This window comes from Mammaliicoccus sp. B-M6, assembly GCF_022386965.1.
Lineage (GTDB): Bacteria > Bacillota > Bacilli > Staphylococcales > Staphylococcaceae > Mammaliicoccus > Mammaliicoccus sciuri_A.
This window is the reverse complement of record NZ_JAJNHJ010000016.1, coordinates 1-57579: the sequence shown is the minus strand read 5'-3', so window position 1 is coordinate 57579 and position 57579 is coordinate 1. Positions and strand designations below refer to the sequence as shown.

At 33.3% G+C, this 57579-nt stretch carries 54 protein-coding genes, 2 pseudogenes and 1 riboswitch; of the genes and pseudogenes, 34 read left to right on the top strand and 22 right to left on the bottom strand.

The genetic code is table 11. From position 1 onward, the window contains the following. From LQ693_RS07815 to tenA, 4 genes are all read left to right on the top strand, one after another. A partial coding sequence (locus tag LQ693_RS07815; RefSeq protein WP_239743648.1) for an LPXTG cell wall anchor domain-containing protein occupies positions 1–1202 on the top strand: 1202 nt, incomplete at its 5' end. A 183-nt stretch (positions 1203–1385) separates the two neighbouring features. Next, the gene (locus LQ693_RS07810) at positions 1386–2999 is read left to right on the top strand and encodes a poly(glycerol-phosphate) alpha-glucosyltransferase (protein WP_239703142.1); all 1614 of its coding nucleotides are present in this window, start codon (positions 1386–1388) and stop codon (positions 2997–2999) included. A 104-nt stretch (positions 3000–3103) separates the two neighbouring features. After that, on the top strand, positions 3104–3835 hold the full coding sequence (locus LQ693_RS07805) for an epoxyqueuosine reductase QueH (RefSeq protein ID WP_107565842.1): 732 nt from the start codon (positions 3104–3106) through the stop codon (positions 3833–3835). Between the two features lie 60 nt (positions 3836–3895). Further along, a riboswitch (TPP riboswitch) is annotated at positions 3896–4004 on the top strand. 66 nt (positions 4005–4070) lie between these two features. Next, positions 4071–4748, top strand: coding sequence for a thiaminase II (gene tenA / locus LQ693_RS07800; RefSeq protein ID WP_107565833.1), 678 nt, complete (start codon positions 4071–4073; stop codon positions 4746–4748). A 160-nt stretch (positions 4749–4908) separates the two neighbouring features. Here tenA and LQ693_RS07795 read toward each other — a convergent pair whose 3' ends face one another. Genes LQ693_RS07795 through LQ693_RS07785 form a run of 3 tightly spaced genes read right to left on the bottom strand, consistent with a single transcriptional unit; the run spans position 4909 to position 7178 of the window. Next, positions 4909–5802, bottom strand: a complete 894-nt coding sequence (locus LQ693_RS07795) for a VOC family protein (protein WP_204172451.1) — start codon at positions 5800–5802, stop codon at positions 4909–4911. A 57-nt stretch (positions 5803–5859) separates the two neighbouring features. Next, positions 5860–6552 (bottom strand): GNAT family N-acetyltransferase, encoded by a 693-nt coding sequence (locus LQ693_RS07790; RefSeq protein WP_239703141.1) that lies wholly within the window; start codon positions 6550–6552, stop codon positions 5860–5862. Between the two features lie 50 nt (positions 6553–6602). Beyond that, on the bottom strand, positions 6603–7178 hold the full coding sequence (locus LQ693_RS07785) for a phosphatase PAP2 family protein (RefSeq protein WP_239703140.1): 576 nt from the start codon (positions 7176–7178) through the stop codon (positions 6603–6605). Between the two features lie 161 nt (positions 7179–7339). On the opposite strand from LQ693_RS07785, the gene LQ693_RS07780 reads away from it, so the two are divergent. The 3 genes from LQ693_RS07780 (at position 7340) to LQ693_RS07770 (ending at position 9535) form a co-directional block, all read left to right on the top strand. Beyond that, complete coding sequence (locus LQ693_RS07780) at positions 7340–8254, top strand: LCP family protein (protein WP_119475278.1); 915 nt, start codon at positions 7340–7342, stop codon at positions 8252–8254. A gap of 45 nt (positions 8255–8299) precedes the next feature. Beyond that, the gene (locus LQ693_RS07775) at positions 8300–8599 is read left to right on the top strand and encodes a hypothetical protein (protein WP_107590986.1); all 300 of its coding nucleotides are present in this window, start codon (positions 8300–8302) and stop codon (positions 8597–8599) included. 75 nt (positions 8600–8674) lie between these two features. Beyond that, complete coding sequence (locus LQ693_RS07770) at positions 8675–9535, top strand: fructosamine kinase family protein (protein ID WP_107590987.1); 861 nt, start codon at positions 8675–8677, stop codon at positions 9533–9535. 32 nt (positions 9536–9567) lie between these two features. Here the strand turns inward: LQ693_RS07770 and LQ693_RS07765 are convergent, their stop codons facing one another. Next, the gene (locus LQ693_RS07765; RefSeq protein ID WP_025906934.1) at positions 9568–10128 is read right to left on the bottom strand and encodes a helix-turn-helix domain-containing protein; all 561 of its coding nucleotides are present in this window, start codon (positions 10126–10128) and stop codon (positions 9568–9570) included. A 116-nt stretch (positions 10129–10244) separates the two neighbouring features. Here LQ693_RS07765 and LQ693_RS07760 point away from each other — a divergent pair, with 116 nt between their 5' ends. Both LQ693_RS07760 and LQ693_RS07755 read left to right on the top strand, forming a co-directional pair. Next, positions 10245–11435 carry a CynX/NimT family MFS transporter gene (locus tag LQ693_RS07760; RefSeq protein WP_107590988.1) on the top strand — a complete coding sequence of 397 codons (1191 nt, stop codon included), beginning with the start codon at positions 10245–10247 and terminating at the stop codon, positions 11433–11435. Positions 11436–11649: 214 nt separating this feature from the next. Beyond that, entirely contained in the window at positions 11650–13032 is a 1383-nt protein-coding gene (locus LQ693_RS07755) for an amino acid permease (RefSeq protein WP_103360958.1), read from the top strand. A gap of 414 nt (positions 13033–13446) precedes the next feature. Here the strand turns inward: LQ693_RS07755 and LQ693_RS07750 are convergent, their stop codons facing one another. Continuing rightward, positions 13447–14364 (bottom strand): nucleoside hydrolase, encoded by a 918-nt coding sequence (locus tag LQ693_RS07750; RefSeq protein WP_239703139.1) that lies wholly within the window; start codon positions 14362–14364, stop codon positions 13447–13449. 265 nt (positions 14365–14629) lie between these two features. On the opposite strand from LQ693_RS07750, the gene LQ693_RS07745 reads away from it, so the two are divergent. Both LQ693_RS07745 and LQ693_RS07740 read left to right on the top strand, forming a co-directional pair. Beyond that, the gene (locus LQ693_RS07745; protein WP_107633902.1) at positions 14630–14992 is read left to right on the top strand and encodes a helix-turn-helix domain-containing protein; all 363 of its coding nucleotides are present in this window, start codon (positions 14630–14632) and stop codon (positions 14990–14992) included. 18 nt (positions 14993–15010) lie between these two features. Further along, the gene (locus tag LQ693_RS07740; protein WP_158258801.1) at positions 15011–15571 is read left to right on the top strand and encodes an RBBP9/YdeN family alpha/beta hydrolase; all 561 of its coding nucleotides are present in this window, start codon (positions 15011–15013) and stop codon (positions 15569–15571) included. A gap of 83 nt (positions 15572–15654) precedes the next feature. Here LQ693_RS07740 and LQ693_RS07735 read toward each other — a convergent pair whose 3' ends face one another. After that, complete coding sequence (locus LQ693_RS07735; protein WP_107633904.1) at positions 15655–16380, bottom strand: transglycosylase family protein; 726 nt, start codon at positions 16378–16380, stop codon at positions 15655–15657. A gap of 615 nt (positions 16381–16995) precedes the next feature. Between LQ693_RS07735 and isaB the strand changes: the two genes are divergently transcribed. Then, the gene (gene isaB / locus LQ693_RS07730) at positions 16996–17508 is read left to right on the top strand and encodes an immunodominant staphylococcal antigen IsaB family protein (protein WP_107590934.1); all 513 of its coding nucleotides are present in this window, start codon (positions 16996–16998) and stop codon (positions 17506–17508) included. Positions 17509–17741: 233 nt separating this feature from the next. Further along, on the top strand, positions 17742–19355 hold the full coding sequence (gene abc-f / locus LQ693_RS07725) for a ribosomal protection-like ABC-F family protein (protein WP_239703138.1): 1614 nt from the start codon (positions 17742–17744) through the stop codon (positions 19353–19355). Between the two features lie 287 nt (positions 19356–19642). Here the strand turns inward: abc-f and LQ693_RS07720 are convergent, their stop codons facing one another. After that, on the bottom strand, positions 19643–20848 hold the full coding sequence (locus tag LQ693_RS07720) for a S41 family peptidase (protein WP_158011174.1): 1206 nt from the start codon (positions 20846–20848) through the stop codon (positions 19643–19645). Between the two features lie 68 nt (positions 20849–20916). Further along, the gene (locus LQ693_RS07715; RefSeq protein ID WP_025906924.1) at positions 20917–21519 is read right to left on the bottom strand and encodes a GntR family transcriptional regulator; all 603 of its coding nucleotides are present in this window, start codon (positions 21517–21519) and stop codon (positions 20917–20919) included. 114 nt (positions 21520–21633) lie between these two features. Here LQ693_RS07715 and LQ693_RS07710 point away from each other — a divergent pair, with 114 nt between their 5' ends. The 5 genes from LQ693_RS07710 (at position 21634) to kynA (ending at position 26864) form a co-directional block, all read left to right on the top strand. Next, positions 21634–22509, top strand: coding sequence for an NAD(P)-binding domain-containing protein (locus LQ693_RS07710; RefSeq protein ID WP_107590936.1), 876 nt, complete (start codon positions 21634–21636; stop codon positions 22507–22509). Between the two features lie 9 nt (positions 22510–22518). Continuing rightward, positions 22519–23886, top strand: coding sequence for a four-carbon acid sugar kinase family protein (locus LQ693_RS07705; protein WP_239709464.1), 1368 nt, complete (start codon positions 22519–22521; stop codon positions 23884–23886). A 24-nt stretch (positions 23887–23910) separates the two neighbouring features. Continuing rightward, the gene (locus tag LQ693_RS07700; protein ID WP_107590938.1) at positions 23911–25272 is read left to right on the top strand and encodes a gluconate:H+ symporter; all 1362 of its coding nucleotides are present in this window, start codon (positions 23911–23913) and stop codon (positions 25270–25272) included. A gap of 126 nt (positions 25273–25398) precedes the next feature. Beyond that, positions 25399–26019, top strand: coding sequence for a cyclase family protein (locus LQ693_RS07695; RefSeq protein WP_107633906.1), 621 nt, complete (start codon positions 25399–25401; stop codon positions 26017–26019). Positions 26020–26021: 2 nt separating this feature from the next. Beyond that, positions 26022–26864: a tryptophan 2,3-dioxygenase gene (gene kynA / locus LQ693_RS07690; RefSeq protein WP_025906919.1), complete on the top strand. Its 843-nt coding sequence runs from the start codon at positions 26022–26024 to the stop codon at positions 26862–26864. A gap of 244 nt (positions 26865–27108) precedes the next feature. Here the strand turns inward: kynA and LQ693_RS07685 are convergent, their stop codons facing one another. Further along, entirely contained in the window at positions 27109–27891 is a 783-nt protein-coding gene (locus LQ693_RS07685; RefSeq protein ID WP_025906918.1) for a putative hydro-lyase, read from the bottom strand. A gap of 132 nt (positions 27892–28023) precedes the next feature. Here LQ693_RS07685 and LQ693_RS07680 point away from each other — a divergent pair, with 132 nt between their 5' ends. The 4 genes from LQ693_RS07680 to lrgB all read left to right on the top strand — a co-directional run bounded on the left by LQ693_RS07680 (position 28024) and on the right by lrgB (position 31735). Next, a complete protein-coding gene (locus tag LQ693_RS07680; RefSeq protein ID WP_107633907.1) occupies positions 28024–29778 on the top strand; it encodes a sensor histidine kinase in 1755 nt (584 codons plus the stop codon). Next, the gene (locus LQ693_RS07675) at positions 29778–30500 is read left to right on the top strand and encodes a response regulator transcription factor LytR (RefSeq protein WP_025906916.1); all 723 of its coding nucleotides are present in this window, start codon (positions 29778–29780) and stop codon (positions 30498–30500) included. Before LQ693_RS07680 ends, LQ693_RS07675 begins: the two co-directional genes overlap by 1 nt. A 120-nt stretch (positions 30501–30620) precedes the next feature. Then, positions 30621–31037 (top strand): antiholin-like murein hydrolase modulator LrgA, encoded by a 417-nt coding sequence (lrgA, locus tag LQ693_RS07670; protein WP_119499034.1) that lies wholly within the window; start codon positions 30621–30623, stop codon positions 31035–31037. Beyond that, positions 31034–31735 (top strand): antiholin-like protein LrgB, encoded by a 702-nt coding sequence (gene lrgB / locus LQ693_RS07665; protein ID WP_107576660.1) that lies wholly within the window; start codon positions 31034–31036, stop codon positions 31733–31735. Before lrgA ends, lrgB begins: the two co-directional genes overlap by 4 nt. Positions 31736–31785: 50 nt before the next feature. Here lrgB and LQ693_RS07660 read toward each other — a convergent pair whose 3' ends face one another. The 10 genes from LQ693_RS07660 to LQ693_RS07615 form a co-directional block, all read right to left on the bottom strand. Further along, a complete protein-coding gene (locus LQ693_RS07660) occupies positions 31786–32163 on the bottom strand; it encodes a GtrA family protein (RefSeq protein WP_198052305.1) in 378 nt (125 codons plus the stop codon). Between the two features lie 27 nt (positions 32164–32190). Further along, entirely contained in the window at positions 32191–33474 is a 1284-nt protein-coding gene (kynU, locus tag LQ693_RS07655) for a kynureninase (RefSeq protein ID WP_119499046.1), read from the bottom strand. A gap of 273 nt (positions 33475–33747) precedes the next feature. Further along, on the bottom strand, positions 33748–34878 hold the full coding sequence (locus tag LQ693_RS07650) for a zinc-dependent alcohol dehydrogenase family protein (RefSeq protein WP_239703136.1): 1131 nt from the start codon (positions 34876–34878) through the stop codon (positions 33748–33750). Positions 34879–34904: 26 nt separating this feature from the next. Next, positions 34905–35753 carry an AhlS family quorum-quenching N-acyl homoserine lactonase gene (gene ahlS, locus LQ693_RS07645; protein WP_065381592.1) on the bottom strand — a complete coding sequence of 283 codons (849 nt, stop codon included), beginning with the start codon at positions 35751–35753 and terminating at the stop codon, positions 34905–34907. A 295-nt stretch (positions 35754–36048) separates the two neighbouring features. Further along, a complete protein-coding gene (gene phnE, locus LQ693_RS07640) occupies positions 36049–36858 on the bottom strand; it encodes a phosphonate ABC transporter, permease protein PhnE (RefSeq protein WP_037590241.1) in 810 nt (269 codons plus the stop codon). Then, positions 36855–37652 (bottom strand): phosphonate ABC transporter, permease protein PhnE, encoded by a 798-nt coding sequence (gene phnE / locus LQ693_RS07635; RefSeq protein ID WP_119499048.1) that lies wholly within the window; start codon positions 37650–37652, stop codon positions 36855–36857. Before phnE (LQ693_RS07635) ends, phnE (LQ693_RS07640) begins: the two co-directional genes overlap by 4 nt. Further along, positions 37653–38426, bottom strand: coding sequence for a phosphonate ABC transporter ATP-binding protein (phnC, locus tag LQ693_RS07630; RefSeq protein ID WP_025906907.1), 774 nt, complete (start codon positions 38424–38426; stop codon positions 37653–37655). A 70-nt stretch (positions 38427–38496) separates the two neighbouring features. After that, entirely contained in the window at positions 38497–39453 is a 957-nt protein-coding gene (locus tag LQ693_RS07625) for a phosphate/phosphite/phosphonate ABC transporter substrate-binding protein (protein ID WP_025906906.1), read from the bottom strand. A gap of 266 nt (positions 39454–39719) precedes the next feature. Continuing rightward, on the bottom strand, positions 39720–41258 hold the full coding sequence (locus LQ693_RS07620; protein WP_103360805.1) for a bifunctional metallophosphatase/5'-nucleotidase: 1539 nt from the start codon (positions 41256–41258) through the stop codon (positions 39720–39722). A 308-nt stretch (positions 41259–41566) separates the two neighbouring features. After that, on the bottom strand, positions 41567–42202 hold the full coding sequence (locus LQ693_RS07615; protein WP_025906904.1) for an FMN-dependent NADH-azoreductase: 636 nt from the start codon (positions 42200–42202) through the stop codon (positions 41567–41569). A 171-nt stretch (positions 42203–42373) separates the two neighbouring features. Here LQ693_RS07615 and LQ693_RS07610 point away from each other — a divergent pair, with 171 nt between their 5' ends. Beyond that, positions 42374–42964 (top strand): histidine phosphatase family protein, encoded by a 591-nt coding sequence (locus LQ693_RS07610; protein WP_198052304.1) that lies wholly within the window; start codon positions 42374–42376, stop codon positions 42962–42964. A gap of 41 nt (positions 42965–43005) precedes the next feature. Here LQ693_RS07610 and LQ693_RS07605 read toward each other — a convergent pair whose 3' ends face one another. Further along, the gene (locus LQ693_RS07605) at positions 43006–43707 is read right to left on the bottom strand and encodes a GntR family transcriptional regulator (protein ID WP_025906902.1); all 702 of its coding nucleotides are present in this window, start codon (positions 43705–43707) and stop codon (positions 43006–43008) included. A gap of 143 nt (positions 43708–43850) precedes the next feature. On the opposite strand from LQ693_RS07605, the gene LQ693_RS07600 reads away from it, so the two are divergent. After that, positions 43851–45293: a 6-phospho-beta-glucosidase gene (locus tag LQ693_RS07600; RefSeq protein WP_103360806.1), complete on the top strand. Its 1443-nt coding sequence runs from the start codon at positions 43851–43853 to the stop codon at positions 45291–45293. Positions 45294–45490: 197 nt separating this feature from the next. Continuing rightward, positions 45491–45571: pseudogene (locus LQ693_RS13825) on the top strand (YSIRK-type signal peptide-containing protein); the annotation flags it as partial. A 113-nt stretch (positions 45572–45684) separates the two neighbouring features. On the opposite strand, the gene LQ693_RS07595 reads toward LQ693_RS13825, so the two are convergent. Then, complete coding sequence (locus LQ693_RS07595; protein ID WP_239703135.1) at positions 45685–45954, bottom strand: hypothetical protein; 270 nt, start codon at positions 45952–45954, stop codon at positions 45685–45687. A 43-nt stretch (positions 45955–45997) separates the two neighbouring features. On the opposite strand from LQ693_RS07595, the gene LQ693_RS13755 reads away from it, so the two are divergent. From LQ693_RS13755 to LQ693_RS07560, 7 genes are all read left to right on the top strand, one after another. Then, positions 45998–46564: an E domain-containing protein gene (locus LQ693_RS13755; protein ID WP_332311068.1), complete on the top strand. Its 567-nt coding sequence runs from the start codon at positions 45998–46000 to the stop codon at positions 46562–46564. A gap of 216 nt (positions 46565–46780) precedes the next feature. After that, on the top strand, positions 46781–47176 hold the full coding sequence (locus tag LQ693_RS07585) for an acyl-CoA thioesterase (protein WP_025906898.1): 396 nt from the start codon (positions 46781–46783) through the stop codon (positions 47174–47176). Between the two features lie 15 nt (positions 47177–47191). Further along, positions 47192–47998: a glutamate racemase gene (locus tag LQ693_RS07580; RefSeq protein ID WP_107572917.1), complete on the top strand. Its 807-nt coding sequence runs from the start codon at positions 47192–47194 to the stop codon at positions 47996–47998. A 68-nt stretch (positions 47999–48066) separates the two neighbouring features. Further along, positions 48067–48693, top strand: a complete 627-nt coding sequence (locus LQ693_RS07575) for a LysE family translocator (RefSeq protein WP_103361676.1) — start codon at positions 48067–48069, stop codon at positions 48691–48693. 510 nt (positions 48694–49203) lie between these two features. Further along, positions 49204–50994 (top strand): ABC transporter transmembrane domain-containing protein, encoded by a 1791-nt coding sequence (locus LQ693_RS07570; protein WP_103361677.1) that lies wholly within the window; start codon positions 49204–49206, stop codon positions 50992–50994. Continuing rightward, complete coding sequence (locus LQ693_RS07565; RefSeq protein WP_025906894.1) at positions 50978–52741, top strand: ABC transporter ATP-binding protein; 1764 nt, start codon at positions 50978–50980, stop codon at positions 52739–52741. Before LQ693_RS07570 ends, LQ693_RS07565 begins: the two co-directional genes overlap by 17 nt. A 94-nt stretch (positions 52742–52835) precedes the next feature. Beyond that, complete coding sequence (locus tag LQ693_RS07560) at positions 52836–54836, top strand: CocE/NonD family hydrolase (RefSeq protein ID WP_198052303.1); 2001 nt, start codon at positions 52836–52838, stop codon at positions 54834–54836. A gap of 58 nt (positions 54837–54894) precedes the next feature. On the opposite strand, the gene LQ693_RS07555 is transcribed toward LQ693_RS07560, so the two are convergent. Further along, entirely contained in the window at positions 54895–56850 is a 1956-nt protein-coding gene (locus LQ693_RS07555) for a fructose-1,6-bisphosphatase (protein ID WP_103361034.1), read from the bottom strand. 149 nt (positions 56851–56999) lie between these two features. Here LQ693_RS07555 and LQ693_RS07550 point away from each other — a divergent pair, with 149 nt between their 5' ends. Together LQ693_RS07550 and LQ693_RS07545 are read left to right on the top strand one after the other, a co-directional pair. Then, entirely contained in the window at positions 57000–57353 is a 354-nt protein-coding gene (locus tag LQ693_RS07550) for a DUF488 domain-containing protein (protein WP_025906891.1), read from the top strand. 86 nt (positions 57354–57439) lie between these two features. Next, a pseudogene (locus tag LQ693_RS07545) lies at positions 57440–57579 on the top strand (transposase); the annotation flags it as partial.

Here is a 57579-nt window from a genome sequence, read left to right as displayed (position 1 = left end):
GTGATTCAGATTCAGACAGTGATTCAGATTCAGACTCGGATGCAGACAGTGACTCGGATTCAGACAGCGACGCAGATTCCGACTCAGATTCAGATAGTGATTCGGACGCAGATAGTGACTCGGATGCAGACAGTGATTCGGATGCGGACAGTGATTCCGACGCAGACAGCGACTCCGACTCAGACAGTGACTCAGATGCTGATAGTGACTCAGATGCCGACAGTGATTCCGATGCAGACAGCGACTCAGATGCAGACAGTGCTTCGGACTCCGACAGTGACTCGGATGCAGAATCTGACTCGGATGCCGACAGTGACTCAGATGCAGACAGAGACTCAGATGCAGACAGTGATTCGGACTCAGATAGTGATTCAGACTCAGATAGTGACTCGGACTCAGACAGTGACTCAGACTCAGATAGTGATTCGGACGCGGACAGTGACTCGGATGCAGATAGTGACTCAGACGCGGATTCTGACTCCGATGCAGACAGCGATTCAGATGCAGACAGTGACTCAGACGCGGACAGTGACTCAGATGCGGATTCTGACTCGGATGCAGATAGTGATTCGGATGCGGATAGTGACTCAGACGCAGATTCTGATTCCGATGCAGATAGCGATTCGGACGCAGACAGTGATTCCGATGCAGATAGTGATTCCGATGCCGACAGTGACTCAGACGCAGATTCTGATTCAGATGCAGACAGTGACTCAGATGCCGATAGCGATTCAGATGCAGACAGTGATTCAGACGCAGACAGTGATTCCGATGCCGATAGTGATTCAGATGCAGACAGCGACTCAGATGCGGACTCTGATTCCGATGCTGATAGTGACTCAGACGCAGACAGTGATCCAGGCGCAGCTGTAAATGTGGAAAGTAATATTGGTTCTGATTCAGGTGCTGATGATAATTTAATTGATGTTAGTACTTTACAAGAAGCACCAGGTTTAGATGTAAACAATAATGAATATAGACAAGATCTAAGAAATATTAATTCAATTACTAATAATAAAGTTACTACTTCTGTTACAAATAATGTCTCAGAAAATCAAGTATCTGATAAAGAGAATAAAGATAATAATTTACCTGATACTGGTGAAGTTAAAACGAATAGTGGAACTTTACTTGCAACGTTATTAGCGGGATTAGGATCAATTTTCTTATTCAGTAGAAGAAGAAATAATAAAAAAGAGTAATGACTGAAGATTCTTGATTGTGGCTAGGACAACTTAGTTTGTTCTGGCCTCAATTTTTATTAAATTTGAATTAATAGATACATAAAGATTGAAACTTATAATTTCTGTTATTTAATAATATTTAAAAGTTATTGAATAGAATTGTTATAATAGTATAAAAGCACAAATAATGGGGGATTAACTATGAATTTAAGTAAAGATATAGATAGAATTCTTGAGATGCATAAAAAATATCCTAAACATGATGTTAGCTTTGTAAGTATAGGCAATCAGTACCAAAAGGCAATCGTAAGAGTTTTTAAGAATCCAAATAATATTAAAAGAAATATTTTGAAGTTAGCGCAAGAATTTCGAAAGAAAACTGGAAAGAGTGCTAATTGGGTAAAGCTTGATTTTGTCATAGAAGAAGTAGAGATAGATTTTGATATATTAAAAGACGATTTAATTAATACAAGAAGAAACTATGTTGATTATGGAATGGCATTAGATGACAAATGGGAATATGCTTTTTTATCTAATGAAATTAATGCTAATGCTTTTGTTAGACCATCAAAAGATAAAAAATCATTCATTTTATCTGAAGACAATATTAATAACTATTTGAAAAAGTATAAAGGTATTAAAGTACGTTATAGTCATCAACAATACGAAGGTGAACGTGTACGAAAATTTTATACAAAAGGCTATATTATAGAGGATAATGATGTGTTTGCTCTTGATGAGCGAGGTTATACAAAAGGTCTAAGAGAAATAGACAACTTAAGTAATGAAATCGATATGATGATTGAACATAGTACACATTATTTAAGTAATGAAATTGGAGAAGATGGCAAGTACCATTACGGGTATTTTCCTCATTTCGATAAAAATATAGCATTTTACAATAACTTAAGACATTCATCATCAACATACGCTTTAATAGAAGGCTTAACATATTTAAATGAAGATATCACAATTGCAGAAAAAGCTATAGATTATTTAATCAATCATTATTTATATGAAACTGATGGCTTAGGTCATATATTTGACGATACTAAAAATGTAAATGAAATTAAATTAGGTCAGAATGCAGCGTTTATATTCGCAATTTGTGAATATTTAAAACATAATCCAAATAAAAAAGAATATCTTGAAGCTGCACAAAAAGTGGCACGTGGTATTGAAACGATGATAGGCGAAGATGCTAAAACGGTGCATGTCATTAACTACCCAGAATTAACTGTAAAGGAACAATATAGAATTATATATTACGATGGAGAAGCGGCATTAGCTTTATTGAGGTTATACCAAATAGATCATAATGAAAAATGGTTAAATATTGTTAAAAATCTATTTGAACGTTTTATTCAAAAAGATTATTGGAAGTATCACGATCATTGGTTAGGTTATTGTACAAATGAACTTGTACAAATCGATCCACAAGAAAAATATTTTAAATTCGGTATACAGAATGTGTCTAGCTATTTAGATTATATGTACCAAAGAGAAACAACTTTCCCAACATTTTTAGAAATGTTAATGGCTACATATCACTTAGTTGAATACGCTAAAGAATCAGGTTATGAATCTTTAGTAGAACAACATTTAGATGAAAAGAAATTTATAGATACCATTCATAAACGTGCAAATTATCAAAGAACAGGATTTTTCTATCCAGAAGTTGCGATGTATTTTAAGAATCCTTCAAGGATACTTCATTCATTCTTTATTAAACACCATGGCTATAGAGTAAGAATTGATGACATTGAACATTACTTATCTGGATATGTACAATATCAGAAAGTTTTTAAAGGATAAATATCACCATACTATCTCTAATCATCATATTGCTATCACCTTTTGAATGTTATAAAATATTGTAAAAATGACAATTTTTGTATAAAAGAATGGTTAGGGATATGGTGATTTCAGCTGATGGTATTATTGCTAAGATGAAAAATCAAAAGATTAACTATGATAAGGTTATGCGTAAAATGATTTCTGAATGGGAACGTTCTGAAACAAGACCTTCTATTTTAATTCATAGTTGTTGTGCGCCTTGTAGTACTTATACGTTAGAGTTATTAACACAATATGCAGATGTTGCGATTTATTTTGCGAATCCAAATATTCATCCGAAAAGTGAATATGAGCGTAGGGCGAAAGTTCAAGAAACGTTTGTTGAACAATTTAATGAGCGTACAAATTCTAATGTTAAATATATTGAAGCAGCCTATGAACCACATAAATTTATGAAAATGGTTAAAAGTAAAGATTTAGCTGATGAAAATGAAGGTGGGCTAAGATGTACGGCTTGTTTCGAAATGCGTTTAGAACTCGTTGCAGAAGCGGCAGCTGATCTTGGAAATGATTATTTTGCGAGTGCGTTAACATTGTCACCTAAGAAAAATGCACAATTGATTAACGAACTTGGTATGGATGTTCAAGATTTATATCATGTTTATTATTTACCGAGTGACTTTAAGAAGAACAAGGGGTATGAAAGATCGATTAAAATGTGCAATGAATATGAGATTTTTAGACAATGCTATTGTGGTTGTGTGTTTGCAGCTATGAAGCAAGGTATAGATTTTAAAGAAGTGAATAAACAGGCTAAAGCTTATTTAGAATCATGTAATAAAAGTTGCATGTAATTTTATTTGCAATCCTAGGATAAAACAGATATGTTGAAAGAGTATAGAAATTAAATAATTTTAAACCACTGGAAGTGCCTTTATAAAGGCTGAGATTAAAGTGATACCTTTAAAATTCCTTGAACCTGATCCAGCTTATACTGGCGTAGGAAAGTGGCGTATTGATTATAAGGTACTCATGACGCTATTTTCTTAATGAAAATAGCGTTTTTTTAATTATAAGGAGGATTTATAAATGAAATTTACAGATAGAGTATTCAATAGAGTTGAACCGATTTGGCAATCTTATATGAAACATCCTTTTATTATAGGATTAGGTGATGGCACGTTAGATCAAGAAAAATTTAAACATTGGTTGAAACAAGATTATATATATTTAATAGAATATGCGAGACTATTCTCAATTGGTGCAGCTAAATCAACTGACTTAAAAATGATGGCGACTTATGCTGATTTAGCGAATGGCACATTAAATACTGAAATGTCATTACATAGAGGCTATGCTAAGCAATTTGGTATATCAGAAGCGGAATTAGAAGAGACAGAACCGGCTCAAACGACTATTGGCTATACGAGTTATATGTTGAATATGGCACAACAAGGTGGCATTGAGAATGTTATTGCGGCTATTTTGACATGTACTTGGAGTTATAATTATATAGGGTCAAAATTAGCTGAAATTAAAGGAGCATCGGACCATCCTTTATACGGAGAATGGATTAATATGTATGCTTCAGATGAATTTAGTCAGTACAAAGAAGATTGTATTCAGTTGATGGATCAAGTTACAGAAGGTAAGACAGAAGCGGAATTACAATGCTTAGAAGATATTATTGTTAAAACGAGTTACTATGAATATATGTTCTGGGATATGGCTGAACATTTAGAAACATGGCCAGTACCGGTAAAATAAATAGGGAGCGGGACAGAAATCTAATTTGTATAAAAAGATTTCGTAGTCCCGCCCCGGCAAGGCTGACTAGAGTTGAAAAAAGCTTGATAAAAGCGCATTTTCAATTCAGTCAGCTACTGCCAAGAAGCATGCACAATGCTTCTGTCTTTTTTTTATACTATTATTTGCCTTCGTAGGCTTTTATTAAAGTTTCTACATCGAATTTCTTCATTTTAAGAAATGCTTTTGTAACGTTACTGATTTGTTCTGGTGTGCCTTCTTCTGCCATTTGATCCATGATTTTAGGGACAATTTGCCAGGAGACACCGAATTGATCTTTGACCCATCCGCATTGTTCTGCTTCTGGTACAGCAGATAATTTATCCCAATAATAATCAATTTCTTGTTGGTCTTCTAAAAATAGTATTAATGAAATACCTTCGTTTAAGTTGAATTCATGTTTATGTGCACTATCAAGTGCGACAAAATATTGATCTTCTAATTTAAATTCTGCGTGTGCGAGTGTATCTGGCTTGTCTGGCTCCATGCCTTCTGGGTAATAAAATTTACTAATATCACCACTGTTTTTAAATACGCTTGTGTAGTAGTTAATCGCTTCTTCAGCTCTACCAACATTATCATTAATGAACATAAATGATGGTCTAATACGATCATCGAATGGTTGGTCTGTGATGAGGAGTTGCCATGAAACACCAAACTGATCTTCCAACCAGCCATATTTTTCACTAAAGTCGTAAGCACCAAGTTCCATCATAATTTTCCCGTTATGTGCGAGTGCAGTCCAAACTTTGTCGAGTAATGCTGCTTCAGATTGTTTGAAAAGTACTGTAAATGATATGGAAGGATTTTTTGTGAAATAAGGACCAGCATTGATTGCCATAAATTTATAACCAAAAATATTAAAAGTGAGCTGTTTTGCATCTCCGGATGGTGTATCTGTAAACGTTACATCTGAAATGATTTCTGATTCTGGAAAAGTTTGCATATAATAATCGACGGCTTCTTGCGCTTCGTTATCGAACCATAAATGCGGAACAATTCTTTGATTATTCATTTCTTCATCTCCTCAGTCCTTTTTACTTATTATACCCATCGTTATAAATATAAACATTTAGTTCATTGAAAGTTTATTGATTTGTGTGCCATCATGGTTAAAATTATTTTCATCAAGCCATTCTTCGTAATGTTTTTTGATGGATGGCCATTCTTTATCAATGATAGAGAACCAGTCTGTATCGCGATTCCTTCCTTTATATACGAGTGCTTGTCGAAAAGTTCCTTCATATTTGAAACCAAGTCTTTCGGCAGCATGTTTCGAAGGTGCGTTCAAACTATCACATTTCCATTCATAGCGTCTATATTTTAAAGTTTCAAAAACGTATCGAGCAAGTAAATATTGTACTTCAGTAGCAATGCGCGTTCTTTTAAGTAGTGTTGAATAATGAATGTGGCCAACTTCTATCGTTGAAGCTTTAGGATTAATTCTTAAAAGTGACATTATACCTAATGCTTGATGTGTTTCTTTGTCGACAATCGCAAAGAAATAAGGATCTTTAGAAATGATTCTTTCTTCGATTAACTGCGTAAATGAAGCTTTATCATGAATCGGTTCATGAGGTAAATACGTCCAGTTTGCATCATTTTCTGATGAATATAATAAAGGGAATAACTGATCGATATGACTTTCGTTTAAATGTTCAAGTTTACTGTACTTACCTTCAAGCATATCAACACAAGGCATATTCGGTTCTTTAAATGATTTGACTTCATCACCAATTGGTTGATTAAAAGTATTATATCTCATAAAAAATCCTCCTTTATTTTTATCATAGCATAAAATAAAGGAGGTGAAATTTACGAGCGCGAGTACTGATGCATAAATTTAGCAACGCTTAAGTAAACTAAATGAACAATGATTAAACTTGCGACAGTATCAGAAAAGAAGTGTGCACTTAAATAAATTCTTGAACACATCATAGACAAAATTAATATAGCAGTAATCCATTTAACTGTTACATGTTTGTATAACGCAAGTATGAGAAAAATCGCTACAAATAATGTTAGTGTATGCATGCTTGGAAAGCTGTAACCATCAATTAAATCGGATGGTCTTGGTCGTTGAATAATATATTTTAACGCTGTTCCGATAAATAGTGATGAGAAAGAGAATATTAAATACTGTAGCAAATTTCTTCTATTATAAAAGTATAATCCAATTAATAATATGCATATTAAAATACCGCTATGTAAAGGTGAAAATATAAATGAAAAAATCGATAAATAATTATGTAATCTAAATGCTAATGTTTCAGTTTGTATAAATTGATAGACATATTGATCAATAGGATTGATATAATTTGTAAGAATCAATGACACGATTAAAATTAATAAAATAGTATAACAAATAATGAGCTTGGAATCTTTCTTCATTGTGCGTAAAGCTCCTTTGAACGTGAATATTTAGACTTTTTTCTATTGTAAATATAAAAATAATTTTAAACAATAGGACTTTAGGACTACCTAAATATCATTTAGTAATTTACTTAAAAATGCTATCATAGTAATTATAAATAAAAAATAGGAGTGTGACTATGAAGCTAACAAGAAAAGGTAAAGTAACAATTATTATTGCAGCTATCGTCTTAATTGCTGGGATATTCGTAACAGTAAAGGCGATTAATATAAATAACAAAGTTTATCAACCCATCAATAAACAAGATACAAAACATGTGAAAGAAAAAATTAAAAACAATAAGCCGATTTCTATCGCGATTTTTGGTGTAGATTCTAACAAAGAAAGAGAATCAGAAAATATAGGTGAACGAACGGATTCAATCATGTTAGCTTCAATTAATCCTAAAACTAAAACAACTAAACTCGTTAGTGTTCCACGTGATATGGCAGTAAATATTCCTGGATATAGTAGTCATGATAAAGTTGCACATGCATATGCATACGGTGGATCAAAAACAGCCGTACAAACATTAAAAAATGAATTCAATATACCGATAGATGGGTATATAACAGTAGATATGGATGGCTTTAAAAAGACAATTGATGCCTTAGACGGTGTAAATGTTAAAAGTAATAAATCATTTACTTTTAACGGTACAAAATTTAAAGCTGGAGAGAAAATGAAATTGAATGGACAAGAAGCATTAGACTTTGTACGTAGCCGTAAAGAAGAAGGCGCTGGAGATGATGAAGGAAGACAAGAAAGACAACGTATTGTAATAGAAGCAACAAGTAAAAAGCTTAAAAATAATTTGAATGTTAATAATTTCAATGAGTTGATGAATGTCGCTCAAGATAACATTACAACAAGCTTTAACTTAAATGACACAAGAAAACTAATCACTGACTATAAAAGTGCAACAGAGCATTTTGAGAAGATATCTATCGATGGTGTGAATCAAGTAGAGAGTGATGGTATTTGGTATTTCGAAGCAGATAAAGGTGCGAAACAGGAAATTGTGAAATCGTATAAAAATAATTTAAAAAGCTAACATATGGATGTTTCAATATACTTAATATGAAATGGGGTTATTTTAGTGACTTCAATTAATGAAGTGAAGATTGAACAAAATATGAATCACCTTATTCAAAATTACGGTATTCAATTATTAAATTATATGAGTGTTTGTGAAAGAGAAGAAAAAGCATTACTTTCAACGTTTAAGAAAGTGGATGATCAAACTATTAAAGCAACTCTAGAATTGTTGAAGCAAAATAATCTGATCAATGTTAGAACTGAAGAGATTATGCCCCCAAACATCTATTATCATCTTACGAAAGATGGCGCGTTGATTTTGCAGATGATTTATAAGTTTGAATCATTAATCTTTGAGTAGGTTACACAATAATAAATAGCTGTTGTTTTGAACTTTGAATAATTTTTAATACAATAACACATAGGAGGGATCGTCATGAATAAAGATTGGCAATCACAATTACCTATAGATGATATTAAAGAGCTCATACCAGTAAGTGGTGGAGATGTGAATGAAGCATATAGAATTGAAAGACAGAGTGGAACGGATTTTCTACTTGTTCAACATAATAGAAGCGAAGATTTTTACGCTGCCGAAATTGCTGGTTTAGAAGCATTTGAAGAAGCGGGTGTTACAGCGCCTGTTGTTAAAGGTTACGGTCAAATTAATGGAGATGCGTATTTAATACTGAGTTATCTTGAAGAAGGTCGTCGAGGTATTCAAAGTGAACTCGGCAAACTGGTAGCGAAATTGCATAGTCATTATCAACAAGATGGTAAATTTGGATTTCATTTACCTTATCATGGTAGCGATATTACGTTCGAAAATGGTTGGAAAGATACATGGATTAATATATTTGTCGAGCAACGTTTAGATCAACTGAGAGACGAAATTGTAAGAAGAGGACTTTGGTCTAAGGACGAACTTCAACAATTTGAACAAGTACGTACAGTCATTATTGAAGCCTTAACAGAACATAAAAGTAAACCGTCATTACTACATGGAGACTTGTGGGCAGGTAATTATATGTTCTTATCAAACGGGGAACCAGCATTATTCGACCCTTCACCATTATATGGAGATCGTGAATTTGATTTAGGAGCAACAAGAGTCTTTGGTGGTTTCACGGAAGCCTTTTATAAAGCTTATGATGAAGCATTACCATTAAGTAAAGGTGCAAATGAAAGAATTAAATTTTATGAACTTTACTTATTGATGGTGCACTTAGTGAAGTTTGGTTCAATGTATGCAGGTAGTGTTCAGAGAACAATGGATGACATATTAAATGATAAGTAAAAAGGATTGGGATGAAAATTTATCCCAATCCTTTATTTATTGTGTTGATATTGTATAGTTGCTGTTAAATGAACATCATCTTCACCTATATTACGATAAGTATGTGTGACGTCAGATTCGAAACGTATCGCATCATCTTGACGTACTGTGTGTTTAACGCCATTGATATCGACTTCAAGTGTGCCTCTATGAACGATGATGTATTCCTCAGATCCATTGTGATGTCCTTCTGATTTCATTTCAGCTCCACTTTGTAAAATCATATTAAACATTTCAAAATTTTTATCAATATTAAATGGGAAATATGGGTATATCGTGACGGATTGATTATCGTTATATATAGGTGTAATGTCTGCTTTAGACACGCAATTAATGTTATCTTCTTTATTAGAAATTAAGTCGGATATAGGTAAATGTAAGCCATTTGCTATTTTCCATAAAGTTGTAATGGTAGGATTAGATTGTCCATTCTCAATTTGATTGAGCATTGTTTTGCTAACGCCTGTCAATTTAGATACTGTGCTTAGGCTTAATTGTTGCGATGTTCGGTACTGTGACAAATTATGCGCAACAATTGTATGGATATCTTTCATAAATATAAACACTCCTATTTACTTTATAACGAACGCATTGTACAATATAATGTGTTCTTTATAACGAACGTTAAGAACAGTATAACAGAAATTCACTTTAGGGAGATAATAAAAAGATGGATCATATAAATAGAAGTAAAAAACAAACTTTAATATTATTTATTGGTATCTTACTAATTGGAGCAAGTTTAAGAGCACCTATTACTTCAGTAGGGATTGCATTGCCTTCAATTAAAGAAACTTTAAATTTATCCAATACATCTGTCAGTTTAATCACAATTATTCCATTGCTTTCATTTGCAGTGATTTCACTATTCGCTGCTAAAATTAGTCATAAATTTGGATTAGAACGTACAGTTTTTGGTGCACTCATTTTAATTTGTATAGGTATTGCTTTAAGGGCAATTACTGGAGTCTCTTGGTTATATGTCGGTACGGTATTAATAGGTGTAGGGATTGCGTTTGGAAATGTGTTAACACCAGGTATCATTAAAATGAACTTCCCGTTACGTATAGGTATCATGACAGGTTATTACACAGTTGTGATGAATATATTCGGAAGTGCTTCATCATATGTTACAGCACCACTTGTTAAACATTTTAATTACAACATTGCAATCAGTTTAATAGGTATTGTAACGTTTATAGGTATTATTATATGGTCATTCCAGTTAAACAAACATGAAACAGTTAATAGTTCTCAAACTACGACAAATATAAATGTTTGGAAATCACCATTGTCATGGCAAATTACGCTATTAATGGGCGGCCAGTCAATGATATTTTATTCATTGATAAATTGGTTACCTGAATTTTTATTAAGTCATGGTACACCGATTAATGAAGCGGGGATTTATTTATCTATTCTTCAATTAGCGATTATTCCACTAACTTTTGTCACACCTATATTTGCTGAAAAAATGAAGAACCAAGTTCTGATTACTTTTGTGACAGGATTACTTTTCGTATTAGGTATACTAACGTTAATGTTACAACCTAACTGGGCATTTTTAGGTATTATATTGATTGGTATTGCCAGTGGTTTAGCATTTGGACTTGTTAATACATTCTTTGGATTAAGAACAGAAAATGGTTTAACGGCAGCCAAATTATCAGGTATGTCACAGTCAGTAGGGTATTTATTTGCTGCGATTGGTCCATTACTATTCGGTATACTGCACGATGCTACAAATAGTTGGAATACGTCATTTGGCATACTGCTTGTTACGTCAATTATCATTATGATTATAGGATCACGTGCGGGTAGAAACATTACAATAGAACAAACTTTAGGAGCGAGACATTAAATTAATGTCTCGTTTTCTTTATTTCTATTTATTAATTATAAATAAATTACAATATTATGAACAAAATACATATAATTTTATAAAAAAAGGAAAACGCTTTCTAGTAGTGCTTTATTTTCTGATTATTTATAGTATAATTGTCCCATGAAGTTTGAATAAAATTAAATAGATAAATCTTAACTGAAAAGTTTGTAATGAGGAGTGACATGAAAGAATGGAAGACAATCATTTAAAAAGGGGTCTGAGTTCACGTCAAGTACAGATGATTGCACTTGGTGGAACAATAGGTGTTGGTTTGTTTATGGGTGCTTCAAGCACTATCAAATGGTCGGGACCATCTGCAATATTCGCTTATTTAGTAGCAGGCCTTTTCTTGTATTTAGTAATGAGAGCAATGGGAGAATTAGTTTATTTGTATCCGACTACAGGATCATTCGCCAACTATGCGAGTGATTATTTACATCCAGTAGCTGGTTATGTAACAGCTTGGAGTAACATATTCCAGTGGATAGTAGTAGGTATGAGTGAAGTAATCGCTGTTGGTCAATATATGCAATACTGGTGGCCAGATTTACCAACATGGATACCAGGGGTAATAGTAGTTGTAACTTTAGCTGCAGCAAATTTAGCGTCAGTTAAAGCTTTCGGTGAATTTGAATTCTGGTTTGCAATGATTAAAGTAGTAACAATTATTTTAATGATTATAGCTGGTTTCGGTCTAATCTTCTTTGGACTTGGAAATGGCGGGAATGCTATAGGATTAGGAAACTTAACAGAACATGGTGGATTCTTCCCTAAAGGCATCGTAGGTTTCTTCTTTGCATTATCAATGGTTGTAGGTTCTTATCAAGGGGTAGAATTAATAGGGATTACAGCTGGTGAAACGAAAGATCCACAGAAAAATATTAAAAAAGCCGTTAATGGTGTAATATGGCGTATTTTAATCTTTTACATAGGTGCAATTTTCGTTATTGTAACAGTTTATCCATGGGATCAATTAGGTAACGTAGGTAGTCCATTTGTTGCAACATTCGCAAAAGTAGGTATCACAATTGCGGCAGGATTAATCAACTTTGTTGTTATAACAGCAGCAATGTCAGGTTGTAACTCAGGTATATTTAGTTCAAGCCGTATGGTTTATACATTAGCTCAAAAAGGACAAATGCCTCGTATTTTCACAAAAGTTATGAAAACAGGGGTACCATTCTTTGCAGTATTAGCAATTTCAATTGGTATTTTTGTAGGTGTTATTTTAAATATTGTATTACCATTAGTGATTGATGGTTCTGAAAATATCTTTGTGTATGTATACAGTGCATCAATACTACCAGGTATGGTTCCTTGGTTTATGATTTTATTTAGTCATATTCAATTTAGAAGAAATCATTCAGATGAAATTAAAGATCATCCATTCAAGATGCCATTTGCACCATACTCTAACTATTTAACATTAGGATTCTTTATCTTAGTATTAATCGGTATGTTGTTCAATTCAGAAACACGCGTTTCTGTTATTATCGGTATTGTATTCTTATCCGTAATGACAATTGTATACTTCTTAAGAGGTTATCATAAAGAAGATAAAGGTGAGTATTAAGCCTTTAACATAAAGCGTCTGGGACAGAAATGTTCTAGACGCTTTTTCATACTTTTAGAAATATGGGGGATGAGGTATATTTTAGATGCGGGGAACATGTGAGTGAGGTGTGACTAGCAATGTTGGAGGTCTGAATATTGCAAGTGGGGTGCGACAAGCAATGTTGGAGGTCTGAACATTGCAAGTGGAGTGTGACAAGCAATGTTGGAAGGCTGAATATTGCAAGTGAGGTGAGACAAGCAATGTTCAGGACCTTGTATTTATCAAGACTGGCCAAACAAGATAAATAGGAGCTCTGTATATTGCAAGACTGCCTAAACAAGCAACATAGAGCTCATCTCCCTCAAATTTCCCATATGAAAGAGACTGGAATGCAATATTCCAGTCTCATTATTTTATATGAATAATGTTTGTTTATTGATTTTGATGTATTGCTTTAATAAAGTCTACAAATTTTTCTCGGAATTGTTCGTTTTGTGCATGCATACATACTTCTACTTTACCTTCATCACTAAATTCTGTGTATGTACATCCTGCTGCTTGTCCTTCTGTTATGACAGATACATCGGCACGCTGTGTTGTAAACATTTCTGGATATAATAAGTAGAAGATTGTACATAAGTCATGAATGATATGTTCATGTTCTTCGCCGGCATTTACATCGTTGTATGAAGATAACATATTTATAATGATGTTTCCAAAATCTCCTTGTGTTTGAATGATATTTAAATCATCTTTATTGATCATAGTTTCTCTTGTTACATCAAGTCCACACATTACGATTGGGACATCTTGATCGAAAACAATTTTTGCTGCATGTGGGTCTACAAAAATATTAAATTCTGCAACGGGCGTAGCGTTTCCTCCAACTGCTGCGCCGCCCATTAACACGATTTGTTTAATGTTCTTTTTAGTTTCAGGGAATAGTGAGAATAACAGCCCTATATTTGTTAGTGGCCCAATTGGTACGAGTGTAATAGGTTCTTCAGAATTCAAGATAGTATCTCTCATTGCGATAACAGCATGTTCTTCTAGAATATCATTATGTAAAGTGGTATTGATTTGAGCATTTCCTATACCATTTTGACCATGTACATGTTCTGCTGTTTCAAGTGTATTAATCAGTGGTTTATCTACACCTTTAGCAACTGGCGTATTTGAATGAAAGTAACTTACAATATCTAATGCATTTTGAGTTGTGTGTTCAATGCCTACATTACCACCAATAGTTGTGATTAATTTTACATCTAATTCTTTACTATGTAGTGCTGCAGAAATCGCTATAATATCGTCTATTCCAGGGTCCGTGTCAATAATAATCGGGATTGTCATGTTGTTCGCTCCTTTATCGGTATGATATATATAGTATAACAAAGTACAATTATAATTACGGAATGAACGATTAATTGCACTTTTTGAAAATAAGACAGAAGGCAGAGTAACCTTTTAAAATAAATGACGTATTGTAAAAAAAGTATATAATGGTGTTAAAGGTTATGTTCATGCGTTTGCAACTTCAATTTGCTCAGGGTGCAAAGTAAAGTATCGGGATATTTTGAAGTAGTCGTTATATAGTAAACATAAGGAGTTGGTTGATATGAATATTGGAGCTAGAATTAAAGAAGAGAGAGAAATTAATGGATGGTCTCAAGAAGAACTCGCTAACAAATTACATGTCACAAGACAAAGTGTTTCTAAATGGGAACTCGGTAAAGTATATCCAGGTATAGATATATTGGTACAAATGAGCGATATCTTTGATGTATCTTTAGATGAGTTAATCAAAGGGGATAAAAATTTAAAAAACACGATAATTGAGACTTATCGAAATGAACCTAATCATAATCAAAACTATTATGATCGTCCGATGAATGGTTGGGAGTTCTTATCAAGATTTTGGTGGCTCGTATTTCCGTTTGGAGGTATTATAATAGGTATCATTAATGCACTCGTACAATAAACAGAAGAGGTGATGAATATGGATAAACATTTATATATAGCACATGGCTATACTGCAAACAGTAAAAAGCATTGGTTTAAATGGTTAACAGAACAAATTGACGATATAGATAGTAAAGTATTGGACTTTCCTAATTCATCAAATCCTGTGTTAGAAGACTGGAATAAGACTCTATTAGATGAAGTAGATATAACGAGTGGTAATAATGTAATCGTTGCACATAGTTTAGGTGTAGTGACGGTATTAGATTATCTATCTAGATATGAAGGAGAATGGAATGTTAAAGGACTTGTTCTTGTAGCAGGCTTTTATGAAAAGATTCCTAACTTAAATAAAATTGATGCTTACATGGATCAAACGCATGTAGATTTTGAAAAGATTATTAAACGTGTACCAAACATTGTGAGTGTCATAGCATCTAATGACCGTTTAGTTCCGCGAAATTTAAGTGAACGATTGGCAGAAAAGCTTCAATCTGAAGAGGTTATTGTTGAACATGAAGGGCATTTCTGTGATTCAGACGGTTATACTGAGTTTCCAGAAGTTGCTGAAATCGTAAATGATATGATTAATAAATAAAATATATACAAAAAAAACGCCCCTGGCTATTGCCGGGGGCGTTGGATTAATGTGTTGAATAAAATTTTAATACTGCTTATATATTATGCAGTTACCCATTGTGAAGCGCCTGCAGTGTTGTATAATTTAACAGCTGCTGCATCTTGTACTGATTCTGGAGCTTCTGTTGGAGATACACCTTTATATTCTGCTGGTGCTACTGAATCCCAAGTGCTTTGTAAGAATTGGTATTTACCTGCTGCACCTGAAGTTGGGTTAACAGCTTTTAAGTCTCCGCCAGATTCACGTTGAGCAATAAGTTTTAAGTGATCATTAACATTTACACTTGAACCTTCAGAAGCTGAAGATGAACTTGTAGATGTTTGAGTTGTTTGTGTAGTAGTTTGTTGAGTTTGTTGTGTTTCTTGTTTTGGTGCTTCTACTTGTTGAGTTGCTTGTTCATTAGCTGTGTTGTTTGCTGCTGGAGCTGGAGTTTGTTCAGCTACGTTTTCTTCAGCTACTGGTTGTTGTTGCTCAGCTACAGGAGCTTGAGTGCTTTCAGAGTCAGCTGCATTAGTTGCATGGTATTCCCAAGTAAAGTTGTGACCATCTGATTGGAAGTTATACTCGAAACCATCTAATGTGAAGTTAATGTTATATGCGCCTTCTTGAACCGCATGTTCATTAAGTTCTGGTGCATTAGATTGAGCTAACTGAGCTAATTGCTCTTTATTTACGTCCTGTTCAGCTGCGTCTGCTACTTGTGTAGATGCAACACCTGTTGCTCCGATTGCTACTGCTAATGATGAAGTTAAAAATGCTTTTTTCATAATTTTAAAACCCTCCGAATAATTTTTTTATTTATAGTATCTTTTTTAAGATGATAATTTCTTTGTTAGTTAAAAATTCTTCCCTAAAAATGGGACAAGACAACAATAACATATATAGAGGCTTTGTAAATTACAGTCAAATAACAAAAGATTACAATGTAGAAGAAATAATGTAATAATGAATTACGCTCGTTATATTTTGTAATATTACACCTAAGTTTACCAATTGTATACAATTGGATGATAAAATAGTCGGATTTTATATAATGAAATAGAATCCTTTCATGACGGTTTTGAAAGTAGATATATAAAATTTAAAATTCGATTTCATTACTAAGAAATAAGTTCGTAGAATAAAAATGTAAAATTTTAGATGTGTAAATTGAATCGATCATATTTTGTTTATGAAAAGTTCATAATATAAATTTGATGTTTCTTATAATGCTTCTATAGTTAGTGCGGGTATGTTTCAGCATGATTATGACGATAATAGACTGAATTATCAGTAATATTACTAATGCTATACCTACAATTCTCTTGTGTAATATTTTTGATATCATTGTAATATTGTTGTAACATTAAGGTGTACAATTATACTAAAAGGGAGTGATGATAATGAATAAAATAACTAAATTAACAATTGCAACAGGAATTTCTTTCGGAACAATTTTTGGTATTGTAGATTTTCCTGGTCAAGACGGTCATGAAGTTGAAGCAGCCACAACACCTTACTACACTTATAAAGGTTACACCGGTCATGACGGTAGTTTTATTTTAGATTCAGCTTTCATCAATGCTTTAGTGTATAAGAACGTTACAATGAATAATTATAGAATTGTTCAACCACAATCTTATGAAGGAAATATTTATACGCATAGAACTTCATACGATCAAACATTCTATTTCGGAGGAAAATATGAAGAAGAATATGCTGCAAGTGCTAAATTCCCAGTGAAAAAGCATCACATTTCAAAAGCACAAATTCTTAAAGCTTACGGAAATGATTATACTATAGAAGAAACTAGTAACGGAGATGAATATAGATTCCTAGTAGGCGGCAATCTTATCATATTTACAATAGATGATAATTACGTCACAACAGTTAATATTGGTGAGAATTTAAAATAGCATAAAGACATTGAATTATTATTTTTACAACTATATAATGAAACTAACTTAAACGAACGGAGGTGTTTTAGATGTTTCTTTTAGCTCATAGTTGCAGATTTTTCGTAATCGTACGCAACAAATTTGCGGATGTTCTTCCAAAATTGGCGGAGTATGTCTTTTTTGAAGAAAAATATAGCTATAAGGAATGTCTAACACCAGCTTCCTTATAGACCGATTTTGGAGGAAGCAAAATGAATATTATTAATATGTCTAAACTATCGAAGTCTTATACAGGTGATCTCATCTTTGAGGATATTAAATATGACTTAAATGAAGGAGATTGCGTAGGACTAGTTGGAAGAAATGGTGAAGGTAAGAGTACATTATTGAAATTGATGGGTGGTATCGAAGTGCCGACAGAGGGGCAAATAAGCTGGCAAAAGAACATTTCAATTGGATATTTAAACCAGTTACCACAGTATGAAGCAGATAAAGAAATTTATGAGTGTTTATCAGAAGTATTTAAAGAAATCAATCACGTCTCTCAAAAAATGAAATTTTTAGAAGATGAAATGGCAAATAATGCAGATGATTTAGAACGTTTATTAAAGCAATATGGCGCATTGCAAGAAACATTTGAAGAAATAGGCGGATATGAAAGAGATGCACTTATAAGAAGAGTTAGTCATGGTTTGAAAATTGATCAATTATTAAATCAAACGTGGGGGAACCTCTCTGGAGGAGAACGTACTAAAGTAGGACTCGCTCAAATATTATTGCAACAGCCTAAACTACTATTATTAGATGAACCAACCAATCATTTAGATATTTCTTCTATTGATTGGTTAGCAGATTTTATTAAACAATATAATGGTGCAGTTATGATTGTATCGCACGATCGATACTTTTTAGATGAAACAGTCAATCAAATATTAGAAATCGATCAAGGACATCTGCACATTTATCACGGTAATTATAGTTATTTTGTGAAAGAAAAAGAAGCACGCATTATACGTGAATTTGAAGCATATCAGACACAACAGAAGAAAATTAAAAAAATGGAAGACTCCATTAAACAATTAAGATTGTGGGCGAGTCAAGCAAAGCCACCAAATGCTGCAATGTATAAACGTGCGAAAAGTATGGAAAAAGCATTAAATAGAATTAAAAGATTAGATAAACCAGTACTAGAAAATAAAAAAATGAATGTAAACTTAACAGAAGGACAGCGTGTCTCAAATGATGTGATTGAATTCAAAAAAGTTTCTAAAATGTATGAAGATATACTATTCGAAGATATCGATTTACTTATTAGAAGAAAAGAACACGTATCCATTATCGGTAACAACGGTACAGGGAAAAGCACATTATTAAAAATGATGATGCATCAAGTAGAACCAGACGATGGAGAAGTCCATTGTGCTTCAAACTTAAGAATAGGTTACTTATCTCAACATACGTTTGAAAATATAGAAAATCAAACAGTCATAGAAACATTTAGAGATGTCGTGCATGTAACAGAAGGGCAAGCAAGACACATACTTGCACAATTTATGTTCTATGGAGAAGATGTATTTAACAAAGTGGAAAGTTTAAGTGGTGGAGAAAAAATGAGATTAAGATGGGCACAAATCGTTAACCAAGACTTTAACGTGCTCATACTTGATGAACCAACAAACCATTTAGATATAGATTCAAAAGAAACAATAGAAGAAGCCCTGTTAGAATACGAAGGTACCGTAATAGCCGTATCACATGACAGATATTTCTTAAATAAACTGTTTGATATAACGTATTTACTACAAGATAAACAACTCACAAAATATGAAGGAAATTATGATTACGTAAAAGAGAAGTTATCATGATAAAAATAAAGCGACGCCCGAAAAAGGCGTCGCTTTTCATATTATATATAGGTTTTGTAACGGTTTTGTATAGGATTTTGGACTGGCTAACGCTCAAGAGTGGAAAACAAGATCGTTAGAAATTCTAACGCTCAAGAAACCGAAACAAGATCGTTAGCGCATGAGAACTAGCGCAAAAAATGAAAAAAAGTCGCTCTAACGCTCAAGAGTGGGAAACAAGATCGTTAGAAATTCTAACGCTCAAGAAATCAAAACAAGATCGTTAGCGCAACATTTTTCATTTAACTTTAAAGTGAAGTAAATCTATTTATAGCTGTTTCTAAGATGATATCTTTTTCTAGTTCTTTTGGTGTCCATGGAATATAGTGGTCTACTGGTATACCTGTTTTTCCCATACTTTTACCTAAATCTACATTTCCGTCTTTAGAGTGTGGGACGCTTAATTTATATTTACCGTTAATATCGACAAACATAACATTACTATAATCGTTCATACCTTTAGTAGGTCTACCTATAATTTCAATATTTTTAAATTCATGTGCAAATTTTACAAAGTTATCTCCTGAACTTCCGCATTCAAAGTCCGCTAGTACCTTTACATCTGGACATTTTTCTTGAATGCCTTCAATCGTATCAGGTTCTGGATTGTCATTGATATTAACAAGTCCTTTATCATAGTTATCTTTATATAGATTTAAAATTGATTTATATTCATCGAGATCATCTGAATCTGGCATCTGTTTTATGAGTTCAGAAATTATATGTATTCTTTCATCGCAATATGCTTTTGTAAATCTATGATAATATGGCGTATCATCAGTTATTGTAATACTTTCACTTGTTAAATAAGGTAATAACTTTAAATAAGCTAAATCTGAACCACCGCGATTACCTCGCACATCAATAATAATTTGTTTCGCATTTAAAAGTAAGTTTTTATGCTTATCTATTAAGTTAGAGATTTTTAAATGATCAATAAAGTCGGTAAATTTTAAATAAATATAGGTATGTTTATTTTCGATAATGTATGATTGTTCAAAGAAATCCGGTTTATCCTTTTGTAAAATAGATATTTCTTTAGAATCGGATACGATATATTTATATTTTTTAAGTACGTCTGACCATTCCATTCTTTCTGGGTTACTGGATTTTAATAAATCATGATCATTTTCAAGTATATATTTGATTGAGTAAGAACCTAAATTATGAATAACAGAACCCGTTGGAATTTGTGGATTCCTGGAGTCTATCACATATAATTGATCATTATGTAATTGAACTCTAATATTTGGATAAAGTCCGTTAAGTTCAATTAATTTAAGATGTGAATCGTGAAATTTATTCAAATATTTAGTCATGTAAAAATAAAATTCTTCTTCACTAATATTAGAAATTTTAGATGGAAATTGTGTTATAAGTTCTTTCTTATCAAAGTAACCTGCATATTCATTAATGAGTTGATTTTCAATGATGTTAAATTCTTTTAATGTCATATGATGCACTCCATTCATTTTAATATAGTTGAATATTATTTTTTCCCTTCTCCCCACACTACATCTTCCTATGATTTCAAATAGTATAGACTGAATTCTAAGTCGTTTAATAAGTGTTCTTTCATGAGTTCTATTGCTGCTTCGGTTTGTCTTTTTTCTAGCATTTCTGCTATTTTTTGATGTTCTTCTATAAGACCTGGGCGCTTTTTATTGATAACTGTTTTGCTGAATAGGTATATATAACTTTTTAATTTACTATACGTATCTATTATAAAACTATTTTTTGTGGCGCTCATGATTTTTTGATGGAATTGATCGTTGATTTGTATAATTTCTTCTTCTGTTTTGTCGTCTCCGATTGTTGCATAACTTTTTAATTCTTCGATATCGTCTTGTGTGAATACGATACTCGCTTTTTTGATTGCGTGTGTTTCTATTAAAATACGCATCTCAAAGATATTTCGATATTCTTCTACTGTTGGTACATAAATATAACCGTCTCTTATGAAGTATTCTAATTCTAGCTGTTTTATAGCTTCTCTTATCGGTGTTCTACTAACATTATATCTTTGTGCAAGTTTGCTTTCTGTTATTTTTTCATTTTGTGTTAAGTCACCATTTATAATGTCATTTCTTATTTTTTGATATATAGATAATTCCTTATTTGCCATCGTTTTCACCTCGTTAACTTCATCTTACTATAAAAAAAATTGAAATAAAATGTATACATTTATTAAATTTTAGTATACAATACCTGTAAACGTTTACAGAAAAGGAGCATAAAAATGAAAATTGGATTTGTTGGATTAGGTATTATGGGTAAGCCAATGGTGAAAAACTTAATCAAAGCTAATAAAGATGTATTAGTGAATGATTTAAATAAAGAAGCTGAAAAAGAGGTTGAAGCATTAGGTGCGAAAGTTGTATCTATTGAAGAAATGGCTAGAGATGCTGAAGTGATGATTACGATGTTGCCTAATGGTGCTATTGTTAAATCAGTTTTATACAGTGGTGAAACGGCCGTATTAAACCAAAGTGAAATTAATGTCAAAATGGTTATTGATATGAGTTCTTTAACACCTAATGAATCTTTAGAAATTAGTAAAGTACTTGAAGAAAAAGATATTCAGTATGTAGATGCACCAGTTAGTGGAGGAGAACCACTTGCGATTACAGGAGAATTAGCCGTAATGGTAGGTTGTGATGAAGATTTATTAGAAGATATTAAAGAAGTACTTCGTCCAGTTTCTGGATCTGTTGTGAGAGTTGGTCATGTTGGTTCTGGCAGTGTTGTTAAATTGGCGAATCAAATTATCGTTAATACAAATATTGCAGCATTGTCCGAAGCGGTTGTACTCGCTAAGAAATTTGATATAGATTTGACAGAAATGCATGAAGCAATCAAAAATGGTTTAGCAGGTTCAGCAGTTATGGAAGCCAAATTCCCTAAAATGATTGAACAAGATTATAAACCAGGTGGCACTTTAAACATTAATTTAAAAGACTTGAAAAATGTATCATCAACAGCAGATACAGCAGGTTTAACGTTACCAGTAGTTAATCAAATTAAAGAAATTTATAAATCAGAAGTTGCACAAGGTAATGGTTTAAATGACCATTCAGGTATCATTCAATACTTCGAAAAAATAAATAATATGTAGGTGGAAATGATGTTAACAAAAGATTTAATAAATGAATTTAAGCATGATGATATAAACAAACATTTAGCAGATTTAAAATATAAAATTATTGTACTAGATGATGATCCTACAGGCACTCAAACAGTTAAAGATTTACCTGTATATACGAAGTGGACTGAGGAATGGATTGAAGATGGTTTTCTTCAATCCCATAATATGTTTTACATTTTGACGAATTCTAGAGCGTTAAATGAAGAAGAGACGATTTCTTTACACCAAGAGGTAAGCGCTAACATACAAAAAGTAGCTAATAAGTTGGATATACCTTATTTAATTATTAGTAGAGGAGATTCAACATTAAGAGGTCATTTTTATTTAGAACCTAAAGTGTTAAGTGAATCTAGTGACCAAGCTTTTGATGCTGTATTCTATATTCCAGCTTTCTTTGAAGGCAATAGATATACATATGAAGGCATTCATTACCTTAAAGAAGGCGAGCAATATATCCCAGTATCTGAAAGTGAATTTGCACAAGATACAACATTTGGATTTAAGTCTAAACATATGAATGACTTTATTAGCGAAAAAAGTAATGGCGAAGTTCAATCTGACGAAGTTTATCATATTACATTAGAAAACTTACGACAAAGAGATAAAGAAACGATTTTTAATGTATTTTCAAATTTAAATAACTTTGATCAAGTCGTAGTAGATGCTGTAAATGATGAGGATATGAATTTCTTTGTAGCTTGTTTGACTGAATTTTTAGCACAACATGATAAACGCTTTATCTTTAGAACAGCAGCATCTTTTGTTAAAGCAATTTGTGAAACACCTGGAGAAATTATCAATTTAAATTCTTATAAAGAAAATGATAATGGTGGCATCATTGTTGTTGGTTCACATGTTAAAAAGTCATCAGATCAACTGAAATACTTATTAGACCATTCATTTATTAGTGAAATAGAATTTGACGTTACGCAAATAGCGTCAACCAATTTACAAGCTTATGTTGATGACATTACACAACTCGTTGAAAGATACATTGATAACGGTGAAGATGTTGTCATTTATACGTCAAGAGATGTTATTAGAACTGAGAACTTGCAACATAATTTAAGTATTTCTACTGCAATTTCAAATAGTTTAGTATCAATCGTTTCAAATTTAGATGTACAACCGAAGTTTATTATCGCTAAAGGTGGTATAACTTCAAGCGATGTTGCGACAAAAGGATTAAAAATTGAAAAAGCAAAAGTCATCGGTCAAATTACACAAGGGGTTCCAGTATGGCTAACAGGTCCTGAAGCGAAATATCAAAATATACCTTATGTTATATTCCCAGGAAATGTCGGAGATGAAGAAACTTTAAGCAGTGTATATGAATTAAATCGTTAAATATATAAAGAGAGAGGGATTTAAATGTTGGGAGAATACTGGCCACTGATTAGTGTTGTAATTGGTGTATTAATTTTATTAGCGCTGATTATGTACTTTAAATTAAATACGTTTGTTGCTTTAATTATCACTTCAATGTTAACAGGTATTATTCTAGGTATGCCACTTGATAAAATTGTGGAAACCATTGAAAAAGGTATGGGCGATACACTAGGTCATATTGCGATTATTTTTGGATTAGGTTCGATTTTAGGTAAGTTATTATCTGACGGTGGTGGTGCAACAAGAATTGCAGATACACTGATCAATACGTTTGGTAAAAAATATGTAACTTTGGCAATGATTATTGCATCATTTATTATCGGGATATCTTTATTTTTAGAAGTTGCATTTGTGTTATTAATTCCTTTAGTGTTTACGTTGGCTAAAAGAATGAAAATATCTAATTTACAAGTTGGTATTCCAATGGCGACTTCAATTGCCGTTACGCACGGATTCTTACCACCACACCCAGGTCCAGTAGCGATATCAGAAGCGGTTAATGCCAATATTGGCGAAGTACTGATGTATGGTCTTATCATTGGTGTACCTTTAGCAATCGTAGTCGGCGGGATCTTCCCTAAATTTGCATATGCTATTGCACCTGTAGCATTTGAAAAGAAAGGGAACACAACAAGTATAGGTAAAATTAATGATTTTAGTAATGAAAAATTACCGAACTTTGGTATTAGTTTATTAACAGCATTATTCCCAGTTATTTTAATGTTATTTGCTACGGTAGTTCAACTTATAACTGGTCATGATCAAGAACCAACAAACTGGTTTGAATCCATCGTGTACTTACTTGGTTCATCTGTTACAGCAATGCTATTAGCTGTATTATTGGCGATATATTCAATGGGTATTAAACAATCTAAGAATATGACAACGATTATGAAATCATTTGAAGAAGCTATAGGACCAATAGCAATGTTACTTTTAATTATCGGTGGGGGCGGTACATTTAAACAAATCCTCATTGATGGTGGTGTTGGTGACACAATTTCAGAAATATTCCACGGTACAGAAATGTCACCAATTTTTCTTGCATGGTTAGCTGCTGCTTTATTAAGAGTAGCACTTGGTTCAACAACAGTAGCAGCAATTTCTTCAGTAGGTATTGTATTACCATTATTACAAGCTTCAGATGTGAATATTTCACTTGTCGTACTTGCGATTGGTGCAGGTAGTATATTCTGCTCACATGTGAACGATGCTGGATTCTGGATGTTCAAAGAATACTTTGGTTTAACAATTAAAGAAACATTCTTAACATGGACACTTCTAGAATCTGTACTTTCTGTATTAGGATTGATATTAATATTAATCGTCAATTTAATTGTATAATTTTGAAACAGTCTGGGACATATGTATATGTCTCGGCTTTTACTTTTTTCATTATTACAAATTAATGTACAAAACTTGTATTAAAAGGTAATATGGTAGCGATTACATTAATAAAGGAGCATGATTATGTGGATTGATATTACACAACAATTGACGAACAATATTGCACACTGGCCAGGTGATGAGCCATTTCATTTTAAACTTTCAGCGACTAAAGAAGAAACGGGTTCTGTAAATATTGGTAGTATTTCAACAAGCACACATATAGGCACACATATGGATGCGCCATATCACTTTGATGAAGAAGGTATCAAGATTCATGAAATTGACGTCAATCGTTTAATTGGCGATGCAACATTGATAGAAATTATGGATGAAACTTTAATCACCCAGGAAATACTCAAGAAATATGATATTAAAGGGACGATTATAATGATTAAGACTAAATCAGAAGCACATTCTGAAGTGTTTCCAGAGTCAGTACCTGTCTTAACAGAAGATGCCATTCAATATTTATCTTCAATAGAGATTAAAGTATTTGGTATTGATGTGCCATCAGTAGATGATATTGACTCTAAAACGTTAGACAATCATCATGCATTTAATCAATACGACATCATTAATATTGAAAATCTATTATTAGAAAATGTATCAGAAGGTTATTATAACTTCATTGGATTACCTTTAAATATAGTAGGTGCAGACGGATCGCCAATAAGAGCGGTCATTGCTAAAAAGGGGGAGTAGTTGTGAGCGAATTTCAAGATGAATCACTTAAAGGGGAAAGTGTGAAGACAGATTTTTCGAAGGACATGACGTATAGTGAATATTTAGGTTTAGATAAAGTATTATCAGCACAACATACATTAACAGATGCGCACGATGAGAAATTATTCATTATTGTCCATCAAGTATCAGAACTGTGGATGAACTTAATTATTCATGAATTAAATTCTGCAAGTGATGATATTAAATCTGATCAATATAAACAAGCATTTAAAAAATTAGCTCGTGTAGGTAATATACAAAAACAACTCATTCAAGTATGGGAAGTATTATCAACCATGACACCAAGTGATTACTTGAAATTTAGAGATGACTTAGGGAATTCTTCAGGATTTCAATCTTTTCAAAATAGAATGATTGAATATAGTTTAGGATATAAAACAACACACGCTTTAAAAATCTATGAAAAAGACCCAAATATATATCAGCAGTTGAAAACACAACTAGAACGACCAAGTATTTATGATGAAACAATTAAAGCAGTACATAGAGCAGGATTTAACATAGACTCCGAAGTGTTAAATAGGGAAGTTACACAAAATTATATGCGGAATGATTCAGTCAAAGAAGCTTTTAAAGCAATATATTTACAATCAGACGCATACTTTGAATTGTATGAACTTCTAGAGAAATTAACAGATGTAGAAGATAGATACAGTCAGTGGCGATTTAGACATATGAAGACCGTACAAAGAATAATAGGATTCAAAACAGGAACAGGTGGAAGTTCAGGTGTAAACTATTTAAAACGGGTTATTGACCAGAACTTCTTCCCAGAATTGTGGGAATTGCGCACAGAGTTATAAGTTGAGAATGGAAGTATAGGTATTTCCAGGCCGATAAAAATAAAATAGCGACCCGGAAATGAGATTTTCAGGCCGATAAATAAAAATAGCGACCCGAAAATGAGATTTTCAGGCCGATAAAAATAAATACCGGTCCAGAAATAGAAAATATGGACCGATAAAAAAATTTACCGATCCAGAAACAAAAATGAAGCTGAGGCAATGACCGTTGCCTCAGCTTTCTGCTTTCAAAGTCCTTCTAATTCTAGCTCATTTCGCTATCTTTAACATCTGTTATAAACATATGTCCTGGTGCGTGCGTAATCATGATGTCTGGTTTGGCATCTAATGCGACAGATTGTGGTGTTACACCGCATCCCCAGAATACAGGAACTTCTCCGTCTTTAATTGTTACAGCTTCACCGAAATCAGGTTGGTCAATGTTTCCGATACCGATTTCACTTGGATTTCCAATATGTATTGGTGTACCGTGTACTTCTTTGAAATGTGTTGTGATTTCAGTAGCTTTAATTGCTTCTGACATCGTCATAGGTCGCATGCTTACTGTAATGTTTCCTTTAAAAGTACCACTTGGTTCAGCTGGTATATTTGTGATGTACATCGGTACGTTATGATTTTCTTCTATATGACGTACTGGAATGCCCGCTTCAAGCAAAGCATGTTCAAATGTAAAGCTGCATCCAATCAAGAAGCTGACCATATCATCTGTATACAACGCTTTAATATCCTCGTATTCTTGAACAAATTTGCCATCTTTATAAAGTCTGTACAATCCAACATCTGTTCTAATATCCGCTTCTTTTCCATATTTACTAAATGACGGCGATCCTACTTCGGATACATCAAGTAATGGACATGTCTTCGGATTTTTAAAGCAAAATTTCAAAAAATCATAAGCATATTTAGAAGGCAAGATGACGACATTTGCTTGGACATACCCTTTAGCCATCCCACTAGTTGGTCGTGTTAATGCGCCTTGTCTAATACTTGCTCTAATTTCCTCTGGTGATGCAGTTTGTAAATTCATGATATTATCCCCTTTCTGCATGGTTCTCCTTATTATATCATTTAAACATTATTCCGAGCTTTCTAACAATCATATGGTAAAATATTTGTTGGTATGAACGTATAGAAAAGTAAAGAAACGATAGGTGTTTATATGTTAAATTTATTTGTCTTATTATTAGAACGTGTTGGTTTAATTATACTTGTTGCCTACATATTAATGAATACCACGTATTTTAAAAATATGATGGGTGAACGTGAAAAATGGTATGTAAAATGGCGATTGATCATTGTATTTTCATCATTTGCATTGTTATCTAATTTTACAGGTGTCGCGATACATAATGGTGAAATTGTATCGAGTATGATTTATTTACATCTCGGACCAGAAGTGTCACTTGCGAATACACGTGTGTTAACAATAGGCGTTTCAGGGTTAATAGGTGGACCATTTGTAGGTTTATTCGTAGGTGTGCTATCAGGTATATTTAGAGTTTATATTGGCGGTGCTGATGCATATACATATTTAATATCATCTATCGTCATTGGACTTGTCGCAGGTTACTTTGGGGCACAAGCAATGAAGTCAAAAAGTTATTTATCCGTGAAACAAAGTGCATTAGTTGGTGCATCAACGGAAGTTATTCAAATGATTTGTATATTGATATTCTCATCTCAAAAAGCAGATGCATGGGAACTTGTTCAACTTATTGCATTGCCGATGATTATCATTAATGGATTAGGTACTGCGATATTTATGTCTATTATTATTTCGACAGTTAAACAAGAAGAACAAATGAGAGCGATTCAAACGCATGATGTATTAAAGCTCGTCAATCAGACATTGCCTTATTTTAAAGAAGGATTAACAGAATCATCTGCACATCAATCAGCAAAAATTATCAAAGATCTTATGAAAGTTTCTGCTGTTGCTATTACAAATAAGACGCATATATTGGCGCATGTTGGTGTAGCTAGTGATCATCACACACCTGATAAGACCATCATTACTGATTTATCTAAAGCAGTTATTGAAACAGGTCAACAAAAAGAAGTCTATTCTAGTAAAGATATAGGGTGTCAACATCCGAACTGTCCTCTTGAAGCGGCGATCGTTATTCCGTTATATGTACATGATGATATTGTAGGAACATTGAAGTTATATTTTACAGATCATCATGATTTAACATTTGTAGAGAAACAACTAGCTGAAGGTTTAGCTAAAATATTCTCTAGTCAGTTAGAACTCGGTGCTGTTGAAACACAACGAAAATTACTACAAGATGCTGAAATTAAGTCGTTACAAGCTCAAGTTAATCCGCATTTCTTCTTTAATGCGATTAATACAATTTCAGCATTAGTTCGAATAGATCATGAGAAAGCACGTCAATTATTATTACAATTGAGTCATTTCTTCCGTTCGAATTTACAAGGTGCGAGAAACAATACGATTACAATTGTAAAAGAATTAGAACAAGTACGCGCTTATATTGCTTTAGAACAAGCGAGATATCCCGATCACTTTAAAATTGAATTTGATATACCTGAAGAACATTATTCTGCACTTGTACCACCTTTTGTTATACAAATATTAGTAGAGAATGCGATTAAACATGCGTTTACAAGTAGAAAAGATGACAATCGCATTTGGGTCAAAGTGAGTCGTAACCATCAATCGATTCAATTATGTGTAAGAGATAACGGACAAGGTATACATGAAGATAAAATTGCTATTTTAGGTAAGACAACGGTTGCCTCTCAGTCTGGAACTGGAAGTGCGTTAGAGAATTTAAATAGAAGATTAACAGGATTATTTGGAAATCATGCAGAATTACAATTCGATTCAAGTGATAAAGGAACGAAAGTATGTACGATTATTCCACACAAATATCGAGAGGAGGAAATGTAATGCATGCGTTAATTGTTGATGATGAGCCATTAGCACGTAATGAACTGAAATATTTATTGAATCAAATTGGTTCATTTAGTCAAATTGAAGAAGCAGAAAATGTTGAAGAAACATTGGAACAACTACTGTCACACGAATTTGATGTTATATTTTTAGATATTAATTTGATGGAAGAAAGTGGATTAGATTTAGCGAAGAAAATCAATAAAATGAAACATGTTCCGCATATTATCTTTGCGACTGCTCATGACACATATGCTGTACAAGCATTTGAATTAGAAGCAACAGACTATATCTTGAAACCTTTTGAGAAAGCAAGAATTGAACAAGCGATTAATAAAATTACGAATATCGAGACACAACAATCAGTGGAGCCGAAACCTGTCAATCACGATGAAGTCTTGCCTATTGAAATTGATGATCGTATTTATGTATTGAATGTAGATGATATTATTGCGATATCTGTCAACCAAGGTATTACGACGATTAATACGACTGACAATGAATATACGACAAACGAACCACTTAGTTTCTATGAGAAAAAGCTCAGTCACGCTAAATTTATTCGTATTCATCGCGCAAGTATTATCAATAAATGGCATATACAATCGGTTGAACATTGGTTTAATTCGACGTATCAAGTGACGTTGACGGGGAATATCAAATTACAAGTTAGTCGATCATATATGAAGTCATTTAAATCAGAAATAGGGTTAGTATAATTTTCAGAGCATAGATTTTGTAACTTAGAGGTCAATTATTGCATTTCGCATTGAAAACGCTTTAAAAATTGATTTTCATATTAAGATAACCTTAAGAGATTACTTCGGGAGGTTGTCAAAATGAAAAAAGTCAATAACTTCTTTCATCAAGTATTAACAATATCAATTGTATTATTAATTTCACATGTAATAGAAAGCTTTATGCCTATACCAATGCCGGCATCTGTTATCGGATTAGTGCTAATGTTTATCGCATTGACGACAGGTATTATCAAGTTAGAACAAGTAGAAGCGGTTGGTACAGCATTAACGAATAATATCGGATTCTTATTCGTTCCAGCGGGTATATCAGTAATCAACTCATTAGGCATTTTAAGTACGAGTCCAATACTTATCATATTACTAATTATTATTTCTACAATTTTATTACTTGTTTGTACGGGTATCTTTTCACAATTGATTATTAAACCAAGTGAAAAATCAGCTAAACGTACGAAAGAAATTAACAATAAACGCGTGGCAGGTGATTATGCATGATGGAACATTTAGGCCTTAATACACCATATTTCGGTATCGGATTATCTGTAACATTATTCTTAGTCGGTACTTATTTATTTAAAAAATCAAATGGATTCTTCTTGTTTGCGCCATTATTTTTCAGTATGGTTGGTGGTATTGTATTTTTAAAAGCGACAGGCATTCCATATGAAAATTACAAAATAGGTGGAGATATTATTAATTTCTTCCTAGAACCAGCAACAATTTGTTTCGCAATTCCTTTATACAAAAAACGTGAAGTACTTAAAAAGCATTGGCATCATATCATGGGTGGTATAGCGATTGGAACAGTAGCAGCACTTGTTATTATTTATATTGTAGCGAAAGCATTCCAATTTGGTGATGATATTATCGCATCAATGTTACCACAAGCAGCAACAACTGCAATTGCATTGCCAGTTTCAGAAGGTATTTCAGGTATTAAAGAACTCACATCGTTAGCCGTGATTTTAAACGCCGTTATTATTATGGCATTAGGAAATAAATTATTGAAACTCTTTAATATTACAAATCCTATTGCAAGAGGATTAGCCTTAGGTACAAGTGGACACACACTCGGTGTCGCAGCAGCAAAAGAATTAGGTGAAGTAGAAGAATCAATGGCCAGTATTTCACTCGTTCTTGTTGGTATCGTAGTCGTAGCAGTCGTTCCATTCTTTGTTATGTTCTTATTATAGAAAAAATGAAAAGCGCCCGTAACATAAACATGTTACAGGCGCTTTTGGTTTTATTTATCTACTAAAATCCATCTAGATAATATAAATGTTATTGGAATTGTAAAAATTAATCCGATAAATGGTGCAAAAGTTTCGTTTACATGAAATAACTGTACAAACACAAATAATAATAATGTTTGTAATCCCATATTTACAACTTGTGTAATAGGAAATTGAATGAATTTTTTTACGGTAGGTTGAACACGGTAAACAAAATAACAATTCAAATAAAATGAAATGATAAAGCTTATTATGAAACTCAATATATGACTCACTAAATATTGAATGTCGAACACTTTTAATAATAATAAATATATCCAGTAATAATTAAATGTATTGATGACACCAACAAGTATAAATCGAATGATTTCTCCGTGTTTCTTGGACATATAGCTACTCCTTAAGTACGCAATTTATTATACGACCAGGCCACGTTTAGTACTATATTGTTCGTATAAATGATCTTGTGCAATTTCTTCTAAAATCTCAACGACTTTATAGACTTCTTCATAAGATGTATATAAAGCAATAGGTGCTAATCGAATCACATTTGGTTCTCTAAAATCAGGAATGACGCCTTTATCTTTCAACGCTAAACTGATTCTATATGCTTCATCATGCACTAAACAAACATGTCCACCTCGTTTAAAATCATCACGTAAGTTCCCAACTGAATAACCATAGTCAGTTAACTTTTCATCAATTAAATACATTAAGTATGACGTAATATGAAGTGATTTCGTTCTAATAGCATGCATGCCAACTTCGTTAAAAATGTTAAGTACACCTTCTAATGGTGCCATAGAGAGAATATTTGGCGTTCCAACTTGCCAACCTGAAGCATCTCGTTGATGTTCAAATGTATGATTAAGTTGGAATTGTGTTTCGTCTTTATTCCCAAACCAACCGGCAGTACCAGGACTGCGATTAAAGTGTTTCTTATTGATATATAAGCCAGCAGTTGAACCAGGTCCACCTGATAAATATTTATATGTACACCATACTGCAAAGTCTGCATCAATTTGGGATAAGTCCATTTCAATCGCACCGATTGCATGACATAAGTCCCATCCAATGGTGATTTGACGTTCCTTCGCAGCCATTGTTATTTTTGCCATGTCTAATACTTGAGCACTTCGGTAGAGTACAGTAGGCAATAGAATAAGTGCAACATCATCCGTCATTGCTTCAATAATGGCATCTTCATCAATGAATACACCATCTGAACTTTTAACAACTTTAACTGCATCGTTTGGATCTAATCCTTTTAAACGCACTTGACTATCTACTGCATAACGATCAGTAGGGAAGTTTAAGTCATCAACTAATATTTTGTATTTATCTTTAGTCGGTTCGTAAAAAGTACTGATAGCTTGATGTATATTGGATGTCGTGCTACCAACTACAACAACTTCTTCAGGACTCGCACCAATTAATGGCGCCATGTTTGAAGCAATGTGCTTAGAATAATGATAGTATTTGCTGTCTTCAATATTCCAAATTTTGATACCTTCTTTTTTCCAATCTTCTAATGCATTGAGCAATGATGCCTCAGCATCTTTAGAAGCAAGACCTAAAGAATTCCCATCCATGTAAATTTCGTTAGGTTGTATATAAAATCGATCACGAACATGATGTAACACATCCGCTTTATCCAAAGCTTCGGCAAATTCTTTTGTTGTATTAAATGAAGTATCCATTTGTTCATCCCCTTATAAATAATGAATCATTCTTTAAATATAATTGTATACTTTCCATGTAAAAGTCACAAAGATAATGATATTTGGGATGGGTGGATGTAGGTGTGTGGGTGGGCAGGAAGTGAGAAGGTGGAATTGGGATTTCCAGGCCGATAAATCAAAATAGCGACCCGAAAATGGAGTTTCTGGACCGATAAAATAAATTACCGGTCCAGAAACAGAAAATATGGACCGATAAAAAAATTTACCGGTCCATATTTTGCATCTCAGTTATCAATTATTCATTTTGACTACTAGTCTTGCGGCGTCTCCTTTTGCTAGTCGGTCGAATCCTTCATTAATTTGATCTAGAGGCAACGTGTCTGTTAGTAATGAATCAATATCTAAGCGACCTTGTTTATAAAGCGCGATAAATCTTGGGATATCTCTCATTGGTATACAGCTACCAACATATGAACCTTTAATGGTTCTTTCTTCCGCCGCTAAAGTAACTTGTGGAAATGAAAATTCATGTTTAGGGTCTGGTAATCCGGTTGTAACTGTTGAACCTCCACGTTTGGTGATTTTGTATGCAACTTCCATTGCTAGCACGACACCGGCAGTTTCAAATGCATATTCAACGCCGCCTTTTACATAAGCTTTAACTTGTTCAACAACATCATCGTCTCCTGAATTAAAAGTTGCAGTTGCACCGAGTTTTTTAGCTAATTCAAATTTGTCTGGATTAATATCTAATGCAATGATTTCTCCTGCTCCAGCTAATTTAGCGCCTAAAATTGCATTCAAACCGATACCGCCTAATCCAACAACTGCAACTGAGCTACCTGGTTTTACTTGTGCTGTATTAATAACTGCGCCTATACCTGTAATAACAGCACATCCAAATATGGCTACTTTTTCAAAAGGAATGTCTTTATCAACTTTAACGATAGAGTGTTGTGAAACAACAGCATAATCTGCAAAGCCAGAAACCCCTAGGTGATGATGCATATTATCTTCTTCATTATGTAGTCTTATGCCACCATCAAGAAGTTCTCCTTGCTCATTAGAAGCAGCGCCATTCTCACATAGTGCAGGTCTACCTTCACTACAAGGTAAACAATTGCCACAGTTTGGAATAAATGTACAGACAACATGATCACCAACTTCAAAGTTTGTTACGTTGTCTCCAATTTCAATAATTTCTCCTGCCGCTTCATGTCCAAGTGCCATAGGAGTAGGGCGTGGTCTACTTCCATTAATAACAGATAAATCTGAATGACATAACCCTGCCGCTCCAATTTTAATGAGCACTTCATTTTGATTCGGTTTATTTAATTCAAGTGTTTCAATTTTTAATGGTTTACTTTCTGAATATGGACTAGGTAAACCCATTTCGTGCAATACTGCTGCTCGTGTCTTCATTAGCTTTCACTCCTATATGATTAACATTATTCGTAATATCCATCTGTTGATTTTCTAAAGCCTTCAAATTGATTGCCATCATGCCCGAACCAAATTTGTGCGTTTTTCTCTTTAGCGAGTCTTTTAATCTTTTCAACAGATCTTGCCCAACCAATTGAATCATATAAAATACCAGGTGGCTTTAAAATGTCTCCCATACTTTCAGCTGTGTAAATAGCATCTGAAGCCAATATCAGTGTACCGAGTTCCTGAGTTTCTACTTCTAGTCCAATCATGCCCCATGCATGACCACTACCAAAATTCAGTACTTTAACACCTTTAACAATTTCTAAATTATCTTCATAAGGTTTAATCGTTTTCCATGTTAAATCATTTTTAATCCAAGCATCAATATCCGCCCAAATATAAGCACCAGCTTTTTGGTTACGCGCATAAGTCTGCATCGTTCCATTAAGTTCATCATCATGCACAATTACAGTTGCGTTTGTAAAATATTCAAGACAACCTGCATGATCTAAATGAAGATGAGAAGCTACGACATAATCAACTTCGCTTGGATCGACATTAATTTGTTCAAGTCTATTAGGTAAGTAGCAAGATTCATCAGCAGTATACGGGAAAGCTTTTTGAGTTTGGTTAATCCATCTACCGTTTTCCCCCATAGAGTTAGGATTACAAGCCGTGTCGAATAAAATCTTTGCTTCAGGATGATCAATAAATACGGTGTAAATAGGGAATTCAAACATTTCATTAGGTGCATTTGGATTATCCAAAGTAGCTTGATTAGACCCAGCAATCATTAGATTCTTGTCCATTCTCATACGACCATTGTCGAGCACATAAAGCTTTATTCCTTGATTATTTACATTTACCATAAATCATCACCTCAATCTTTAGTGTATAATTACATTATAGTTGTAATCGTTTTCAAGAACAAACAAAAAGACAAATGTAATAGAGATTGAATAGGGTGATGAGGTTGGAGTATGGACCGATAAGAAAAATTACCTGTCCAGAAACGAGAAATATGGACCGATAAATAAAAATAGCGACCCGGAAATGAGATTTGCAGGCCGATAAAAATAATTACCGACCCGGAAACGAGATTACCAGGCCGATTAAAAAAATAGCGACCCGGAAATCGCAATTTCCGTGGTCGCTTCATCTTTGTTAAACGAGTTTTTTCCTAATACTACCTGATATAAAATCAACTACTGCTACCATTATGACTAAACCTATTAATATTATGCCTACACGATCCCAAGTTCGAGTTTGCAAAGCAAATATTAATGGTGTACCGATACCGCCAGCTCCGATTAAACCAAGTATTGAAGCGGATCTTAAGTTTAACTCAAAACGATATAATACTAATGATATGTATGAAGGTAGTATTTGTGGTACTACTGCAAACATGAGTGTCTTAATCGAATTGGCGCCACTTGCTACGAGTGATTCTGTTGGACTTAAATCTAGATTTTCTAGATCTTCAGCGAACAATTTACCCATCATACCTATAGAATGAATACCTAGTGCAAGTACACCTGAAAATGATCCTGGACCTACAGCTTTAATAAAGATAATGGCCATAACAATTTCAGGAAACACTCTTATAACACTCAAAATAAATTTACTAATACTAGAAACAGGTTTGAATTTAACCATGTTTTTAGCAGCAATAAATGCAAGTGGTATAAATAAAATGGCTGATAAAAATGTACTAATAACAGCAATTGCAAATGTTTCTAATAAACCTCTAAGAAGGTCTTCACCTTCAGGAATATATACATAATTCCAATCAGGATGAAATAATCCATCTACAATAGATTTCATAATTGTTCCTGACTGTGATTTGATTTCGAAAGCGGGTAATCCTACAAAAGCCCAAATTAATAATACGACAAGAATGATACTTGTAATCCATCGAGAAATAATGGATTTGCGTTGTCTTTCTGGCTTTAACTGATAATGAGTTTGTGTCATATTAATTTTTCCCTCACTTTCGTACTTACTAAGTCAATGATTACAACAATAACAAGTGTTACAAGTATAATAGTTAATGTCTTAGGATATTGGAAAAGACCTAACGTTTGATCATAATACAGACCAATACCACCAGCACCAACTAAACCTAATACTGCTGCTGCTCTTATGTTAATTTCGAATGCGTATAATACATAAGACATATATGGTGCAATAGCTTGTGGGATTATCGCATATGTAATCCATTTTAATTTATTTGCACCAACTGCAGTCATAGCTTCTAATGGACCATCATCAATACTTTCTAATGACTCATACATCAATTTACATATGATACTAATAGATAAAATGATGATTGCGAGTACCCCTGGAATTTGACCGATACCAAAAATTGCAACGAATACTGCTGCAAGTAATAAGTCAGGGATTGTTCTTACAATATTCAAGATAAATCTACAAGGATAAGTAATCCAACTTGAACGAATGACATTGCGGGCACACAGGATTGAAATAGGAATTGAAAGTAGACCACCTATAAATGTCCCTACAACTGCCATTCGAATGGTATCTAACATTGGTTTCGTGATACTAGAAATATAACTTAAATCTGGTGGAACCATACTTTTGAACAGTTCGACCATTTGTGGAATACCGTACATTAAATCACCAATACTAAAGTTCGTAAACATGAAACTCCAAACGACTAAAATAGCGACGATAATGATTGATAAAACAACTTTTAAAGAAGTCTTACGATGTAAGTAAGGTTCAAAGCGTTCTTGGTTAGAGTCCATTTACTGCACCCCTAACTTCTCGTCATTTTTAATATGGCGTCCATAAATTTCAGCAAATGTTTCATCCGTTGCTTCTGATGCAGGACCATCATAAACTAATTCACCAGCACGTAGCCCGATAATTCTAGTACCGTATTCTTTTGCTAAATCTACGAAATGCAGGTTGATGATAATCGTAATACCTAATTCCTCGTTAATACGCTTTAAGTCATCCATAACTTGTTTCGTTGTAAGTGGGTCTAATGACGCAACAGGTTCGTCTGCAAGGATGATAGACGATTCTTGACATAAAGCACGTGCAATAGAAATACGTTGTTGTTGACCACCAGATAATTCATCAGAACGGTTATATGCTTTTTCTAGTATATTTACTCTATCTAATGATTCTAATGCTTTTATCTTATCTTCTTTCGGAAATAAACCGAGTACCATTTTCCAAGTAGGGTGGTATCCGACTCTACCACTCAACACGTTTCTTATTACAGATGAACGTTTTACTAAATTGAAATGTTGGAAAATCATACCTATATTGCGACGCATCATCAATAATTCTTTACCTGATGCTTTAGAGATGGATTTACCATCAATTAAAATATCACCTTCAGTAATATCATGTAAACGATTGATAGAACGTAGTAGGGTAGATTTACCAGCACCTGATAAACCTACAATAACTGCAAAGTCGCCTTTTTCAATATTTAAATTGATATCTTTCAGGCCTTGGTGACCATTTTTATATATTTTGCTCACGTTTTTAAATTCTATTTGACTCATATGTATCCCCCTTAAAAAAATAAAAGCTCTGCTCATAATAGGAGCTGAGCTTTTATATTAAATCTCATCATTATTTTTCGTTATCGTTTACTTTTTTACCGTATTCACGTACGATATCGAATTCAGAGTCTTTACTGTCAACATAGCCTTCATGACTATAAACTTCACTTACAATTTTGTGACCTTCTTTAGTTTTTGCGATATCTTTAAAAGCTTTTTTAAGTTTATCTCTAAATTTGTCATCCATATCACTTCTTACTGAAATTGTGTCGTTTGGAATATCTTCAGTTAATTCTACGATTTCAGTATCTTTGAAAACGTTTGGTTGGTCTTTCTTAACAATGTTACGAGCATCTTGGAATGTTACAGCTACATCAACGTCACCATTTAATAATGCAATAATAGCTTGGTCATGTCCTTTAACATTTGTAATTTTCATGTCGTTAATTGGATTAATGCCTTCTTTTAATAATTCAGCTACTGGATAAGTGTATCCTGCAGTTGATGTAACATCTTGTAAGGCAATTTTTTTACCTTTCATATCTTTTAAAGATTTAATGCCAGAATCTTTTTTAACAACAAATTGTGATTTATAACTTTTAACGAGTTTGTCATTATTAGATCCGTCTTTGTTAACGCCATAACGTTGTGCTTGTAGTAATACATCAGCAGCTTTTTGATCATGTGCTAATGTGTAAGCAGTAGGTGGTAAGAAACCAACGTCTACTTTTTTAGATTTCATTGCTTCAACGATTGTGTTGTAATTTGTAGAAACTGAAACTTTTACTGGAATATCTAATTCTTTTGATAATAATTTTTCTAACGGTTTTGCTTTTGCTTCTAATGTGTCAGCATTTTGAGATGGAACGAATTGAATAGTAAGTTCTTTAGGTTTATAGCTGTCCCCTTTGCTATCCCCATCACTTGACGATTTTGAATCAATACTTGATTTCCCGTTGCCACATGCAGCTAGTAAAATCATTGCCCCCAACAAAAGTATGGTTACAAAACTAAAACTTTTTTTCATGTCCATTAATTAAACCTCCAAATATGTATTATCACTACAAATAAATAAAATCTCGATACAAATTTAATTATACGCCTCGATTATGTAAAATTACAATATGAATATGCATATATTTTCTATTTAATGCCATAATTTGTATGGACTCCATTTACATAAAAATATTACCACAAAATCTTATGTTTTTTTTACATAAAAATAGAAAATTTTGTTAAATGATTGTAAGGATATTAAAGGTTTGTCTGATGCAACATATTTCTCGGGTTTAGTTAATATTTCACTTCAAAATTCATTACTTCTGGCACATCTTCTATACTGTGTTGCTCTAAGAAGTTAATCAGCATTTCTGCGCCTTCTACTTGAATATCTTTGATAATTTTATCAGCACTATACATGTTAAAGTCACCGCCACCAACTGCTCTATAATTATTAAGAACGATAGAATAATGTGCGTCTAATTCGATAGTCTTGCCTTTAAATAAAACATTTTCTACACGATTGCCAATAGGCTTATGAATATTGAATGTATATGAAATACCCGCGTACATATCATAGTTATAATGTTGTGGTTTAGGTTCAATGAAAGCCTTATTCACAACGAGTTCACCTTGCTCAATATCGAAGTATGAAGCGGTTCTTTCTAAGGCTAGTAATAAATCTTTACCAGTAATATCTAGTACATAGAATGTATTAGGGAATGGGTAATTGTTAATAACGTCACGCATCGTAATAGTTTGTCCAAACCCAACACCACTATCAAATAATGCTGAAGCGGAAATATCAGCACCACTAAGCTTCATTTGAGCATAATTAATAAAGTTAATCAGTGGGTGTGGCTCTATTCTTGCTTTAAAATGATCGTCGACATACATCGTTTGAGATTGTTGCGAGATTTCAGTATCTAACCAGTCATTAATTTCTTTTTCTAAGTTTGTAAGACTTTGTGGAATTGAAATTTGAGGTTGATAGTCTTTAACAAATAGTAATTCTGAATCTGCTGATAACACTTTATTTGTTTCTTCATCAATTTTTAATGTGATTTTACCGAGACAATCTCCTTTACCACCGGGTTGAATGACTGCTGTTTGATTAATGACTTCTGCAATTTCTCTATGTTGATGACCTGTTATCAATACATCAACATCTTCTAATTCTGTTAGTAAAGCGGATCCTTCATTCTCACCAGTAAGTAATTCAGTTTCTTCACCTGTATGTAAATCACGCTCAAAGCCTCCGTGATAGCACACGACAACAATATCCGCGTTACGTCTCACTTCTGGTATCAGTTCTTTCGCAGTTTCAACAGCAGATTGGAAACTTAATTCGGCTATTGTATCGGGTTTCTCCCAATGCGGTATATATTGAGTCGTTAAACCGATAATACCGAAAGTTGTTTTCTCTTTTTCTAAATAAATGACATCATTACCAGTGAAAGGTTGATGATCTTTAAAAATATTTGCCGATAACACGGGGTAGTTTAAAGATTTAATCGCATCATAAAGATAAGGTAAGCCATAGTTAAATTCATGATTTCCAATAACACCAAAGTCAAAACCAATTTGGTTGTATAGATCTGTTAAAGGCTTGCTTGATTTTGTTTCCGAAGCCAAATATGAACATAGTGGTGAACCTTGTAGAAAATCACCATTGTCCATTACGATGACATGTTCATGAGTTTTCTTGATATCTTGAATCATTTGATTAATTTTAAGTAAGCCCTTAGGTAAGTCTTGATGAGCCTCTTGATAATCAGTAGGGAAGATATAGCCATGAATATCACTCACCGTTAAAATTATAATCTCTTTCATTATGAAAAAGCCTCCAATCATAAAATAATTCCTTGATAAATATAGTATAAACGAAACTTTTGAATAAAATGTAATATATTTTAGGATTAGAAGGAAATTTGGGGGAGGATATGGGAGTTTCTGGACCGATAAAATAAATTACCGGTCCAGAAATTGGAAATACGGACCGATACGAAAAATTATCGGTCCAGAAACGAGAAATATGGACCGATAAAAAAATTTATCGACCCGAAAACAGGATTTACAGGCCGATAAATGAAAACCTGAGTCATCGCGTGATGACTCAGGTTCAATTTTTCAATATTAAATTAGAATGTTTGTCCTAATGCTTTTGCACGCTCGATTGCGTCTGCTTTGATTTCTTCTGCTTTTTCTGGGTTAGCATTGTGGCCTTCAACAATTAAACCGTCAAAGTCTGTAATTCCGTAGAAGTTCATCATTTGTCCGATGTAACGGTGACCCATTTCTAAGTCAGCTGCTGGACCTTCACTATAGTATCCACCACGTGCTTGAATGTGTAATGCTTTTTTATCTGGTAATAAACCAACTGGACCTTCAGCTGTATATTTGAATGTTTTGCCAGCTACTGATACTGAATCTAAGTATGCTTTCATAACTGGTGGGAATGAGAAGTTCCAGAATGGTGTAACAAATACATATTTGTCTGCATTAACAAATTGATCACTTAATTCGTTTAAGCGACGTACTTTACCTTGTTCGCCTTCTGAAAGTTCTTCAAATCCTTGTCCTGATTGTAATTTACCCCAACCAGCAAATACATCTGCATCAATTTGTGGAATGTATGAATTGTATAAATCGATATGAACGACTTCATCATTTGGGTTTGAAGCTTTATAACTTTCGATAAATGATTTAGCTGTTGCCATTGAAAAAGAAACAGTTTCATCATGTGGATGAGCTGTAATAAATAATACTTGTGACATAATAATATTTCTCCTCTGTGATAAAAATTAAACTAACTATAAATATTATACTTAAAATTTTTACTAAAGCAATAGGAACGCTCATGAAAATAAATGTTATTTTACACTTAAGTTTTAATAATGGTAGGATAAATGTAATGAATGATAATTTGATAAGAGGGATGATGGATTTTGAGTAAGAAATTATACTTAATGAGACACGGACAAACATTATTTAATGAGAAGAAAAAAATTCAAGGTGCATCTGATTCACCATTAACACAATTAGGTATTGAACAAGCGCGTATGGCAAAAAAGTATTTCGATGAATCGAATATAACATTTGAGTCGTTATACGCATCTACACAAGAACGCGCGAGTGATACGCTAGAAATTATATGTCCAGAAAGGCCGTATGTAAGATTAAAAGGATTAAAAGAATGGAACTTTGGGCTTTATGAAGCTGAAAGTGAAACATTAAATCCGCCACATAAGCCAGGTGAAACTTCTTATGGAGACTTCTTTGTTGATTATGGCGGTGAGTCTAGTGAAGAACTGCAAAATAGAATGAACGAAACTTTAACAAATATCATGAATACAGATGAAGCCGATACAATTTTAGCTGTAAGCCATGGTGGAGCATTATATATGTTTTTACAACTATGGTTACCATTTGAAAAAGTTAAAGAAGTGAAATTCTCCAATTGTTGCATACTCGAATTTGAATTTGAAGCCAATACATTTAAATTTATACAAGCCATTAATCCAACAGAAATGGCATAAAAAACGGGACAGCCATCGCTCATGATGACTGTCCCGATCTATTATTTAATTGAAGGTATATAGAATCTAGAATTTTCATAATGGAATATGATTTTAGAGTAGTCGAAAGGAATACCTGTACTCGTGTAGAATATTTGTTCATATTCTAAAGATGGATCACCTTCATTTAATTCCAAGTGTGTCGCATCTTCTTTATTTAATTTACCAATATTGAAATATATATCAGTGAATCCTACTTTGACTTTTAAGTTATTTTCAATGTAATGAAAGATTGAACCATTGGCAATTTCTTCATTCATGTATAAGACAACATTCTTACTAAAATAAGAAGTTTCAATACAGAATACCTCTCCATCAAGATATCTAACGCGATCTACAAGATATACAGTATCGTTATCTTTTAACTTTAATTGTTGTTTTACTTCATCTTCAGGTTGAATCTCTGCGACTTTTAAGATTTTACTCGTTACATCGTGCCCTTTAAATTCATCTGAAAATCCATCAGCAGTAAATAAGTTAACAAATCCATCTCTTTTCGGATTTCTTACATAAATCCCACTGCCTCTAGCTTGATAGATTAAACCTGTTTTTTCTAGATTTTTGAGAGCATTGATAATCGTACTCTTGCTCACGTTAAATTCACTTCTTAAAACTTCAACACTCGGTAATTTATCCCCAGCTTCATAATGCCCATTATTGATAAGCGACTCAATACGTTCGGCAATAAGCTCGTACTTAAGCATATTAATCCCCACTTTATGATAGATATTACTCATATTATAGCACTTGTTAAATTAATAACACTAACTAAATATATACCTATCTTTACAAATTGTATCGGTATAATTATAATGTAAGTGTATACAAAATATCCGGAGGTAATCAAATGGCTAAATTAAACAAAGACTTTTTATGGGGTGGCGCTTTAGCTGCTAATCAATTCGAAGGTGGATATGATCAAGGTGGTAAAGGGTTAAGTGTTCATGATGTGATGACTGCTGGTGAGCATGGTAAAGCACGTGAAATTACTGAAAAGATTGAAGCGGACAAATATTATCCTAACCATGAAGGTATTGATTTCTACAATAGATATAAAGAAGATATTGGCCTGTTCAATGAAATGGGATTAAAGTGTTTAAGAACATCTATCGCATGGACGCGTATTTTTCCAAATGGTGATGAAACTGAGCCAAATGAAGAAGGGCTAAAGTTCTATGATAATGTGATTGATGAGCTTTTAAAATATAACATTGAACCTGTATTAACGTTATCTCATTTTGAAATGCCGTTACATTTAGCACGAGAATATGGTGGTTTTAGAAATCGTAAAGTTGTAGACTTTTTCGTTCGTTTTGCTGAAACTGTCTTCAATCGTTATAAAGATAAAGTGAAATATTGGATGACATTTAACGAGATTAATAACCAAATGGATACGAGTAATCCTATATTCTTATGGACGAATTCTGGTGTCACTTTAACAGAAGAAGATGATGCTGAAGAAGTATTATATCAAGTTGCGCATAACGAATTAATCGCAAGTGCACTTGCTGTATCAAAAGGTAAAGAAATTAATCCAAACTTTGTAATTGGAAACATGATTTCTCACGTACCTATTTATCCATATTCATGTAATCCTAAAGATATTTTAGAAGCGGAAATTGCCAGTCGTTTGAGATATTTCTTCCCAGATGTTCAAGTAAGAGGATATTACCCAGGTTATGCATTAAAAATGTTCGAGAAAAAAGGTTACGATATTAAGTGGCAAGAAGGCGACGATGAAATCTTGAAAAATGGTACGGTAGACTATATCGGCTTCAGTTATTATATGTCTACAGTCGTTAAACATGATGCAGAACAAAGTGTTGATGGTAATGTTGTGAATGGTGGATTACCAAATTCAGTAGAGAATCCATACATTAAAGTCAGTCAATGGGGTTGGGCAATAGATCCAATTGGTTTACGATATACTTTAAATGCGCTGTACAATCGCTATCAGTTACCATTATTTATCGTTGAAAATGGCTTCGGTACAACAGATGAATTTAAAGAAGACGGTACGATAGATGACCAAGAAAGAATCGATTACTTGAGAGAACACATTCAAGCGTCTATAGAAGCGGTTGATGAAGACGGTGTTGAACTAATGGGTTACACACCATGGGGCATAATTGATATTGTATCATTTACAACAGGTGAAATGAAAAAACGATATGGTTTAATTCACGTAGATCGTGATAATGCAGGAAAAGGAACATTAAAACGTACTAAGAAGAACTCATTCTATTGGTATAAAAATGTTATCGATACAAACGGTGAAGAACTTAAATAATAAAATATATTAACGAATTAATCTCTTGTCATATTAAATGACAAGAGATTTTTTTATGTTGTAATCAACCATTTGCTGTTTGAATTCATTACTGTATTCTCTACGCTCTCTTCTCATAAAAAGACCACCTACTTTCTTAATTTTAACAATACTTCTCTTTAAAGAAGTTGTCCAATTAAGTGTAGACGGTCCAGTATTCTATTAGAAAATTTACAGTAGGAACTGCTTCTATTTTAGTCGGAGCTACTTTACTTTTCGGGATAGGTGAAGAAGCAAAAGCGGATGAACAACAAAATAATTCTGTACAATCACAGTCAAATAATTTAAATGATGATGGTCAATCTGAAGAGGCTATAGAAAAACAAACATCAACAGAAAAACAAATTGTAGATCAAGAGAGCACAGAAGAAATTGCAACTAATGAACAAGATGTCGCTAAAGAAGAACAAACAGAAGAAGCACCAAAAGCTGAAGAAGCAGAAAAAGCAACAACAGAAGAAGCGTCAACAGCTGAAGAAACAGACAAAGTAGAAACAGAAGAAGCGCCAAAAACTGAAGAAACAGACAAAGTAGAAACAGAAGAAGCGCCAAAAACTGAAGAAACAGACAAAGTAGAAACAGAAGAAGCACCAAAAGATGAAGAAACAAACAAAGTAGACACAGAAGAAGCGCCAGCAGCTGAAGAAACAAACAAAGCAGCAACAATTAATCCATTAACAGCAGAAAAAGTAGGCGAAGGCGATCCAACAACGGAAGTAACGAAAGAACCAACAGACGAAATTGTTAACTATGCACCTGAAATTATTCCTCATGGTACTCATGAAGAAATTGATCCAAACTTACCAGAAGGTGAAACTAAAGTTATCCCAGGTAAAGATGGATTGAAAGATCCTGAAACTGGTGAAATCATTGAAGAACCACAAGATGAAGTAATCATCCATGGTGCTAAAGAGGACACAGGAAGCGACTCAGATAGCAACTCAGACTCAGACAGCGATTCAAACTCTGATAGTGAATCAGATTCAGAAAGCAACTCAGATTCAGACTCAGATATGGGAATGGGTTCAACTGATTCAAACAACAATGATGGAAACGGCATTGCAAAAGCTGCAACTACAGATGATCATGATAAATCAAATAATGATAAGAAATTACCAGACACTGGTGAACAACCAATTAATAACGGTGCTTTATTCGGCGGTTTATTTGCTGGAGTTGGATCATTATTATTGCTTGGTCGTCGCAAAAAAGATAACAAAGAGAATAACTAATAACTAGATTATTCTTAAGTGATTTAAAAGTGGTTAGGTCATAAGACTTAAACACTTTTTATATAAATAACTTTTTCAACAATAAAAAATTTAGTTGAAAAAGTATTTAAAAATTCCTAGTATTGCTAAAGGTTGATTTAATGAATGACTTTAAGTGATAATATGTATAAAGTTATTTTGAAATAATAAAAAATGATGTACGAAGGAGTCTTTTTAATGCAAGAGAGAAAATTAGTCGCTGAAAAAGAAATCGAAGTTAATGTTTATGATATTGATGCTATGGGCATTGTGAGTAATATTGTGTATGTAAGATGGTTTGAAGATTTAAGAACTGCTTTTATCAACCAATATATGACTTACTCAGAAATGATGAAATTTAATATATCACCAATATTGATGAGAACTGAGTCAGACTATAAAGTACCATTGACGATTCATGATAAACCAGTTGGTAGGTGTTGGTTAGTTAAAGTGAGTAGAATGAAGTGGGAACTTGAATTCGAAATTGCTACAGAAGATAAAGTGCATTGTATGGGATATCAAAAAGGTGGATTTTATAACGTGGTAGATGAGAAAATAGCACAAACACCGAAAGTATTTTTAGAAATTTAAGTTAGGATGGCATATATGACAAATAATCAAGACACGTTATTGCAACCTATTGCTGTTTTTGATGCGGGAATTGGCAGCTATTCAATTGTAGAATTGTTAAAAAAGACATACCCAAATCAAGACATAATATATTTGGCAGATCGCAATCAGTTTCCTTATGGTCAAAAATATATCCATGAATTAGAAACTGTAATCACACAAACCATTCATTATTTAGAAAAGTGGAATCCTCGTTTGATTATCGTGGCATCTAATGTACCAACGATTACTATTTTAAATAACATGAAAGATAATTTTGATACTGAAATCATAGGTGTATTTCCACCGGTGAAAGAAGCGTTAGAGAAATCTTCTAGTAAACAAATAGGTATTTTAGGTGTTCAATCTTTAATTGAAAGTGATGCATTAAATGAATTTATAAACAATGAAGTTTCTTCAGGCCATGTATATCAATTTAATGCTTCTTCATTAGTAGAATTAGTTGAAGACGGTTCATTTATATCCGATAAATATCGTACTTTAATGACTGTGAAGAATTTTATGGATGATATTATAGACCAACATGAAGAAATCGATATATTTACATTATCTTCTACACATTTACCGTGGTTGTATAGTTATTTTAAAGAATTATATCCACATATCATGTTTATTGATCCTGCTCAAACTGTTATTGAACAAGCAGCATCCTACATTTCCAACGGTCATGGCAGGATTAAGACATTAGTAACTGAAAATGAGAACTATACTATAGAAGGTTTTGAATCAATACTTGAAAAGTTAAATATAGACTTAGAAATTGAAAAGGTCGAGATAAATTAAAATTTTCATTTTACAACTTTAGATTATATGTTAGTATATCTTAACGATTAATTTAAAGGGGGTAAATGATGTTTGATATCGTATCTTTTCAACTGTTTTTAATCACAGTGCTTATCATCTGTATCACACCTGGTATTGATATGATGTTTATATTAAATAGAAGTATTTCACAAGGTAGAGATGCAGGTATATATTCAGCATTAGGTGTATCGGTTGGTGCAGTTGTTCATACTGTACTGTCAGGATTAGGGTTGTCCGTTATTTTACAAACTTCCGTTGTCTTATTCACGATTATTAAAATTGTCGGAGCAGTTTATTTAATTTATTTAGGTATACAAATGTTTATAAGTAAACAATCTTCAATCTCAATAAAGAAGACCGTGTATCAGTCTCGTAGAAAATTATTTGTACAAGGCGTGATCACGAACGTTACGAATCCTAAGGTAGCGCTATTCTTTATTTCCTTTATTCCACAGTTTATTTCAGTGGATAATCAGTACGGTCCAATACCATTTTTAATATTGGGTAGTATTTTCGCAGTAATGGGTGCGATCACATCATTTATCATTGCAATCTTTTCAAGTAGTTTAACAACAAAATTAAGAGAAAATATCGTAGCAGAAAAAATTATCAATAAAATAAGTGGTGCAGTATTTGTCATATTAGGAATAAGTCTATTCGGTACAAAATCATAAAGAAGTGAAAATGGCGCGGAACATTGAATAATGTCCCGGCCATTTTTTTATTGGGGAATAGTGGGATGAAGTGTTCTGAATGTTGCAAGTGGAGCGTGACTAGCAACATTGGAGGTCTGAATATTGCAAGTGGAGCGTGACTAGCAACATTGGAGCCCTGAATATTGAAAGTGGGACATGACTAGCAATGTTGGAGGTCTGAATATTGCAAGTGGGACGTGACTAGCAACATTGGAGGTCTGAATATTGCAAGAGAAGGGTGACTAGCAATATTGGAGCCGTGTATATTGCAAGACTGCCTAAACAAGCCACATAGCACGCCCGTATATTGCAAGACTGCCTAAACAAGCAACACCCACACCTCCCAATCTCCCTCATCTACAAAATTCCCGTATACGCCATTCGGATGATTTTTATATAAATGTATGAAAATTATGAACTTTCAATTTTCAGATGATTGTTTTGTGCTAAAATTTTAAATGTGTAGATATAAGGGGAGTGTGGACGATTATGAAGGTATTTGCAAAATTGGGCTGGTTTATTAAACAAGAAAGGAAAAATTATATTTTTGGCATTCTCATTTTATTACTCGTTGCGCTGATTGATTTGTTGCCACCACAAATTATTGGTCGAGTGATTGATGGTATTAGCTTTAATACTTTAACGGAAAAGACGCTTCTTATTTATCTCATCATTTTATTTCTTGCTGCTGTATTAACATATGTATTTCGGTACTACTGGCGCATTATGATTTTCGGGGCGAGTATGAGGTTAGGGAAGATATTAAGAGAGCGACTGTATCACAAATATACGTCAATGAGTCCTTCCTTTTTCCAAGAAAGACGTACTGGAGATTTAATGGCACATGCTACTAATGATATTAGAGCTGTTCAGAACACTGCAGGTGGCGGCGTTCTGACAATTGCTGATTCATTGATGTCAGGTGGGGCTGTTCTGATTACTATGGCAATTACTGTTGATTGGCGTTTAACTTTAATTGTGATGATTCCACTTCCTATTATGATTATATTAACGAGTTATTATGGTAAATTGCTTAACCGCGGTTTTAAAAAGGCACAAGCTGCGTTTAGTCAGTTGAATGATAAGACTCAAGAGAGTATTGCTGGGATAAAAGTTACAAAGACTTTTGGTTATGAAAAAGACGATCAAGCAGATTTTAAGCAACTAAGTGATGATGTCGTATACAAAAATTTAAAAGTTTCTAAAATTGATGCATTGTTTGATCCAACGATTATGTCAGTAATTGGTGTGAGTTACTTTTTAGCGATATTCTTTGGCGCAAGAATGGTGATTCAAGATGATATTACAATTGGACAACTTGTTACATTTACAACTTATTTAGGGATGATGGTTTGGCCACTGCTTGCACTTGGATTATTCTTTAACATTGTTCAAAGAGGTCATGCTTCATATGAAAGAATTAATGAAATTACCAATGTTCCAAACGATGTCGATACAGAAGTTAAGACGGATACGATTCCTGAAGGGGATATTCATGTCGACATTAAATCCTTTAAATTCCCAAACGATGATAATGTGGCATTACATGACATTCATTTCACGATTGAAAAAGGTACAACATTAGGTATTGTTGGTCGAACAGGGTCAGGTAAAAGTGCAATCATTCGTCTGTTATTACGCGAATTTGATACGAAAGAAGCGGATGAAATTATATATGGACATCATCCATTAAGTTATTTTGATATTCGTCATTTAAGAGCGCAATTTGGTTATGTACCTCAAGATCACTTTTTATTCTCGACTTCAATAAGAAATAATATTGCCTTTAGCGATCCTACTATCGATGATGATATTATTCATAACGCGAGTAATATTAGTTATATTCACCAAGATATATTAAGCTTTCCTGAAGGCTACAATACAGTTGTCGGTGAGAGAGGTGTTTCATTATCAGGCGGTCAGAAACAAAGGATTTCTATCGCAAGGGCATTAATTATGAATCCACCTGTACTGATATTAGATGATTCATTATCAGCAGTAGATGCAGAGACTGAAGAACATATACTTGAAAATATGCAGAACGTCAGACAAGGTAAGACGAATATTATAACAGCTCATAGAATGAGTGCTGTCAGTCATGCGGATATGATTATCGTGATGGATGAAGGCACAATCATTGAACGCGGTACACATCAAGAGTTGATGAATCTTAAAGGTTGGTATTATGACACGTATCAATCACAAGCCTTACATGAAAAACTTGCGAGTAGTCTAGATGAATTGGCAAAGGGGGATGACAACGATGGCACAAAATCATAATTTAACTGCCAAAGATCAGTTTGATGTACTTAAAAGATTAATTAAATATACGTTCCCCTTTAAAGGTATCATTGCACTTGCTTTCTTAATGCTGACGATTTCAACAGTTGCAAGTGTCGCAACACCTTATTTAGTAAAAGTATTTATCGATGACTATTTAACACCACGTGTATTTCCAGAATCAGATATGACATTACTGATTGTCATATTCTTTGTCGTTCAAATCATCGGTGCTGTAACAACATATTGGAATGTATACTTATTTCAATATTTAGCTTTTAAAGTGATTCAACAATTAAGAATTGATACTTTTGATAAAATTGGCCAATTAGGCATGCGCTATTTTGATAAAGAGCCAGGTGGCAGTATAGTATCAAGGTTAACGAATGATACTGAAGCCATTGTAGAAATGTTTATCGGTGTATTTTCATCATTTTTAATGGCATTATTTATGGTTATTTCAAGTTATGTCATGATGTTTATTTTAGATTTTAAATTAGCTTTAATGGCACTTGTATTTGTACCTATTATAGTTGTCATATTAGCACTTTATAGAAAATATTCTGCGATATACTTTTCTCAAGCGAGACAGCTTTTATCAGATTTAAATGCGAAGTTAGCTGAATCTATCGAAGGTATGAGAATTATTCAAGTATTTAATCAAGAAAAGAGACTTCAAAAAGAATTTAATGACATTAACGATGAGCACTATGAGTTTAATATGAAGACAGTCAAAATTGATGGCTTATTACTCAGACCGGCAATCAGTATGATTTCAGTATTTGCTGTCATTATGATATTAAGCTACTTCGGTATATTGAGCTTTTCAGGTGGCATTACAGCAGGGGTTGTATTTGCATTTGTACAATATATGGAACGCTTCTTTGAACCGATTAACCAAGTCAGTCAAAATTTAAACGTACTTCAACAAGCGCTCGTATCAGCGAGTCGTGTATTTAAACTAATCGATAATGATATGCTTGAGCCCGAGCAACAAGAGCGTCAAGATTTTCATATTACTGACGGCAAAATTGAATTTAAAGATGTAACATTTAGTTACGATGGCAAAACAGATGTATTAAAAAATATATCATTTATCGCAAATCCAGGTGAAACAGTTGCACTTGTTGGGCATACAGGTTCTGGGAAAAGTTCAATCATTAACTTGTTTATGAGATTTTATGAATTTGAACAAGGTGAAATTTTAATAGATCAACAATCGATTAAGCAAATACCGAAAAAAGAACTCAAATCTAATATTGGGCTTGTGCTTCAAGATGCATTTATTTTCTACGGAACGATTACATCGAATATAAAATTGTATCACCCGACAATGACTTTTGAAAAAGTGAAAGAAGCGGCTGAATTTGTAAATGCAGATCAATTTATCAATAAATTACCTGGGAAATATGATCATAAAGTAATCGAAAAAGGTAGTGCATTTTCAAGTGGAGAAAGACAATTGTTAGCATTTGCAAGAACGATCGCAAGTGATCCAAAAATATTAATACTGGATGAAGCGACTGCTAATATCGATTCAGAAACAGAAGCGCAAATTCAAGCATCTTTAGAAAAAATGAGAAAAGGCAGAACAACATTAGCGATTGCACATAGACTTTCAACTATTCAAGATGCTGATCAAATACTCGTATTGAATAAAGGCGAAATTGTTGAAAGAGGCACACATGACGAATTGATTAAACAAGACGGCATTTATCACAAAATGTATTTACTTCAAAATGGATAATAGTACGAACTGATCAGACGAAAGTGTCTGGTCAGTTTTTATATATGTAATTATGTATAATAAGCAGTAATAGATAAATAGAGGAGGATTTTACATGGGTGTTTTTGATGTAGACTATAATAAAATAACTGAGCGAACACAATTTCCATATGAAATCGAAGTGATTCATCATACTTGGATAACGATGCAAGATGGTACGAAATTATCAGCTAAAATCTGGCAACCTAAGACCGACACTAAGACTAAAGGTGCGGTATTAGAATATTTACCATATAGAAAAGATGAATTTACAGCTTTACGGGATGAAATTAGACATAAGTATTTTGCAGGGTTTGGGTATACTGCTATTCGAGTTGATATAAGGGGAACTGGGGATTCTGAAGGTATTATCGAAGACGAATATCCATTACAAGAACAAGACGATGCATTGGACATTATAGAATGGATAACAAACCAAGAGTGGTCAAATGGTTCAGTAGCAATGATCGGTAAATCGTGGGGAGGATTTAACGGATTACAAGTTGCTGCGAGACAACCAGAAGCATTGAAGACCATTATCTCATTATGTTCAACGGATGATCGATACGCGGATGATGTTCATTATAAAGGCGGAACGCTTATGGCTTCTGATATGCTTTGGTGGGCTTCTACGATGTTTGCATATAATGCACGACCAGCATTTCCGAAATATTTCGGTGATAAATGGTATGAGAATTGGCTTGAACGTTTAGAACATACACCACCGTTTGTGGAAGAATGGGTTAGTCATCAAACAAGAGATGATTATTGGAAGCACGGTTCTATCAATGAAGATTATTCAAACATTACCATTCCGGTATTAACGATGAGTGGTTGGGCTGACGGCTACACAAATGCTGTGTTTCGTTTAATGCGTCATTTGAATGTTCCGAAGAAAGGTGTTATAGGACCTTGGGCACATGAATTTCCAGACGTTGCAATTCCTGGACCTCAATTTGGATATTTACAAGAAGTTGTCGCATGGTTAGATAAATGGATGGAACCGAATGACCATATTAACCATAAAGACGAATTTCTTGTTTATGTTCAAGATAGTGTAGAGCCACAAACTTCATACGACTATCGAGAAGGCAAATGGCTAGATTTATTAAAAGAAGACATCAAGTCGAAAGATATTTTCAGTAGTATGACGCAAGAAATCACGTTGAAAAATAATCAACAACATGGTCTTTATTCAGGCGTGTTCTGTCCTTTTGGCCAAGAAGGGGACTTACCAGGTGACCAAACAATCGATAATGCTTTAGCATGCTCATTTATGGTTGAGACGTATGGTGAAACATTGAATATCATCGGACAACCTATCGCAAAGCTCCGTGTTAAATCTGATTGTGAATATGGCAATATCCATGTGCGTATTTCTGACGTGCATCCAAATGGCAAGAAGACATTGATTACGAAAGGTCAGTTGAATCTAAATCACTACAAGAGTCATGAAACGCCAGAGAAACTACCAATTAACGAGTATATCAATGCAGAAGTACCTCTAGATGTTATAGGCTATCAAATACCAGCAGGACATAAAATAGAAGTGTCTATCTCTCCTACATATTGGCCACAAATATGGCCGAGCAAAGAGATAGCAAATATAAAAGTGGATTTAGAGTATTCACAATTGATATTACCTTTAGTTGATCATTTTGAAGAAATTCAATTAGACTATCCTTTATCAGAAACTGCACAGCCTCTAAAAAAAATCATTCATAGAGAAGGGTCTCGAACGAGGGATATCACGAAGCGGTTAACGACCAATGAATGGGAATTAAGAGATTATTCAGATGAAGGATTAAGAACATTAAAAGATAGTCATATCACATATGGAACAGAGAACTTAAATGTCTACACAATTAAAGAAGACGATCCGTTATCAGCCAAAGTTCAATGTGATTGGAAAGTGATTGTTAAAGATGATGATATAGATACTGAAGTAGAGACATTTAGTACAATGACATGTGATGAAGACTATTATTATTTATATAATAAAGTCGTAGCTTATAACGAAGGCGAACAATGCTTCTCAAAAACATGGAAAAAGAAAATAAAACGAGACTTTACTTGAAGATGAATATAGTAAAAACCGCGAAAACTAACAGCTCACGTTAGTTTTCGCGGTTCTTTTAATCTATATAACGATATGACATTAATTCTTGTAACATTTGAATTTCTTCTTGCAGTTTGGCACCGATGTTTGTATCTCGAACTTTCTTTCTTTCGAGTTCTTCATCTACAACACGTCTAACGGATAGTTCATCAGCCCCGTTGAGTAGTACATTTTCTTTTGTACCGAAGTGTTTGTGGGCAACGAGCTGCATACCAAATGAGTTATACAGCAATGTATAGCCGGCGATACCTGTTGTAGATTGATAAGCTTTTGAAAATCCACCGTCTATAACAATCATCTTACCATTTGCTTTAATTGGATTTTCACCATCAATTTCTTTAACAGGTGTGTGACCGTTGATAATACGACCTTGTTCAGGATCTAAATCAAACTCTTCTAACATTTTGCGACACATATCGCTGTCTTCTCTTAAGTAATAATAAGGATTTTTTTCTTCTTTATGTGACGCTTTATCTTTTATAAAATATCTTTCGAATGTTGTCATGGCACGTTTACCGAATAATGAAGAATATTTACCTGTCCATAAATACCAAATTAAATCTGTAGATAAATCATCTGTTTCATGTTTACGACTAAATGAATTTCTAATATGATATTCGAATTGGTCTAATAACTCACGTCCATTAAAGACTTTACCGTCAATTTCCATTTCTTCCATATTACCTTGTTCATCTACAGGTATACATCCGTGGATAAGCAAATTACCATTATATTTTAAATATAAGTTACCTTTTTTCATTAAAAAGTTCATATGACGTTTCAGTTTTTCGGATTCTTGTACAGAAAGTAGAAGTTTATTAATGACTTCCTCTTCTTCTTCGTTTAGTTGTGCTGGATTTGCTGGATCAACGGTTTCGAAGCATGTATTTTCTAATTGATACGTTTGACCATAAATAGTAATTTCATTTTTATCGTAATTTACTTTTTCGAGTACGAGTCTTTCTTCCATATCAAATGACGGACGACGTTTAATAATTGGACTTTCTAGTTTAAATTGAATGATGGCGATTGCTTGATGAATCTTAGTGATTTGAAGTTTTTCTTCTTCTGATAGTTCTTTGTCGGCATGTTTTTTTGGATGAAATGCAGTATTATCGCCGTAATATTTTTCAGCTAAATTAACTAAAGGTCGCAAATTAATACCATATGCATCTTCAATGATATCTAAATTATCATAACGTGCGCATATTCTTAATATATTAGCTAAACATACTTTTGAACCAGCATAAGCACCAATCCATAATACGTCATGGTTACCCCATTGGATATCAACAGAATGATAATTGATTAACGTCTCCATAATTTTATCGGGTTCAGGACCACGGTCATAAATATCTCCTACAACATGTAAATGGTCAACGACTAATCTTTGAATCGTGTATGCTAAACCAATAATCAGTTTATCTGATTGACCTAGTGAAATGATTTTTTGAACAATCGTTTCGTAGTAAGTCGTTTTATTGTTATAGACATTGCTTTTGTATAATAACTCTTCGATTATGTATACGAATTGTTTTGGTAAAGCTTTACGTAACTTAGAACGTGTATACTTACTTGAAGCGTATGAAATAAGATGTATCATCTGTTGAATTGTTTCAATATACCATTCATTTAATTCCGATTTTGATGCAAATTGATTTTTAACAAGTTTCAATTTTTCTTCTGGATAATAAACGAGTGCAGCAAGGTCGCTAATATGTTCTTCAGAATGTGTATCTTTAAAAATATCATTAATTTTAGCTCTCACATTACCAGAACCATTTCTTAAAACATGTTGGAATGCATGATATTCGCCATGTAAGTCACTTACGAAATGTTCTGTTCCTTTAGGTAAGTCTAAAATAGATTGTAAATTAATAATTTCAGTTGCTACTTTTTCTTCTTCATCAAACTTTTCTGCTAATAAATTTAAGTATTTTTCTTTTAAATTCTGGCTGTCGTATTGAGTCATAAAAAAATTCACTCCGTTCATCATTTCGAGATTTTTTATTTAGAAATTAAACCTACCATTTGAGATATAGTATAACACATTAAGCGTTTTCTTTTATGGTTTAAGATTCACTTCTATAGGCTAAATATATATAAAGGAGTCGATCATTCATGGTATGTAAAATAGATAGAATTTATAATAATCTTGATGAAAAAGGTGTAAGAGTATTAGTGGACCGAGTATGGCCGAGAGGGATATCTAAAGACAAAGCAAATTTAGATCATTGGTTAAAAGACATCGCGCCCTCTAGTGAATTAAGAAAATGGTTCAATCACGAACCAAGTAAATTTGAAGCATTCAAAGAAAAATATAAAAAAGAACTCGAATCAGGCGATCAACAAGAAGCTTTAAATAAGCTAAAAGAAATATATAAAGAAAACAAACAAACACTCATCATATTGTATGGCGCCAAAGACGAAAAACACAATCAAGCAATCGTGTTAAAAGAAATATTGGATGGGTGAGTCATGGCTTAAGTACTGAATAAAGCCAAGAGAAGGGGCAAATCATGGCTTAAGTACCGAATAAAGCCAAGAGATAGTCCAAGTCATGGCTTAATGAAACAGAAAGCAAGCATAAGTGGATGCAAATATTTGATAAAATTAAGGCTCGTGGTGTCGAAGACATTTTCTTTTTATCTATGGATGGTGTTTCTGGCTTAGAATCCGGAGTTAAGGCTATTTTTCCTAA

Excerpts from the sequence above, each read along its gene's own strand:
- kynU (WP_119499046.1), bottom strand. The coding sequence starts at position 33,474 with ATGGATACTTCATTTAATACAACAAAAGAATTTGCCGAAGCTTTGGAT.
- tenA (WP_107565833.1), top strand. The coding sequence starts at position 4,071 with ATGAAATTTACAGATAGAGTATTCAATAGAGTTGAACCGATTTGGCAA.
- LQ693_RS07710 (WP_107590936.1), top strand. The coding sequence starts at position 21,634 with ATGAAAATTGGATTTGTTGGATTAGGTATTATGGGTAAGCCAATGGTG.
- LQ693_RS07585 (WP_025906898.1), top strand. The coding sequence starts at position 46,781 with ATGCAAGAGAGAAAATTAGTCGCTGAAAAAGAAATCGAAGTTAATGTT.
- phnC (WP_025906907.1), bottom strand. The coding sequence starts at position 38,426 with ATGAGTCAAATAGAATTTAAAAACGTGAGCAAAATATATAAAAATGGT.
- LQ693_RS07660 (WP_198052305.1), bottom strand. The coding sequence starts at position 32,163 with ATGTCCAAGAAACACGGAGAAATCATTCGATTTATACTTGTTGGTGTC.
- LQ693_RS07810 (WP_239703142.1), top strand. The coding sequence starts at position 1,386 with ATGAATTTAAGTAAAGATATAGATAGAATTCTTGAGATGCATAAAAAA.
- LQ693_RS07705 (WP_239709464.1), top strand. The coding sequence starts at position 22,519 with ATGTTAACAAAAGATTTAATAAATGAATTTAAGCATGATGATATAAAC.
- LQ693_RS07750 (WP_239703139.1), bottom strand. The coding sequence starts at position 14,364 with ATGACAATCCCGATTATTATTGACACGGACCCTGGAATAGACGATATT.
- isaB (WP_107590934.1), top strand. The coding sequence starts at position 16,996 with ATGAATAAAATAACTAAATTAACAATTGCAACAGGAATTTCTTTCGGA.
- LQ693_RS07780 (WP_119475278.1), top strand. The coding sequence starts at position 7,340 with ATGAAGCTAACAAGAAAAGGTAAAGTAACAATTATTATTGCAGCTATC.
- LQ693_RS07685 (WP_025906918.1), bottom strand. The coding sequence starts at position 27,891 with ATGAATTTACAAACTGCATCACCAGAGGAAATTAGAGCAAGTATTAGA.
- LQ693_RS07620 (WP_103360805.1), bottom strand. The coding sequence starts at position 41,258 with ATGAAAGAGATTATAATTTTAACGGTGAGTGATATTCATGGCTATATC.
- LQ693_RS07680 (WP_107633907.1), top strand. The coding sequence starts at position 28,024 with ATGTTAAATTTATTTGTCTTATTATTAGAACGTGTTGGTTTAATTATA.
- LQ693_RS07795 (WP_204172451.1), bottom strand. The coding sequence starts at position 5,802 with ATGAATAATCAAAGAATTGTTCCGCATTTATGGTTCGATAACGAAGCG.
- LQ693_RS07745 (WP_107633902.1), top strand. The coding sequence starts at position 14,630 with ATGAATATTGGAGCTAGAATTAAAGAAGAGAGAGAAATTAATGGATGG.
- LQ693_RS07700 (WP_107590938.1), top strand. The coding sequence starts at position 23,911 with ATGTTGGGAGAATACTGGCCACTGATTAGTGTTGTAATTGGTGTATTA.
- LQ693_RS07615 (WP_025906904.1), bottom strand. The coding sequence starts at position 42,202 with ATGTCACAAGTATTATTTATTACAGCTCATCCACATGATGAAACTGTT.
- LQ693_RS07565 (WP_025906894.1), top strand. The coding sequence starts at position 50,978 with ATGGCACAAAATCATAATTTAACTGCCAAAGATCAGTTTGATGTACTT.
- LQ693_RS07575 (WP_103361676.1), top strand. The coding sequence starts at position 48,067 with ATGTTTGATATCGTATCTTTTCAACTGTTTTTAATCACAGTGCTTATC.
- ahlS (WP_065381592.1), bottom strand. The coding sequence starts at position 35,753 with ATGGTAAATGTAAATAATCAAGGAATAAAGCTTTATGTGCTCGACAAT.
- LQ693_RS07760 (WP_107590988.1), top strand. The coding sequence starts at position 10,245 with ATGGATCATATAAATAGAAGTAAAAAACAAACTTTAATATTATTTATT.
- LQ693_RS07580 (WP_107572917.1), top strand. The coding sequence starts at position 47,192 with ATGACAAATAATCAAGACACGTTATTGCAACCTATTGCTGTTTTTGAT.
- abc-f (WP_239703138.1), top strand. The coding sequence starts at position 17,742 with ATGAATATTATTAATATGTCTAAACTATCGAAGTCTTATACAGGTGAT.
- lrgA (WP_119499034.1), top strand. The coding sequence starts at position 30,621 with ATGAAAAAAGTCAATAACTTCTTTCATCAAGTATTAACAATATCAATT.
- LQ693_RS07765 (WP_025906934.1), bottom strand. The coding sequence starts at position 10,128 with ATGAAAGATATCCATACAATTGTTGCGCATAATTTGTCACAGTACCGA.
- LQ693_RS07790 (WP_239703141.1), bottom strand. The coding sequence starts at position 6,552 with ATGAGATATAATACTTTTAATCAACCAATTGGTGATGAAGTCAAATCA.
- lrgB (WP_107576660.1), top strand. The coding sequence starts at position 31,034 with ATGATGGAACATTTAGGCCTTAATACACCATATTTCGGTATCGGATTA.
- LQ693_RS07720 (WP_158011174.1), bottom strand. The coding sequence starts at position 20,848 with ATGACATTAAAAGAATTTAACATCATTGAAAATCAACTCATTAATGAA.
- LQ693_RS07755 (WP_103360958.1), top strand. The coding sequence starts at position 11,650 with ATGGAAGACAATCATTTAAAAAGGGGTCTGAGTTCACGTCAAGTACAG.
- LQ693_RS07600 (WP_103360806.1), top strand. The coding sequence starts at position 43,851 with ATGGCTAAATTAAACAAAGACTTTTTATGGGGTGGCGCTTTAGCTGCT.
- LQ693_RS07625 (WP_025906906.1), bottom strand. The coding sequence starts at position 39,453 with ATGAAAAAAAGTTTTAGTTTTGTAACCATACTTTTGTTGGGGGCAATG.
- LQ693_RS07570 (WP_103361677.1), top strand. The coding sequence starts at position 49,204 with ATGAAGGTATTTGCAAAATTGGGCTGGTTTATTAAACAAGAAAGGAAA.
- LQ693_RS07770 (WP_107590987.1), top strand. The coding sequence starts at position 8,675 with ATGAATAAAGATTGGCAATCACAATTACCTATAGATGATATTAAAGAG.
- LQ693_RS07675 (WP_025906916.1), top strand. The coding sequence starts at position 29,778 with ATGCATGCGTTAATTGTTGATGATGAGCCATTAGCACGTAATGAACTG.
- LQ693_RS07550 (WP_025906891.1), top strand. The coding sequence starts at position 57,000 with ATGGTATGTAAAATAGATAGAATTTATAATAATCTTGATGAAAAAGGT.
- LQ693_RS07740 (WP_158258801.1), top strand. The coding sequence starts at position 15,011 with ATGGATAAACATTTATATATAGCACATGGCTATACTGCAAACAGTAAA.
- LQ693_RS07735 (WP_107633904.1), bottom strand. The coding sequence starts at position 16,380 with ATGAAAAAAGCATTTTTAACTTCATCATTAGCAGTAGCAATCGGAGCA.
- phnE (WP_037590241.1), bottom strand. The coding sequence starts at position 36,858 with ATGACACAAACTCATTATCAGTTAAAGCCAGAAAGACAACGCAAATCC.
- LQ693_RS07650 (WP_239703136.1), bottom strand. The coding sequence starts at position 34,878 with ATGAAGACACGAGCAGCAGTATTGCACGAAATGGGTTTACCTAGTCCA.
- phnE (WP_119499048.1), bottom strand. The coding sequence starts at position 37,652 with ATGGACTCTAACCAAGAACGCTTTGAACCTTACTTACATCGTAAGACT.
- LQ693_RS07555 (WP_103361034.1), bottom strand. The coding sequence starts at position 56,850 with ATGACTCAATACGACAGCCAGAATTTAAAAGAAAAATACTTAAATTTA.
- LQ693_RS07715 (WP_025906924.1), bottom strand. The coding sequence starts at position 21,519 with ATGGCAAATAAGGAATTATCTATATATCAAAAAATAAGAAATGACATT.
- LQ693_RS07560 (WP_198052303.1), top strand. The coding sequence starts at position 52,836 with ATGGGTGTTTTTGATGTAGACTATAATAAAATAACTGAGCGAACACAA.
- LQ693_RS07695 (WP_107633906.1), top strand. The coding sequence starts at position 25,399 with ATGTGGATTGATATTACACAACAATTGACGAACAATATTGCACACTGG.
- LQ693_RS07605 (WP_025906902.1), bottom strand. The coding sequence starts at position 43,707 with ATGCTTAAGTACGAGCTTATTGCCGAACGTATTGAGTCGCTTATCAAT.
- LQ693_RS07785 (WP_239703140.1), bottom strand. The coding sequence starts at position 7,178 with ATGAAGAAAGATTCCAAGCTCATTATTTGTTATACTATTTTATTAATT.